57 protein-coding genes, 1 pseudogene and 1 riboswitch (1 of these 59 running past the window's edge) are annotated in these 57,671 nt (G+C 36.8%); of the genes and pseudogenes, 11 read left to right on the top strand and 47 right to left on the bottom strand.

Annotation, left to right across the window (positions count from 1 at the left end; translation table 11 throughout):
- Nucleotides 1-1,489: the 5' portion of a bifunctional 2',3'-cyclic-nucleotide 2'-phosphodiesterase/3'-nucleotidase gene (locus G3O09_RS05200; RefSeq protein ID WP_163100424.1), read on the bottom strand. The gene continues 2,135 nt to the left of window position 1, outside the view; only the first 1,489 of its 3,624 coding nucleotides appear in the window; the start codon lies at nucleotides 1,487-1,489; its stop codon lies beyond the left edge, outside the window.
- Nucleotides 1,490-1,854: 365 nt separating this feature from the next.
- On the opposite strand from G3O09_RS05200, the gene G3O09_RS22415 reads away from it, so the two are divergent.
- Complete coding sequence (locus tag G3O09_RS22415; protein ID WP_240338347.1) at nucleotides 1,855-2,370, top strand: hypothetical protein; 516 nt, start codon at nucleotides 1,855-1,857, stop codon at nucleotides 2,368-2,370.
- A gap of 9 nt (nucleotides 2,371-2,379) precedes the next feature.
- Here the strand turns inward: G3O09_RS22415 and G3O09_RS05210 are convergent, their stop codons facing one another.
- Nucleotides 2,380-3,774 (bottom strand): PAS domain-containing sensor histidine kinase, encoded by a 1,395-nt coding sequence (locus G3O09_RS05210; RefSeq protein WP_163100425.1) that lies wholly within the window; start codon nucleotides 3,772-3,774, stop codon nucleotides 2,380-2,382.
- 186 nt (nucleotides 3,775-3,960) lie between these two features.
- Here G3O09_RS05210 and sspL point away from each other — a divergent pair, with 186 nt between their 5' ends.
- Entirely contained in the window at nucleotides 3,961-4,092 is a 132-nt protein-coding gene (sspL, locus tag G3O09_RS05215) for a small, acid-soluble spore protein L (protein ID WP_163100426.1), read from the top strand.
- Between the two features lie 42 nt (nucleotides 4,093-4,134).
- On the opposite strand, the gene G3O09_RS05220 is transcribed toward sspL, so the two are convergent.
- From G3O09_RS05220 to kynU, 21 genes are all read right to left on the bottom strand, one after another.
- The gene (locus G3O09_RS05220; protein WP_163100427.1) at nucleotides 4,135-4,725 is read right to left on the bottom strand and encodes a VanZ family protein; all 591 of its coding nucleotides are present in this window, start codon (nucleotides 4,723-4,725) and stop codon (nucleotides 4,135-4,137) included.
- Nucleotides 4,726-4,951: 226 nt separating this feature from the next.
- Nucleotides 4,952-6,112: a Ger(x)C family spore germination protein gene (locus G3O09_RS05225; protein ID WP_163100428.1), complete on the bottom strand. Its 1,161-nt coding sequence runs from the start codon at nucleotides 6,110-6,112 to the stop codon at nucleotides 4,952-4,954.
- Nucleotides 6,113-6,190: 78 nt separating this feature from the next.
- On the bottom strand, nucleotides 6,191-7,351 hold the full coding sequence (locus tag G3O09_RS05230) for a Ger(x)C family spore germination protein (RefSeq protein WP_163100429.1): 1,161 nt from the start codon (nucleotides 7,349-7,351) through the stop codon (nucleotides 6,191-6,193).
- The gene (locus G3O09_RS05235) at nucleotides 7,344-8,438 is read right to left on the bottom strand and encodes a spore germination protein (protein WP_163100430.1); all 1,095 of its coding nucleotides are present in this window, start codon (nucleotides 8,436-8,438) and stop codon (nucleotides 7,344-7,346) included. The genes G3O09_RS05230 and G3O09_RS05235 overlap by 8 nt, the downstream gene beginning before the upstream one ends.
- 24 nt (nucleotides 8,439-8,462) lie before the next feature.
- The gene (locus G3O09_RS05240; RefSeq protein ID WP_420850326.1) at nucleotides 8,463-9,980 is read right to left on the bottom strand and encodes a spore germination protein; all 1,518 of its coding nucleotides are present in this window, start codon (nucleotides 9,978-9,980) and stop codon (nucleotides 8,463-8,465) included.
- Nucleotides 9,981-9,985: 5 nt separating this feature from the next.
- Entirely contained in the window at nucleotides 9,986-10,111 is a 126-nt protein-coding gene (locus G3O09_RS22715; RefSeq protein ID WP_275898296.1) for a hypothetical protein, read from the bottom strand.
- 132 nt (nucleotides 10,112-10,243) lie between these two features.
- Nucleotides 10,244-11,245, bottom strand: a complete 1,002-nt coding sequence (locus G3O09_RS05245) for a DUF3231 family protein (RefSeq protein WP_163100432.1) — start codon at nucleotides 11,243-11,245, stop codon at nucleotides 10,244-10,246.
- Between the two features lie 120 nt (nucleotides 11,246-11,365).
- On the bottom strand, nucleotides 11,366-11,854 hold the full coding sequence (locus G3O09_RS05250; RefSeq protein WP_163100433.1) for a DinB family protein: 489 nt from the start codon (nucleotides 11,852-11,854) through the stop codon (nucleotides 11,366-11,368).
- Nucleotides 11,855-11,864: 10 nt separating this feature from the next.
- Nucleotides 11,865-12,404 (bottom strand): DinB family protein, encoded by a 540-nt coding sequence (locus tag G3O09_RS05255; protein ID WP_163100434.1) that lies wholly within the window; start codon nucleotides 12,402-12,404, stop codon nucleotides 11,865-11,867.
- Between the two features lie 172 nt (nucleotides 12,405-12,576).
- Nucleotides 12,577-13,533 carry an ABC transporter permease gene (locus G3O09_RS05260; protein ID WP_163100435.1) on the bottom strand — a complete coding sequence of 319 codons (957 nt, stop codon included), beginning with the start codon at nucleotides 13,531-13,533 and terminating at the stop codon, nucleotides 12,577-12,579.
- Nucleotides 13,526-14,443, bottom strand: coding sequence for an ABC transporter ATP-binding protein (locus G3O09_RS05265; RefSeq protein WP_163100436.1), 918 nt, complete (start codon nucleotides 14,441-14,443; stop codon nucleotides 13,526-13,528). Before G3O09_RS05265 ends, G3O09_RS05260 begins: the two co-directional genes overlap by 8 nt.
- Nucleotides 14,444-14,454: 11 nt before the next feature.
- On the bottom strand, nucleotides 14,455-15,150 hold the full coding sequence (locus tag G3O09_RS05270; protein ID WP_163100604.1) for an ABC transporter ATP-binding protein: 696 nt from the start codon (nucleotides 15,148-15,150) through the stop codon (nucleotides 14,455-14,457).
- Nucleotides 15,147-15,524: a GntR family transcriptional regulator gene (locus G3O09_RS05275; RefSeq protein WP_163100437.1), complete on the bottom strand. Its 378-nt coding sequence runs from the start codon at nucleotides 15,522-15,524 to the stop codon at nucleotides 15,147-15,149. Before G3O09_RS05275 ends, G3O09_RS05270 begins: the two co-directional genes overlap by 4 nt.
- Nucleotides 15,525-15,528: 4 nt before the next feature.
- Nucleotides 15,529-16,335, bottom strand: coding sequence for a hypothetical protein (locus G3O09_RS05280; protein WP_163100438.1), 807 nt, complete (start codon nucleotides 16,333-16,335; stop codon nucleotides 15,529-15,531).
- A gap of 788 nt (nucleotides 16,336-17,123) precedes the next feature.
- Nucleotides 17,124-17,324, bottom strand: a complete 201-nt coding sequence (locus G3O09_RS05285) for a cold-shock protein (RefSeq protein ID WP_163100439.1) — start codon at nucleotides 17,322-17,324, stop codon at nucleotides 17,124-17,126.
- A 339-nt stretch (nucleotides 17,325-17,663) separates the two neighbouring features.
- Nucleotides 17,664-18,197, bottom strand: coding sequence for a GNAT family N-acetyltransferase (locus G3O09_RS05290; protein ID WP_163100440.1), 534 nt, complete (start codon nucleotides 18,195-18,197; stop codon nucleotides 17,664-17,666).
- Nucleotides 18,194-19,054 carry a TVP38/TMEM64 family protein gene (locus G3O09_RS05295; RefSeq protein WP_163100441.1) on the bottom strand — a complete coding sequence of 287 codons (861 nt, stop codon included), beginning with the start codon at nucleotides 19,052-19,054 and terminating at the stop codon, nucleotides 18,194-18,196. Before G3O09_RS05295 ends, G3O09_RS05290 begins: the two co-directional genes overlap by 4 nt.
- Nucleotides 19,055-19,310: 256 nt before the next feature.
- Nucleotides 19,311-19,670, bottom strand: coding sequence for a hypothetical protein (locus G3O09_RS05300; protein WP_163100442.1), 360 nt, complete (start codon nucleotides 19,668-19,670; stop codon nucleotides 19,311-19,313).
- Nucleotides 19,663-20,298, bottom strand: coding sequence for an arylformamidase (gene kynB / locus G3O09_RS05305; RefSeq protein WP_163100443.1), 636 nt, complete (start codon nucleotides 20,296-20,298; stop codon nucleotides 19,663-19,665). The genes G3O09_RS05300 and kynB overlap by 8 nt, the downstream gene beginning before the upstream one ends.
- Nucleotides 20,299-20,313: 15 nt before the next feature.
- Nucleotides 20,314-21,156 carry a tryptophan 2,3-dioxygenase gene (kynA, locus tag G3O09_RS05310; protein ID WP_163100444.1) on the bottom strand — a complete coding sequence of 281 codons (843 nt, stop codon included), beginning with the start codon at nucleotides 21,154-21,156 and terminating at the stop codon, nucleotides 20,314-20,316.
- A gap of 15 nt (nucleotides 21,157-21,171) precedes the next feature.
- Nucleotides 21,172-22,449, bottom strand: a complete 1,278-nt coding sequence (gene kynU, locus G3O09_RS05315) for a kynureninase (RefSeq protein ID WP_163100445.1) — start codon at nucleotides 22,447-22,449, stop codon at nucleotides 21,172-21,174.
- Between the two features lie 121 nt (nucleotides 22,450-22,570).
- Between kynU and G3O09_RS05320 the strand changes: the two genes are divergently transcribed.
- Nucleotides 22,571-22,807 (top strand): hypothetical protein, encoded by a 237-nt coding sequence (locus tag G3O09_RS05320; RefSeq protein WP_163100446.1) that lies wholly within the window; start codon nucleotides 22,571-22,573, stop codon nucleotides 22,805-22,807.
- A gap of 471 nt (nucleotides 22,808-23,278) precedes the next feature.
- Here the strand turns inward: G3O09_RS05320 and G3O09_RS05325 are convergent, their stop codons facing one another.
- Together G3O09_RS05325 and G3O09_RS05330 are read right to left on the bottom strand one after the other, a co-directional pair.
- Nucleotides 23,279-24,619 (bottom strand): GntP family permease, encoded by a 1,341-nt coding sequence (locus tag G3O09_RS05325; protein WP_163100447.1) that lies wholly within the window; start codon nucleotides 24,617-24,619, stop codon nucleotides 23,279-23,281.
- 20 nt (nucleotides 24,620-24,639) lie between these two features.
- Nucleotides 24,640-25,782, bottom strand: a complete 1,143-nt coding sequence (locus G3O09_RS05330; protein WP_163100448.1) for a glycerate kinase — start codon at nucleotides 25,780-25,782, stop codon at nucleotides 24,640-24,642.
- 150 nt (nucleotides 25,783-25,932) lie between these two features.
- On the opposite strand from G3O09_RS05330, the gene G3O09_RS05335 reads away from it, so the two are divergent.
- Complete coding sequence (locus G3O09_RS05335) at nucleotides 25,933-27,033, top strand: CdaR family transcriptional regulator (RefSeq protein WP_163100449.1); 1,101 nt, start codon at nucleotides 25,933-25,935, stop codon at nucleotides 27,031-27,033.
- Between the two features lie 338 nt (nucleotides 27,034-27,371).
- On the top strand, nucleotides 27,372-27,509 hold the full coding sequence (locus G3O09_RS05340) for a YuzL family protein (RefSeq protein WP_163100450.1): 138 nt from the start codon (nucleotides 27,372-27,374) through the stop codon (nucleotides 27,507-27,509).
- 37 nt (nucleotides 27,510-27,546) lie between these two features.
- On the opposite strand, the gene G3O09_RS05345 is transcribed toward G3O09_RS05340, so the two are convergent.
- The 6 genes from G3O09_RS05345 to G3O09_RS05370 all read right to left on the bottom strand — a co-directional run bounded on the left by G3O09_RS05345 (nucleotide 27,547) and on the right by G3O09_RS05370 (nucleotide 33,473).
- Nucleotides 27,547-28,401: a DUF6843 domain-containing protein gene (locus tag G3O09_RS05345; RefSeq protein WP_163100451.1), complete on the bottom strand. Its 855-nt coding sequence runs from the start codon at nucleotides 28,399-28,401 to the stop codon at nucleotides 27,547-27,549.
- Between the two features lie 965 nt (nucleotides 28,402-29,366).
- The gene (locus G3O09_RS05350) at nucleotides 29,367-30,101 is read right to left on the bottom strand and encodes an amino acid ABC transporter ATP-binding protein (protein WP_163100452.1); all 735 of its coding nucleotides are present in this window, start codon (nucleotides 30,099-30,101) and stop codon (nucleotides 29,367-29,369) included.
- Between the two features lie 17 nt (nucleotides 30,102-30,118).
- Nucleotides 30,119-30,820, bottom strand: a complete 702-nt coding sequence (locus G3O09_RS05355) for an amino acid ABC transporter permease (protein ID WP_163100453.1) — start codon at nucleotides 30,818-30,820, stop codon at nucleotides 30,119-30,121.
- Complete coding sequence (locus G3O09_RS05360; protein WP_163100454.1) at nucleotides 30,807-31,631, bottom strand: amino acid ABC transporter substrate-binding protein; 825 nt, start codon at nucleotides 31,629-31,631, stop codon at nucleotides 30,807-30,809. Before G3O09_RS05360 ends, G3O09_RS05355 begins: the two co-directional genes overlap by 14 nt.
- Before the next feature lie 277 nt (nucleotides 31,632-31,908).
- Complete coding sequence (locus G3O09_RS05365; RefSeq protein WP_163100455.1) at nucleotides 31,909-32,418, bottom strand: hypothetical protein; 510 nt, start codon at nucleotides 32,416-32,418, stop codon at nucleotides 31,909-31,911.
- Between the two features lie 512 nt (nucleotides 32,419-32,930).
- Nucleotides 32,931-33,473: a Rossmann-fold NAD(P)-binding domain-containing protein gene (locus G3O09_RS05370; RefSeq protein ID WP_163100456.1), complete on the bottom strand. Its 543-nt coding sequence runs from the start codon at nucleotides 33,471-33,473 to the stop codon at nucleotides 32,931-32,933.
- A gap of 128 nt (nucleotides 33,474-33,601) precedes the next feature.
- Here G3O09_RS05370 and G3O09_RS05375 point away from each other — a divergent pair, with 128 nt between their 5' ends.
- Nucleotides 33,602-34,249, top strand: a complete 648-nt coding sequence (locus tag G3O09_RS05375; protein ID WP_163100457.1) for a glycosyltransferase — start codon at nucleotides 33,602-33,604, stop codon at nucleotides 34,247-34,249.
- A gap of 48 nt (nucleotides 34,250-34,297) precedes the next feature.
- Here the strand turns inward: G3O09_RS05375 and G3O09_RS05380 are convergent, their stop codons facing one another.
- From G3O09_RS05380 to G3O09_RS05445, 14 genes and pseudogenes are all read right to left on the bottom strand, one after another.
- Complete coding sequence (locus G3O09_RS05380; RefSeq protein WP_163100458.1) at nucleotides 34,298-34,681, bottom strand: S-Ena type endospore appendage; 384 nt, start codon at nucleotides 34,679-34,681, stop codon at nucleotides 34,298-34,300.
- 533 nt (nucleotides 34,682-35,214) lie between these two features.
- Nucleotides 35,215-35,574, bottom strand: coding sequence for an S-Ena type endospore appendage (locus G3O09_RS05385; protein ID WP_163100459.1), 360 nt, complete (start codon nucleotides 35,572-35,574; stop codon nucleotides 35,215-35,217).
- Nucleotides 35,575-35,614: 40 nt separating this feature from the next.
- Nucleotides 35,615-35,989 (bottom strand): S-Ena type endospore appendage, encoded by a 375-nt coding sequence (locus G3O09_RS05390; RefSeq protein ID WP_163100460.1) that lies wholly within the window; start codon nucleotides 35,987-35,989, stop codon nucleotides 35,615-35,617.
- A gap of 552 nt (nucleotides 35,990-36,541) precedes the next feature.
- On the bottom strand, nucleotides 36,542-36,892 hold the full coding sequence (locus G3O09_RS05395) for an S-Ena type endospore appendage (protein WP_163100461.1): 351 nt from the start codon (nucleotides 36,890-36,892) through the stop codon (nucleotides 36,542-36,544).
- Nucleotides 36,893-37,189: 297 nt separating this feature from the next.
- Complete coding sequence (locus G3O09_RS05400; RefSeq protein WP_163100462.1) at nucleotides 37,190-37,564, bottom strand: S-Ena type endospore appendage; 375 nt, start codon at nucleotides 37,562-37,564, stop codon at nucleotides 37,190-37,192.
- 40 nt (nucleotides 37,565-37,604) lie between these two features.
- Nucleotides 37,605-37,970 (bottom strand): S-Ena type endospore appendage, encoded by a 366-nt coding sequence (locus G3O09_RS05405; RefSeq protein ID WP_163100463.1) that lies wholly within the window; start codon nucleotides 37,968-37,970, stop codon nucleotides 37,605-37,607.
- Nucleotides 37,971-38,543: 573 nt separating this feature from the next.
- On the bottom strand, nucleotides 38,544-38,912 hold the full coding sequence (locus tag G3O09_RS05410) for an S-Ena type endospore appendage (protein ID WP_163100464.1): 369 nt from the start codon (nucleotides 38,910-38,912) through the stop codon (nucleotides 38,544-38,546).
- A gap of 38 nt (nucleotides 38,913-38,950) precedes the next feature.
- Nucleotides 38,951-39,322, bottom strand: a complete 372-nt coding sequence (locus G3O09_RS05415; protein ID WP_163100465.1) for an S-Ena type endospore appendage — start codon at nucleotides 39,320-39,322, stop codon at nucleotides 38,951-38,953.
- Nucleotides 39,323-39,488: 166 nt separating this feature from the next.
- Complete coding sequence (locus tag G3O09_RS05420; protein ID WP_163100466.1) at nucleotides 39,489-39,959, bottom strand: S-Ena type endospore appendage; 471 nt, start codon at nucleotides 39,957-39,959, stop codon at nucleotides 39,489-39,491.
- A gap of 108 nt (nucleotides 39,960-40,067) precedes the next feature.
- A complete protein-coding gene (locus G3O09_RS05425; protein ID WP_163100467.1) occupies nucleotides 40,068-40,859 on the bottom strand; it encodes an alpha/beta hydrolase family protein in 792 nt (263 codons plus the stop codon).
- 97 nt (nucleotides 40,860-40,956) lie between these two features.
- Nucleotides 40,957-41,061: riboswitch (SAM riboswitch) on the bottom strand.
- Nucleotides 41,062-41,122: 61 nt separating this feature from the next.
- Nucleotides 41,123-41,332 (bottom strand): annotated as a pseudogene (locus G3O09_RS05430) (STAS domain-containing protein); the annotation flags it as partial.
- Nucleotides 41,333-41,562: 230 nt separating this feature from the next.
- The gene (locus G3O09_RS05435; protein ID WP_338048403.1) at nucleotides 41,563-42,093 is read right to left on the bottom strand and encodes a protein kinase family protein; all 531 of its coding nucleotides are present in this window, start codon (nucleotides 42,091-42,093) and stop codon (nucleotides 41,563-41,565) included.
- A 99-nt stretch (nucleotides 42,094-42,192) separates the two neighbouring features.
- Nucleotides 42,193-42,318 (bottom strand): FbpB family small basic protein, encoded by a 126-nt coding sequence (locus G3O09_RS05440; RefSeq protein ID WP_163100469.1) that lies wholly within the window; start codon nucleotides 42,316-42,318, stop codon nucleotides 42,193-42,195.
- Between the two features lie 353 nt (nucleotides 42,319-42,671).
- Nucleotides 42,672-44,225: a sensor domain-containing diguanylate cyclase gene (locus G3O09_RS05445; RefSeq protein ID WP_163100470.1), complete on the bottom strand. Its 1,554-nt coding sequence runs from the start codon at nucleotides 44,223-44,225 to the stop codon at nucleotides 42,672-42,674.
- 239 nt (nucleotides 44,226-44,464) lie between these two features.
- On the opposite strand from G3O09_RS05445, the gene G3O09_RS05450 reads away from it, so the two are divergent.
- The 3 genes from G3O09_RS05450 (at nucleotide 44,465) to G3O09_RS05460 (ending at nucleotide 48,616) form a co-directional block, all read left to right on the top strand.
- A complete protein-coding gene (locus G3O09_RS05450; RefSeq protein ID WP_163100471.1) occupies nucleotides 44,465-45,478 on the top strand; it encodes an LLM class flavin-dependent oxidoreductase in 1,014 nt (337 codons plus the stop codon).
- A gap of 541 nt (nucleotides 45,479-46,019) precedes the next feature.
- On the top strand, nucleotides 46,020-47,987 hold the full coding sequence (locus G3O09_RS05455) for a LysM peptidoglycan-binding domain-containing protein (RefSeq protein ID WP_163100472.1): 1,968 nt from the start codon (nucleotides 46,020-46,022) through the stop codon (nucleotides 47,985-47,987).
- 293 nt (nucleotides 47,988-48,280) lie between these two features.
- Entirely contained in the window at nucleotides 48,281-48,616 is a 336-nt protein-coding gene (locus G3O09_RS05460) for a YrdB family protein (RefSeq protein WP_163100473.1), read from the top strand.
- Nucleotides 48,617-48,703: 87 nt separating this feature from the next.
- On the opposite strand, the gene G3O09_RS05465 is transcribed toward G3O09_RS05460, so the two are convergent.
- Complete coding sequence (locus tag G3O09_RS05465) at nucleotides 48,704-49,336, bottom strand: YczE/YyaS/YitT family protein (protein ID WP_163100474.1); 633 nt, start codon at nucleotides 49,334-49,336, stop codon at nucleotides 48,704-48,706.
- Nucleotides 49,337-49,555: 219 nt separating this feature from the next.
- On the opposite strand from G3O09_RS05465, the gene G3O09_RS05470 reads away from it, so the two are divergent.
- A complete protein-coding gene (locus tag G3O09_RS05470) occupies nucleotides 49,556-52,594 on the top strand; it encodes an efflux RND transporter permease subunit (protein ID WP_163100475.1) in 3,039 nt (1,012 codons plus the stop codon).
- Between the two features lie 423 nt (nucleotides 52,595-53,017).
- Nucleotides 53,018-53,185 carry a hypothetical protein gene (locus G3O09_RS22125; protein ID WP_205439610.1) on the top strand — a complete coding sequence of 56 codons (168 nt, stop codon included), beginning with the start codon at nucleotides 53,018-53,020 and terminating at the stop codon, nucleotides 53,183-53,185.
- Nucleotides 53,186-53,526: 341 nt separating this feature from the next.
- Here G3O09_RS22125 and G3O09_RS05475 read toward each other — a convergent pair whose 3' ends face one another.
- Nucleotides 53,527-57,642 carry a S8 family serine peptidase gene (locus G3O09_RS05475; protein ID WP_163100476.1) on the bottom strand — a complete coding sequence of 1,372 codons (4,116 nt, stop codon included), beginning with the start codon at nucleotides 57,640-57,642 and terminating at the stop codon, nucleotides 53,527-53,529.
- Between the last annotated feature and the right edge of the window lie 29 nt (nucleotides 57,643-57,671).

Genomic DNA, 57,671 nt, shown 5'->3' on the forward strand with positions numbered 1-57,671 from the left:
GGTATAAATCCCCCGCACTACGAATCGTTAAATCTCCCTTTTTAATTTCTGTATATTCAGCTACACCATTTCGTCCAGCCTTGAACGGTGCCCCGACAGAAAGGATTGGAAGATTCTTATATTCAGGTTTGTTTGCGGCCACATATTTTTCAACAAACCATTTTTGTGCATTCGTTACTACTTGAATCGATGGGTCATCTTGTATTAATGAAAAATAGCTGTGGATATCATCCGTTGTTTTACCAATTGGTGTATTCACATATTTTACAGTTGCATCGTGTACACCTTTTACCGCTTTAACGATAGCTTGATCAGGAGATACTGTGCTTTCTGTTACCGTCTTACCTGTGACAGGAACTTTTACATCTTTGTAAATTTCACGAGTGGAAGATAGAGAGTTTACTATTTTCCATTTGCCTTTTTCTTTCTTTAAATCCAAGTCGATGATTCCAAGTGAACCTCCACCGTAGCCAGCTTGAACAGCAGGCACGCCATTAATAGTACCTTTTGCATTATCGACTCCAGGTAAAGGCTTTTTATCAGGTCCAAGGAATAAACCATCTAACGTCGCTTCTGTTTTAGCCGGGAACACTTTATGTGTATGTGAGAATGTGATCGCATCAATTCCAGGCACTTCACTTAACGTATAGATGACGTCCTCTGTATTTCCTTTATTACCACTGAAACCTGAGTGAGTTAACGCCACAATGACGTCCGCTCCATCCTTCCTCATTTGAGGGACGAATTTTTTTGCCGTTTCGACTATGCCTTTAGTGATGACTTTGCCATCCAAATGAGACTTGTCCCACTCGTTAATTTGTGGAGGTACAAAACCGATAAATCCAATCTTGATTTCGTGTTTCTTTCCAGACTCATCGACTACTTTTTTCTTAATAATCTTATAAGGGGTAAATTTATTTTTATCATTCTTTGGATTGTTATCATGATCATCCACATAGACATTGGCATTGATATATGGGAATTCTGCATCATCATATGTCTCTTCGAGGAAATCTAAGCCGTAGTTAAACTCATGGTTTCCTAATGTAGCAATATCATAATCCATGATATTCATAGCTTTGATGACGGGATGAATTTCTCTATCTTTTAAAGGCTCGATTTTAGCTTTATATGTTCCAAGTGGAGTACCTTGAATCAAATCCCCATTATCCACTAGGATGTTATTCTTCGCTTCTTTACGTGCTTCTTTTACAAGAGCAGAAGTTTTTGCAAGTCCAACCTTTTCATAGGAAGCATCTTTATAATAATCGTAGTTTAATAGATTCGTATGAATATCCGTAGTTTCCATAAGACGTAGCTTTAGTAGTGAAGATTTTGCAGCTTTTACATGTGCTTCATATTTATGGTGCTGTTGGTTCTTCTGTTCGGCTGCACTTACTTGTGGAGAAAAGAGAGGTACTGATAGAAGTGACAAGGCTAGCGATGTTGCTAGTAATTTCTTTGCACTGCGATTCATTCTTTTATTCATCCTCGATTCACCTTTCCTAGTGAAAAATAGTTTACTTGCTATAAAACTGACAAATGAAATATAACAAATGAATATAATAGAAAATGTTAATAGAAGGTTAAGGTATCATGGTCATTTGTTAAAACTAATAAAATAGTCCTCCTATTAATACCTCCTTGTTTATCATAAGAAAAATTCCCTTTTCTTGGTAAGAGAAAAAAGTCCTCAATCTCTCCACAACAGAAAGTAAATTACCGGGAAATAAGTACTGAATTTTCTAAAATCTCTACACAATTCAACAAATTTCGAATCTAAAATTTAATAAATAGGCTGTATTAAAGTCCATCGTTGATTTTAAGCTATATGTTGATTGAAGTGGAAGACGCTTGACTCCTGGGGGATTAGCGTTACAGGCGAGACCCCGCAGGAGCGCTAGCGACGAGGAGGCTCGGCGAACGCCCCCCCGGAAAGCAAGCGTCTGGAACGGAAATCAACAGGGAAGTTTAACAGAGCCAAAAAATAAAAAACCTGCAAATCATTTCAGATTAGAAATAATTGCAGGTGAAAATGAAAGGTCAAAATGGATTAACAAAAGAAAGGTTAAAAAAAGTGCCTTTAATAGAATTATATCATTCACATTGGGGAATTTTAGTAATAATCTTTTAAGAAGGAGTCGTTTAACTTTGAACCTATCTAACAATATGGAATTTGAAATGAAAAGCAGTTTTCTTCCAAACCTAAGCAACTCAGACACGTTAAAGATTTTGGATGTTTCACATGAAAGTGTCATAATCCAAATGAATAATTCGACTTATAGGGGTGTTTTTCCAATTGATAATTTTGAATACTGGATCAAAAAGGGCCACTTAATTAATGTAAATGAAAAGAAAAAAAGCTCGTAAAAATCGAGCTTACAGAATTTTAGTAGAATCGATGTTGATTGGGAATTTTATTGAGATAATCGTTCCTTCATTCATCACACTTGAAATGTCCATCGTACCACCGTGTGCATCAACAATCTTTAAGGTAGTCATCATTCCAAGGCCTGTCCCCTTTTCTTTTGTCGTATAAAAAGGGGATCCAATTTTTTGGAGAAGGTCCTGTGGGATTCCACAGCCTTGATCAATGACTTGTATAAAGATTTCATTTGTACTTTGTTGCATTCCAGAGACTGAAATTTCTCCACCATCTGGCATTGCCTCTATGGAATTTTTGAGGATATTGATAAAAACCTGCTTTAGCTGACTTGCATTGCATTGGATGTTGGGTAATGTGGCTAGATTCAATTTAAACTCGATATTGTTGATTAAAGCTTGTGACCCAAGCAAAATCACCACATCTTCAATAATCTTGTTAAGGCTTTGATTTTGATAATGTTCAGCTTGTGGCTTAGCCAGGATTAAAAGCTCACTAGTAATGGATTCAATTCTTGTAATTTCGTCAGCCATAATGCTTAAATATTGGCTATTTATTTCTTCAGTCGATCGAATCAGTTGTAAAAATCCTTTGATGGAGGTTAATGGATTTCTTATTTCATGGGCGATAGAAGCCGCTAATTGTCCAACTACTGTTAGTTTTTCAGATTCCAATAACAAATTCTTCGTTTGATTCTCTCTCGTAATATCTTTGGCGATTCCATATACCCCAACAATTTGATTATTTACGATAATCGGCATATTAGTGACCTTTACATCAATAACATTTCCATTTTTATGGATTGCTTTCGTTTCATAATGCTGTGTTTCTCCCATGGTAGCCTTCGAAAAAAATTTTCTTGTTTTTTCTATTTCATCTTTAGGAACTAATGGGATGTAGGACATAGATAAAAATTCTTCTTCACTATAGCCTAATAGATGTTCCATAGATGGATTAACACTGATGTAATTTCCAGCTAAATCAAAGGAAAACACAGCATCAGGATTATTCTCAAATAGCGATTTATAATGTTGCTCGCGCTTATTAGCTAATTCCTTCTTTTCTGTTATATCCTGAAAATAGACAGAAAGGCCGTTTGGGGAAGGATAGGCCCTAACATCAAACCAAGTTTTTAATGGTGGAAAATAAGCATCGAAGTTAACTGAAACCTGTTCTCTGACAGCTTGATGGTAATATTTATAAAATGGCAAGTTAACAGCTTCCGGAAACTCTTCCCACAAATTTTTCCCAATTAACTCTTCACTGCTACGACACAAAAGCTTGCTAGCCTGTTGATTAATATAGGTGAGGCTCCATTCATGATCCAATGCAATAACAGCATCCGTGATTCTATCCAGAATTTCAAACCCATTAATTTTTGGTATATTCATGTTTACCTCATAACTGGTATTCACCTTTACCATGTTTTTTTATTATAATAATTTCTTCATTGTGAGCTAGAAATCCTACTTTGCTTGATAAAATTATATATTTTGAAGGAAATTGTTGAAAATGAATAATTGTGAGTTCACATAAATCATTTTTGTCAGGAGATACTATACGTGGAGGTGAGTGTATTGAGTAAGAATACTGGAAGAGGTCAAAAAGCCCCTAGTGTGAATCCACAAGGCGTTGGTAAAGACGTGGAGTTTGCGGTAGAACCAAAAAGCAAGCTAGAGAACATTGCGAAAAAAAAGAATACGAAATAAAATACCTGGAGGCTGGAACTCATTTGAATTCCAGCTGCCACCTTATTTTAATAAAAGCCTTCGTCGAACGAAAGGAGTTATAGCGTACCCCATCCCTACTCCGAACAGATTCAAGATAAGATCATCAATATCCAAACTTCCTCTACGAGTTATATATTGCATCCCCTCGATCAGTCCAATTGATAGAAGAGGTACTACTACCATAAAAGTTATCGACGGTCTTTTTTCACAAAGGAGCAATAAAGCGACACCAAAAGGGACAAATAATCCTACATTGGCAGCAAGATTATAAATGGCAACTAAAGGGCTCACTACTCCTGAAAAATAAAGCCGGATCGTCTCAAATGGAATTAAATTATATGTTCCATATTCTTGATTACTAGGCCTGAAAAAAAGAAGGATTACTAGACAAATAGAATATAAGATAATTCCACCTATAAAGAAACTCTTAGAAAGAATTAGGCGCTCATTTCTCCATACATAGACATAATAGAAAACGATAATTGTCAAGCAAACCCATATCACAGCATAAACGATGAGATGGAGGTAATGAAAAAGGTCCAAAATGAATGGTAATATCAGCAGAAATAATGCCTGCGATAGAATCCAGGCTATTAAATTCGTTTTTTTCATTAACATTAGCCCCCTCATATCTAGAATACCACCAAAAAATAGCGACACATAGAACATGTGCCGCTTTATTTTCGAATTGATCTAAAATATTTTTAATTTTTTAAAAATACTTTCGAAAGCTCAAAAATACTTTCGAAAACTCAAAAATACATTCATTCCCATTGAAAATACATCCATTTTAATAAAAATACATTCGATTTTTGTTATCTCTCCAAATGTTGTCCTTTTACTTTTCCCCTTTCTTCGCACCAATATTTCCATAATCCTTAACCGTGATATCCACATGGTATTTTACTGGAATTGTACTGAATTCTTTATCCCAATCTTTCTTTACTTTTTCCCAAAGCTTAGGATATTCAATCCTCAATCGATTGCCAAATCCTGCAACCTCAACCTTATATTCCTTCTGCATTTTCTTGGTTACATTCTCCACAAGGCGCTTCACTTCTTTTTCCGCAGCTTTTTCGATAGGCTTCACATTTTTATTTTTAAACAAAGGCTTTAAGTATGGGTTCCAGTATTCAGCAACCCTTCCTTCTGACTCGATGGTGACATCAAACGAAATTTTTTCACCTTTGACTTTAGGCTTAATTTTACTTTTCATTCCTTCAATTTGGAAATAGGTAGGCTTTTCAGCTTCCTTTAAATATGCCTTAATAGACCCGCCTTTTCCCTCCCCGGTAATCCAATTAATCCCTTCTATTTCCTTTTTATTGAAGGTCCCGATCATTAAGTTGGTCTTCCCATTGAAAATGGCTGCTCCATCAAATTGAACTTCACCTTCTTTAATCTCCACTTGTTGAAGTAAGTAGCTCGTTCCTGAATTCATTTTTCCCCATACACTTGTCAAGGTTGTCGGCTTCAATAACCTTGTAGTGGATTGCTGAGTTGCTATTTCAACTATTTTCAAGGCTGGGATTACATTAGGCTCTTTTGTTACTAGTGTTTTATCTGCCCTGCCCTTGGAAACAAAAATCAACCTACTCCCTCTAATATCGATATCTCTATATAATAAATCGGTTAATTGTCTCAGATTTATTTCTCTTGCAAGTTCTTCCCCAATCACAACAGCCTTTGAATGCGCACTAAATATTTTCCCTTCCTTTTTTAGAGTCGTTTCCCAAGCTATGGGATCAAGCGAGTCCGCTACCCCCGATACGTTTAAGTATGGTTTTTGGAGAGTAGCTCCTTCATTCCCTTTTCCAATCGCTGAGGGAACCACATATTGAAACGTTGTTTTTATTCTTCCATTCTCTCCTTTATCTATCGCTGTACCAGCTATGAAATTCAATTCTTCAATTGGTGTACTACTCCAACAACCAGACAGCACTATTAGTAACGAGATAAACATTGTAAGTAAGAATCCTGTTCGTAAGCCTTTATCCATTTTTCTTTCTCCTTATTATTGAGACGAATAATAGAAGTAAGGGGATCAAACAAACAAATAGAATAAAGAGAAACGGATCTATTTCTTTCCTTTTTTCGCACCGATATTTCCGTAATCTTTTACCGTAATATTCACATGATAGTTTACCGGTATCGTACTGAACTCCTGATCCCAATTCTTCTTTACTTTTTCCCAAAGCTTAGGATATTCAATCCTCAATCGATTGCCAAATCCTGCAACGTCAACCTTATATTCCTCCTGCATTTTTTTGGTTACTTTCTCTACAAGGCGCTTCACTTCTTTTTCCGCAGCTTTTTCAATAGGCTTCACATTCTTATTTTTAAATAAAGGTTTTAAGTATGGGTTCCAGTATTCAGCAATCCTTCCTTCTGACTCGATGGTGACATCAAACGAAATTTTTTCACCTTTAACTTTAGGCGTAATTTTACTTTTCATTCCTTCAATTTGGACGTAGGTAGGCTTTTCAGCTTCCTTTAAATATGCCTTAATAGACCCGCCTTTTCCCTCCCCGGTAATCCAATTAATCCCTTCTATTTCCTTTTTATTGAAGGTCCCGATCATTAAGTTGTTCTTCCCATTGAAAATGGCGGCTCCATCAAATTGAACTTCACCTTCTTTAGTCTCCACTTTTTGAAGTAAAAAGCTCGTTCCTGAATTCATTTTTCCCCATACACTTGTCAAGGTTGTCGGCTTCAATAATCTTGTAGTGGATTGCTGAGTCGCTATTTCAACTATTTTCATGGCGGGGATTACATTAGGCTCTTTTGTTACTAGTGTTTTATCTGCCCTGCCCTTGGAAACGAAAATCATCGTACTCCCCCTAATATCGATATCTCTATAATATAAATCGGTTAATTGCCTCAGATTTATTTCTCTTGCAATTTCTTCCCCAATCACAACAGCCTTTGAATGAGCACCAAAAATTTTCCCTTCCTTTTTTAGTGTCGTTTCCCACCCTGAAGGCTCAAGCGAATCCGCTACCCCCGATACGTTTATGTACGGTTTTTGGGGAGCAGCTCCTTCAATTCCTTTTCCAATCGCTGAGGGAACCACATATTGAAGCGTTGATTTTATTCTTCCATTCTTATCTTTATCTATCGCTGAACCAGCAATGAAATTCAATTCTTCAATCGGTGTACTACTCCAACAACCAGACAGCACTATTAGTAACGAGATAAACATTGTAAATAAGAATCCTGTTCGTAAGCTTTTATCCATTTTTCTTTCTCCTTATCATTGAGACGAATAATAGAAGTAAGGAGATCAAACTAAAAAATCGAATAGAAAACTTTCCTACCCAGTCACCCATTATAAAAAGTTCATTGATATTTGTAGGAATCATGGATAGTAAAAAAATCACTGGAAGGACCATATAACTAAAGGGATGAAAACTTTTTCCAAACAATTGTGATAGTCCTAATACCGCTACAAAATAGGCAATCGTGAAAGTAGAAAACAGTTGCATAATCCAAATGACTAGAAGTAGTGAATCAAACCGTTCAAAGAAGAACCCTGTTATTTCAAAACTCCTGACAAAAGATAACACTGGCCATGTTTGAGTGAGGACTCCTGATACAGATAAGGCGCCAACCACCATGATTAGAGTGTGGACGTAGAATACCATAGGAATGCCTATACCTATCAAGGTTGCTTTTTTTGCTTGTTTTTGTTTTTGCATGTAGAAAAAAATAAATAAGATCACTTCATACCCTGCAAATGAAAGGGAAGTACTTAATACTCCTTTTAAGACAGGTTTAATTCCAAGGCCTAATACTGGACGAATATTATCAACTTCAAATATTCTGATTCCCAAAAACATGAGTAATATAAAAAAAAGAACAGTGACTGGGAAAATAATTTCAAACATTCTTGCTAGCGAATTGATTCCCCCTAATACAAGATAAAGTCCAATCCAAAGGAATGGCATGATAATTGCCCATGTTGGAGTACCTTGTAAGAGGTATAACCGCGTTGTCTCAGCCATTGCCCGGACTTCAAAGGAAGATAATGTGATATAGTAAAGAATGGCTATTAGGCATATAAAGAATCCAAGCCATTTCCCTAATATGGTTTGGACAAATTGGTACAATGACTGATTCGGGAATCTCTTACAAAGCTTTACCATGATTAACCCCATCACCATGGTAAACACTCCACTAAGGATAATTGATAACCATCCATCAGGCGTTTGGGCTTTCTCTGTGACGGTACGAGGGAGGGTTAAGATGCCGGCACCAAGTATAAAATTACAGATAATTATCACTGCCTGAACAGTAGATATTCGATCGATAGGTTTGGAATCCATCTTAACTCACTTCCTTTCAAACCATTACTTTTTTCTAACAGAATCTTTAGGATGTAATATTTCAGGTCGACGTTTCATCATAGAGATAGGGAGCCTAACGATTAAATCCTTCCAATCTCTTGGATGATATGGCACTGATGGACTGAGATATGGTACACCAAAGCTTTTTAGCCTTACTAAATGAGAACAAAGTAAAAGGATAAATAACACCACACCATATAATCCAAACACACTAGCAAATAACATTCCGATGAAACGTAGCATCCGTATGGCAATACCAACGTTATATTGTGGAAGAGTGAAAGAAGAAATTGCCGTTACTGCCACGACTATGACCATAATCGGGCTTACGATTCCTGCTTGCACCGCTGCCTCCCCAATGACCAAACCTCCAACAATTCCTAAAGACTGGCCAATGGGTTTGGGCAATCGAAGTCCTGCTTCACGTAGTACTTCAATCGCTACCTCCATAAATAACGCCTCAATAAGCGGTGGAAATGGTACACCTTCCCTTGTTGCAGCAATTGAAAAGGTCAGTTTGGTCGGAATTAATCCTTGATGGAACGAAATAAAAGCGATATATAATGATGGAGCCAACAAAGATACAAAGGAAGAAAAATAGCGTAAAATCCTTATTAACGTACCTACAATCCATCTTTCGTAATAATCCTCAGGAGATTGCAATAACATATGAAAGGTTACAGGGGCAATTAGTGCAAAAGGAGAACCATCGATAAGAATAGCTACCCTTCCATCCATTAAGGCACTCATAACTCTGTCAGGACGCTCCGTATTTTGAAGTTGTGGAAATGGACTTAAAAAATTATCCTCAATTAATTGCTCTATGTAACCAGATTCAAGGATATCATCCATTTTTATCTTACTTAATCTAGTTTTTACCTCTTCCAACAATTTATCGTTCACAATTTCCGTCATATATGCTATTACTACTTCCTTCTTCGAGCGTTCCCCCAACTCATAACTAATGATTGAAAGATTTTGATCCTTTCCATGCCGTCTTAATATAGCTGTATTATCACTCAAATTTTCAATAAAACCTACTCTTGGTCCACGTACCAATGCTTCAGATGCTGGTTCATCAATACTTCTTGTTTTAGTAATGGCTTCACCTAATAGGAAGGCTCCAGGTAATCCATCCACCAGTAAACCCACTGAGCCAAACAGGATTCCGGAAGTTAACTGTCTTAATTCAAAAATTTCTCGTATTTCACAAATGGAGATACCTTTGTTCAGTATATAATTCCTTAAGTCTTCATGGGGAGTAGCTCTTATCAAGTCACTGATAATATGAGTGTTGATCATTTCAGTATCAGATAATCCATCAATGAACACGATGGCCATCTGCCGATTTTCTTCACCCATTTTAAATTCACGAAAATTGACATCTGAATTATGGCCAATTTCTTTTTTTATAAGTGATAAATTCTCTGAGAAGTCTCCAGTTAATTCAATATTGGAATCTGCTGGAGTTTCGGATGTTGTTTCTTGATTTTGTTTAATTTTCGTTCTCCACCATTTCACAATCATCACTCTTTCTCGATTGAATGAACCCACTTAAATAATTTAGTTAATCCATAAGGGACCAAAAATACAACGGCTGTCTGTATGAAAACGATATAATCTGGAATGAAGTAAAGAATTTTTTTGAACATATGTACCTCGTTAAAAGCTTAATGACTTCTCTTGGAATAAACCTTATTATTTGCAAAAAGTGTAAGAAATAACCAAGATAATAAGCATTAAATTAACGGCAGTGTATTGACTGCCGTTTAGTCTTCTCCATATTATTTTTGGAGATTTTTTCGATCCGTTGATTCAGGTGGTTTCTCCATAAATCCTCGTTTTACCATGATTTCTAAACCTTGTGCTCCATACTTCATGATTTCTGCTATAAAGCGAGAATAATGGACAGCTAAATCCTTTCTAATAGAAACGGACATTGCATAACTAATCGAGGTCAATCCTAATTGATTGGACGAGTTAATAAAGAACATGATTAACCTGTCTGAAAATGGTGATATTCTTGAATTGGTAACTTCTAATGGTACTGGTGACGTGGGAAATTCATAACTTTCCTTTAAAATTTCATTATATGTATCAATTTGTTTTTCACTTAGCTTCATCCCTTTTTTAAGAAATTCCTTTATTTCCGGATCTTTTGTCACCTGAATTAATCCATTCAACAAAACCAATCCAATACTATTCCGCTCAATTGAAAAAAATAATTCACTTAACTCTAAACAATTCAAAGGTCGATTTTGACCTAACCAATGCTCCAAAATAGAAGTTGAATGTTGGAGATATTCTACTCCTTTTGGATAGTCAATGTTTGCTGGCCGGTCATATATACCTTTAGCAAGCATTAAATTCAATGACTTTTCGTATAGCTCGGTCGAATGAGACAAACATTTCTCATAAAATTTATATACATCTTTTCTAGCGACTTTACCCATCATCATTGAAAAATAATTCATGATCACTTGACCTGCACGGTATACAAAGCTTAACGCGAACAATTCTGTGAAAAGGGCTGGCGCTGTCAAATTCACATCCTCATCTGAGAAACCATGTGGAATTGGAAATTTTTCTTCGGTAAACATATTCTCTAAAGCTTTAATGGTATCGTTATTCATTGATAAGGCTTCTTCTATCAAATTCTTAATCTGATCATCCTTAAGGTAATGAAGGAAATGTTTATAAAAGCAGCTAGTGGCGGAAGTTTGAAGGTAAGTAGTCCAAAGAGCACCTATTTCAGCAGAAGTATATCGAATTTCATGATTTGCCATTTATCCTTCTCCTTTGAATTTTTTATTATGTTTCATTTAAATTGGCAGGTTTATTCAATGTGAACTTTTCTATTGAGGCAACAAAAAAAGACAGTCCTGAATAAATATCAGAACTGTCCATTAAAATTTCGAAAGTGTTTTAGCCAAGTCTCTTCCAATAAGATTAGCAGTCACGGGGACCTTCCCGATTTCCCTTGACCAAACTGAAATTTGCCCAATATGATGGATTTCGTGGGCAATCACATGACGCATGACTTCTCCCCATAAGAATGTTTCGATACTACCATCTCTTTGTGTAACCTGAAGGATGTTGTTTTCCTTGCTTCCTTCCCAGGAGAGAACAAAAGCTTCAACTTCCTTCTTAAAAACCTTATCTAATTCTCGGACCTTTTCTAAACTTTTATATTCCTCAAAGTCTTCCTGAAAATCGTCCTTGTCCTGTAAAAACCGAATCCAACTACATTCGACATCAATAATATGGAATAGAGTTTGCAATATTCCACCTACCCCACCAGTGCGAATACGGAGCAACTCCTCTAAAGGAATCTCTTCACACCATTTATACCAGTCTTCCCTTACTTTCCAATTGTAGTGGAATAAAGTTTGCATATTCATCACCTCATTTTTTTGGGAATGTTTCTGCCTTAATATAACGATCCTCTAAAACATTAATATGGTGTAATTCATGTCCTGGAATGATAGTAGCAATTGCCCGGACAGTTGCCTCATAGTTATTAGCTACCCCACGTCGTAACCAAGATTCTTCACTTAAACTCTTAAGCAATTGAATGGTAGATTTCCGGACAATAGTATACCTTTCTAAAAGGTCACTCATTGACTGTCTATCAAAATTTGCATTTCTTACAAAGTCATTTTCATCATAGCCCGGTAGTCCAACCGTTTCTCCACGTGCAATGCACAACATTCGATAACTCATGATCATTTCAGTATCTATAATATGACCAAGGACTTCCTTGATACTCCATTTCGAAGGAGCGTACCTAAATTGACCTTGTTCCTCTGTTATACTTTTAATGAATTCAACGGTCTTATTATTGAGCTCTTCCAATACCTTTATTAAATCTCCCTCAGGAACTTGAGTCACATAACCGTTATAGTACTCTGCATATTCATTTGATTGTGGTCTTTGATTGAACATATATTGAAACCTCTTTTCTCTTATGGTAATCTCTCACTTTATTTCTAGAAAAACAATGTTTTTTCCTTCTTTGGTGAAGAGAATTAGATTGGTAACACATTTTTAATTAAAGTAGCATTTCAAAATAAACAAAAAAACCATGTTGAGACTTAAAGTTCAACATGGTTTTTTATTACGCAGCTACATCACGTTTCTTAAAGACTGTAAACGCAAGTATTAAGAATAATGCAAGGTATAAAAGAATCATCACAGTAGAGAAAGTCGCCGTCATCCCTTCAACCATAGGGGTACCGTCGATGTATTGCATAAAATCAGTATTTGCAAATACGATATATTTCGCCCATTCAAATTTAGACGCCAATATCATAGTCAATTGTGTTCCCATGAACATAAGGATCAATGAGATTCCAATGGCTAGTGAGCTATTTCTAAACACCGCTGAAACCATAAATGCCATAGTCACAAGAATTAAAGTAGTAATCGATTTTAGTGAGTAGGATATTGCTAAATAAATTAACATACTTTGCTCTTTGACTTTACCATCAGAATAAAGCAGATGTGGTGTGTTTTCATCAGGTGTTCCAAAAAGAATAAGGCCTACTATACCAGAAAAAGTAAACAAAATTACAATCAAAAATAAGCCGAAAAGTAAAGTCGTAATATATTTAGACAATAGAATCTTAGTACGCTTTATTGGTCGGATTAACAAAAGCTTAATGGTTCCCCATGAGAACTCACTAGCAACAATTCCAGCAGCAATGATGATGGTAAACACACCCACTACACCAATATTATCAACATTATCCTGGATAAACCCCCAAACTGAATAGGATCCATTTGGATTCATATTGTTCTCAATTCTATATTCATTAATGGCGATTTGTTTTTTTAGATATTCCGAATGAGAATTTTTTACGCCTTGCACTTCACTGTACTGTGTTTTTAGATTTGCAGTTTCCTGTTGAAGCGTTTGTTTCCAATCAACATCAGGGTTTTTTTCATCCTTTAATATCTGGTACTTAATAAAACCAGACATTAACATAATAAACAAAAGGAGGATTCCGACCATGACATAAGTCCCTGGTCTTCTCCATATCTTCATCCATTCGTTTTGAATAAGCTTAAGCATGTAATGTCACCTCTTCCTTTCTCTCTGTCACCTCTAGGAAACGATCCTCTAACGATTTTGCCACTTCTCGAATTCCATAAATCAAAATTCCGTTTTTGACAAGAATTTCTACTACATCTGGAACTTGCTCTCTATTTAACTCTACTAGCACGCCTTCTTCTGTAAGATTAGCACTAAATCCACTTATATAATTTAGTACTTCCTGCGGGTAATTTACTTCAAATAAGTACTTTTTGTTTTCCCCTTTTACAAAATCACGAACATTTTGCACATCAATAATTTTTCCAGCTTGAATGATGGCGATACGATCACACATCATTTCCATTTCCGAAAGCATATGACTTGATACGATGACAGCCATCCCTGTCTCGCCTGCTAGCTTTCTCAAGTAATCTCTGATTTCACGGATTCCAGCTGGATCTAACCCATTTGTAGGTTCATCCAAAATCAACAGCTTCGGATTATGAAGCAGACACTGTGCCAGTCCTAACCTCTGCCTCATCCCAAGTGAATAGGTCTTCACTTTATCCTTAATTCGATCAGTCAAACCAACTAACTCAACGACTTCTGAAATTCTTTCCTTAGTGATACCATCCATCATTCGTGCATAATGAAGCAGGTTCTCATATCCAGAAAGAAATTTATACATTTCAGGATTTTCTACAATTGCCCCGATGTTGCGAACTGCTTTTTCAAAATTCGATTTAACACTAGTATCGCAAATAAGGATGTCACCTTCAGATATTTCCATCAGACCAACGATCATACGAATGGTTGTCGTTTTTCCAGCTCCATTCGGTCCAAGAAAACCGAAGACTTCACCTTCATTTACAGTAAAACTGATTCCATCGATGATTTTTTTACCCTTAATTACTTTTGAAACATTCTTTAATTCAAGTACTACTTGCATAACTTCTCCTCCTATTCCCCAAACGTCATTTTCATCCATTCTAAAATAGATATATTTTCTTGTTCACGCATTTCCTCTGTATTCCTTATAGCTAATATTTCTCCATCCTTAATCGCAATAATATCGTCGAGTAAAGATTCAACCTCCAAGATTTCATGTGTTGCAATGATGACCGTCTGTTTTTCAAAATCCAGGTAAGACAACAAACCTCTTACAATGGAATCCCTGACCATCGGATCAAGCCCTGAGAAGGGTTCATCCAATAGGATGATGGGTGTTTCTCTTGCCAAAGTCAGTACAAGCTTAAGCCTTCCTCTATTTCCTTTAGACAATGTTTTGATTTTTTTATCTGAATCAAGATTCATAAATTCTATTAACTCATAAGCTCTCTCGATATTAAAATTCTTGAATTGGGATTCATAAAAATTAATCATATTCTTTACCGTAAAACTAGGATAAAAATAGTCCAGTTCTGTTAGATAAGCCACTTTTTCCGCTGACTGCCTCGTGACTATCTCTTCGTCAATAAGAATCTTGCCTTCAGTTGGATAAACAATGCCAGCAATCATTTTTAGAGTCGTTGACTTTCCGCTTCCATTTGGCCCTAAAAGTCCATAAATTTTACCAGGAGTTAAGGTAAAGCTTGCTTCTTTGATTGCATACTCTTTTCCGTAATTCTTTGTAACATTAGAGAATGTAATCATTATGAGCTGCCCCCTTTTTGACTTAATCGAGTTTTGATGGAAGCAAGCATCTCGTCTTCTGTTAAGCCAAGCTCCTTCATATTCGAAATAAAGTGCTCGATGATTTCATTTTGCAATTGAATCTTCACTTGTTTTAATATTTCAACTTCCTCTGTTACAAAGGTTCCTTGACCGCGTTTCGTTTCCACGATTTTCATCCTTTCTAATTCACTGTAAGTCCGTTGAATCGTATTGGGATTTACTCCAGATTGAATCGCCATTTCTCTGACAGAAGGAAGCTTTTCACCAGGCTTTAAATCGTTTCGGGCAATCCGCTGGGAAATTCGATCAGCAATTTGTACGTATATTGGCTTAGAGGACTGAAATACTTCTCCCATACATTTACACCTCCACCTTCCGTTCTAACAGCCTGACTGATATTGAAAAAACGAAAATCGCAATTAGAAGATAAATGAAAACTTCCATGAGAGGAATCGTTGCGAGCTCTTCTATGTTGATACTTCCATTCTTGGAGGGATCTGTTAAATTTTGAATCTTAAAATCCAACAGATCCATGGTTTTCAATGAGATGGTTCCCATATCTGCTATCTGCTTATAGACTGACAGATTTCTAATAAATTCCAACCCATTTGTAATTATCATGAAAAGCACAATGGTTAAAGGCCATTTAATTTTATTTAAGAATTGATGTCTACGCATCGATTGAAAAACCGTCCAGTAAAAAATCGACCAGATACCTAAATACAATGAAGTTAAAGTAATCACTGTACATAGGAAAAATAGTCCCGTTCTCCATTGTTTGATAGTAATTTGAGATAGGACAACATGATCCTTAGAAATAAAAATCGCAAAACTACTTACAATTAAACAAAGAATCAATAGAATCATTTGATACGAGAAACCAACCACTATTTTGGATAATAAAAGCTTCCATATACCATTTGGATTATGAAGCCATAAATTAGTTTGGCCTTCCATAGCGAAAGTTGAAAATAAATACATTGGAATACACAGCCATGCGAATCCATACGTAACCATGGTTAAAGAAAGGAAAATCATCGGCTGATCATAATATTGAGATAAACCAAAACTTATAAAGTAGATAAAAGTTAATGATAATACAAATGAAATAATCCAAGACCTTGAAATAATAAAATCCTTTATAAGCAACCCTTTAAATGCTTTCATAAACACCATCCTTCGAAGCACCGTTTTAGTGTTCTAGTTAAATAGTACACTAAGATTACAAAAACTGTCAATGTATAATTTGGAAAATAATTCTAAAAATATTATATTGAATGTAAATGAAGTTTCTGAAAAGAATTTATTGCGGAGAAAAAAAATTGTGAAATAATGTATGGATTTATCGGAATACTATGATATACTGTAAAAGCCTTTAAACTACTTTACTATACTGTTTCATACGTCCCTGCTCGTTCGCCTGAGCAGGGATTTTTACTTTCTTGAACCTAATTCGGGCACCATTGGACTCGTATGATTCCTTTTTTCTCACTTCTGAGCTCTATATGGACATCATTAGCTACGTATGATTCCCTTTTGCACTCTCCTGATCCCAAAATGGGCATCATTGAGCTCGTATGATTCCCTTTTTCTCACTTCTAAGCTCTAAATGGGCACCATTGGCCACCTATGATTCCCTTTTTCTCACTCCTGAACCCCAAATGGGCATCATTGGACTTGTATGATTCCCTTTTGTACTCTCCTGAATCCAAAATGGGCATCATTGGACTCGTATGATTCCCTTTTGCACTCTCCTGAACCCCAAATGGGCAACAATGGGCTTGTATGATACCCTTTTGCATACTCCTGAACCCAAATGGGTATCATTTCTCCTAAGATGCTCTTTTCTCTCTCCTGGACTCATTTCAAACATCATTGAATACGAGTGATCAAAAAAAATAAAACAAAAAAACAGACCCCATTACAGAGTCTGTTTATCTATGTGTTGGATAAAATTAAGCTTTGCGAACGTTTGTAGCTTGAGGTCCACGTTGACCTTGCTCAACTTCGAAAGTCACGTCTTGACCTTCTTCTAAAGTTCTGAAACCTTCAGTTTGGATAGCTGAGAAATGTACGAATACGTCGTCTCCAGCTTCGCGCTCGATGAATCCAAAACCTTTTTCTGCATTAAACCATTTTACTTTACCTTGTTCCATGTTTGTTGCCTCCTAGTGCTATTAACACATTGTATTACTATCCTTGCCCAAAATGATCATTAAGTTGTTTCACTTATTAACATCGAACAAAAATAATTCTTCTTTAGCTTAACAGGTATTTGTAGATAAAGCAAAGTTTATTTCTACATTTATCAAATAAAATAGCAATTTAAATCAAAAAACGAATTAATTTTCGTACAATAATAGAGACGTACCAAGCTTTTAAAGGAGAATAAAAATGTATCCATATGTTGATAGTTTAATAAAAACTATTCAATTTTTTGAGGATCATTTTGAAACAGAGCTGACTTTGGATTGTTAGCCAATACGTTTTTTGAATTATATCATTAATCCCATTAACAAAGTATTATAATAAACCCCATTAATATACGTATCCTCTTTTAATAATCCTTCTTCTACAAAGCCTAATTTCTTATATAACTCGATTGCCCTAATATTATCCTCACGCGTCACAAGACTGACTTTTTTTGTCACTCCGTTATTACGCGCCCATTCAATTAGTTCTGCCATCAAAATCCTGCCTAACCCAAATCCGCAATACTGTTCAGCTACGACGATTCCTAATGTACCTACATGCTTGGTTCTAGCCTTCTGACTTGAATTGATAGAAGCAATACTCACAATTTCATCATCGATCTTCGCAACTAATATAATTGAATTCTCTTCCTTTCGAGTGTTCTCTAAGTATTCTTCATACTCTTTCAACTCTCGTACGTATCCATTTTTCCCAAATGAAAGAAAATCCGTCTCTCCTCCAACTAAATTATAATAGTCCATCATCGATTGTGCCTCAGATTTAGTAGCCTCTTGAATGATGACCACTTTTCCATTCTTCATTTCGACCTTTTTCATTGTTGTCTTTCTCCTTGTTTATTTAATAATTTTTTCTTAACCATCATCGTTATAATTAGGAAGAATCCGACCATCAATGATCCACCCATTAGTATTTGTGTGCCAGATAATGATAACACGTTTGCTAATGGAATGGAGTAAGCTAATGTCGACGAAGTGAACAGTTTAGAAAGGGAGGCAATCCATATGAATCTTTTGAACGAAACACCACTTATCCCAGCACCTACACAGATAATTTCATCGGGTAATATTGGAATGATAAACATTAAGACAAGGATGAAGGTTTCATTTTTCCTGACGTACTCTTTATATCTATGCAAATGCTTTTCTTTTACAAACTTATAAACCAGCTTCGTCCCACCAAATCTTGCGAAAAAATACATCGACAAAATACCCGTGATACTCCCCAAAAATCCTAAATATAGGGCATCAAATGACCCTAAAACTGAGCTCCCAGCTGCTACTGTCACCGCTTCAGGAATCGGAAGGATAATAGGTTGTGCAAAACAAATCATAAAATAAATGAATTTTGCTAGCGAGATATTTTCTCTTAAAATACTTTCAAATCCACTCTCATCGGTTAACACTAATATCTTAGTAGAGTAGAAAATCAACAGAATAATCACAATAAACATAAAATAAAAAATCGAGGTCATTTTGATGATGTTAAATAATTCCCTCTGTTTCGTGAATTTGAAAAAAGTAGCCAAACAAAGGATACCAACTGAAATCACAACTCCAAACGCTCTATAAATCGGAAAAAGAGTTGGTAAAAGGACAATTAATATATAGCACGTAACCCCTGTAAAGAGCATTTGCCACATCAATTCCAATGGTCTTTTATCATCTATAATCAACGTTTTTTCCACCTTTTACAAAGAATGATCCTACATCCATTGTAATTTGCACAGTCGACCATTCCTATAATCCTAAGGTGTAATTCAATATAAGACTTTCGGCGTAATAAAAAATCGCAAGCCCAATCCATCGAAACATGGACTGAGGATCCCTGAAAGTATGATAAAGAAACAAACACAAAATAGAAGCTACACTAGGTAGCTTCTTGATAAACGTGATATTTGTTGTTTAACTGAAAGTTCGAGACCTTTCGAATTATACAAATTGAGGACAACGCTTCGAAATCGCTTGCTTAATTTGTTTTGGACTCCCCACTTGGATAACTACTCTATCATAATCATAGTTTTCTAAATCAAGTATCACAACTTGGCTTGCATCCTTATAGGATAGGAAGTATTTCTCTCCTTTGTAAATGAAGCGACCCGCTTTATAGCCAAAAGGAACAGACGTCCCTCCGATTCGAAGAGCAGTCCAATGTAACTTAAAGTACCCTGCCTCCACAGATTTTATGGATGTATAAGGAATCCTTAGCTCATTTTTTAATCCCGCCGCCATCGTAAATCCAGAAAATTTAACCACCAATTCATTTTCTTCAAAAATTATACTTCTACTCATTTTCATCAATCCTCCTCAATACAGCCCTCACTGGACTTCCATCTGCTTCAACGAGAGCAAGAGGCAAGGCAATTAGCTCATAATCGCCCTCGACCACCTCATCGAGAACACAGCCTTCTAGAATATGCACACCATGACTTGCTAATGCATGATGCGCGTAAAGATCCTTGCTATCGAGTGGATCGACAGATGGTAGATCCAGGCCTAAAAGTCTTACTCCCTGTTCTGCAAGATATCCGGCAAGTTCAGGTTCAATCGGAGGAATCGATTGTGGGAATTCGGCTCGGTTCACCCATGCACCCGTTCGGATTAACAGCCTTTCTACCCCTTTAAGATCCACATTCTGTATATCCTGTACACCAATACTCTGGCGATGCAAAAGATGAATCACCTTTGCTTTCCCTATATAAATGTTTACGTCCAAATCAATGACCCTATTTCCCTCATTGTCAAAATGAAAGGGAGCATCGATGTGTGTTCCCGTATGGATGCTCATTGTGATTTTGCCTACATTCACGGAACCACTTTGTTCTTTGTTCCAACTCACGGTGTAATCAAACGGAGTATCTTCAGGCCAAGTGGCAACGCTTTTGTCCAAGGGTTGTGAAATATCAATCCATTGCTTCATTCCTGTGCCTCCCAATTAAAGCTTCGTTCGAACAGTCCATAATTCAGGGAAAAATTGATGATCCAGGACTCGCTTCAAATAAGCGACACCGGAAGACCCCCCAGTCCCCATTTTGTTCCCTATTATTCTCTCAACCGTACTCATATGGTTATATCGCCAAAATTGTTGCTGGCTTCCGATATCTACTAATTTTTCAGCTAGCTCATATAAGTCCCAATATTGATCGACATTTCGATATACCGTCAACCAAGCATTCTCCACACTCTGATTTGGTTGATACATTTGTGACCAATCACGGTTCAATGCATCCTCATCGATAGGCAAGCCTCGGACAGACAATGCTTTTATCGCCATATCGTAAATGCTTCGCTCATGAAGCGCTTTATTCAATTGCTCATACAGTTCCGGATCATGTTGATATACCGACAATACATGATGACTTTTTTGACCGAAAGCAAACTCAATCAGCCTGTTCTGGTAGGACTGGAATCCAGATGAATGCCCAAGTTTATCCCGGAACTTCATATAATCAGCAGGTGTTAAAGTTGACAATACATTCCATGACTGGATTAACTGTTGTTGGATTTTCGAAACACGGGATAACATTTTAAAAGACGGCTCCAAATCATTACGCTCAATACATTCAATGGCTGCATTCACCTCATGCAACACTAACTTCATCCAAAGCTCACTTGTCTGATGGATAATGATAAAAAGCATTTCATCATGATTATCTGAAAGTAGTTTTTGGCTAGATAAAATCTGATCAAGTTGTAAATAGCCCCCATATGACATCTCTTTTTGGAAATCTGTATGGATGTTCTTTTCTATCGGATTATTATTATTCATGGTTTCCATTGCTGACGCCTCCCTTTATGCTACAACTTCTCTTTCGTTGCTGAATTTTTCATATTGCTTTTCTACCATAATTTTCTTTAATATTTGGACCGCATTCCATACATCCTCAAAGGACGTATACAAAGCAACTGGAGCCAAACGGATAATATTCGGTGCACGAAAATCAGGGACAATCCCATTCTCCTTCAAGGCCTTACAAATCCGAGCCGCTTCTTCGTGTTCCAGGCTCACATGGCCGCCACGTCTTTCATCATCACGTGGATTGCCTATATTGAAGTCCATTCCATTCAGTTCTTGTTCAATGGAATCCACTAAGAATTTTGTAAGTCTAAGCGATTTTTCACGAATGTTTCCTATTCCGGCTTCATTAAACATTTCAAAAGATCCAATCAGTGGTGCCAGACTCAGGACATGTGGTGTCCCTATTTGATAGGCACCAGCCGTGTCTGCAGCTGTCATGGTATGTACCATATCGAATTGCTTATCTTTTCTAGAGCCAAACCACCCAGCAAGGCCAGGTGCAGTTCCAAAATGCTTCCGGTTCACATACAAGCCACCGACTGAACCTGGTCCCCCATTCAAATGCTTGTAATTGCACCAGAAAGCAAAATCGACACCCCATTCTGAAAATCTATGAGGAATGGCACCAACGGAATGGCATGCATCAAAGCCTATCAGGATACCTCTGTCATGAGCTTCCTTTGTCAGTCTCTTCATATCTAATATTTGCCCACTGCGATATAGGACGGAAGGCAAGACAATCAATGCAATTTCATCAGTCATTGCAGCCACTATATCTTCCTCATCTAAAAGTCGTCCATCCCGACTTTTCACTTGAATCAAATGAGTTAATGGATCGAATCCATGAAGCTTCAATTGGCTTTGTAAGGCATAAATATCAGACGGAAAAGTCAATTCATCCGCAAGAATTTTCGTGCGTTCTCCTTCTGGTTGATAGAAGGTCGCCACAAGCTGATGCAAATTCACAGTAGTCGAACCGCTTACAATCACTTCTTCTGGTGAAGCTCCTACAAGAGGAGCACACATCTCACCCAATTTTTCTGAAAGGTTGAACCAAGGATGAGTCCCTTCCATCCATCCATCGATGCCTAGTGTTTTCCAATCCTGCAAAGATTCAAGTAACGACTTTTCAGCTCTTTTTGAAAGGAGGCCTAAAGAATTTCCATCTAAATAAATGGAATCCTTTCTCATATAAAATTCATTTCTATATTTTGCAAGTGTGTCAGATTCATCAAATTTTAGCGCGACCTCAAGAGTTGGTTCAAATAACATACAATATTCCTCCCCTGGTTATTTGTAAGTATGCTAGACAAATCGTATCAAAATTATCGAAATATTAAAACACCCAATCTCATACTATAAACTACAATGATCTTTTTGGAGGTCCATTTCTATGAAAAATTGGGGAAAAACTAGATTACTTGGTAAATGGCGTTTTGCTTGTTGGTTCGGTTTGGTCATCTCGTTTCTATTGGCTTCGGACTTCTATTTAGTAAAAGTAATACTAGATGTCAGGTCTAGTTTTAAAGACTTCCTTTTGACTTGGACCGTATTATTCCCCTTTTCATTATTGTTCGGGCTATATGGCTGGAGATTGATGGAGTTTGAGTGGAAGAAAAAATCTAAGTAACTGCTGTAGATGGGATATTACCGAATCGGGATCATATTTTACCGAACTGAACCTAGAAATTACCAAACGCATCCCCTATTTTACCGTATTCCTCAATCACTTTAAGATTTTAATTAAAAGTAAAAGTAATAACTTGGAAAAGGTTTAGCTTTTTATTTTTACTGGGATTTATTTTACAAGGTCCGTTTGCTTTGGGAGCGTTGTTATTTGGGAAGATGGTTGTAAATTAAGCATGAAAGCGAAAGAGGCTGAATCCGGTCTATATACTAGACATCGTTCAGCCTCTTTTCATTCAAACTCAATTAATCAAAAACTTTCGATTTACTTTCGATATTTCAGATTTACAATCGAAAACTATAGTTTTACTTTCGAAATTTCAATTTTACCGTCTAAAACTCATTATTTACTTTCGTATAAAAAATCTAACTTCAATCTATCCAAATCAAAAGTCCCTATAAGAACACGAATCTATCAAACTAACACAACCCACACTAACATCGTAAATACTATAGTCACTAGACCTTGCAATAAAGTGGCCATCGTCTGTGCTTTGTAAGCATCAGTCACTTTCATTCCGCTGAATTGAGTGACAACCCAGAAGAAACTGTCATTCACGTGGCTCACTGTCATTGCTCCAGCTCCGATTGCCATTACTACTAATGCCAATGGAACGGCTCCTTCAATTCCCATTGGAGAAAGCATTGGTGCAATTAAAGATGATGTTATTACCAGGGCTGCTGTAGATGAACCTTGTGCGGTTTTTAATGCAGCAGCAATTATGAACGGAATCAACAGGAATAACGCTCCACTAAATACATCTCCAAGCGACCAGCTTTGGATGGCCTCAGCAATTCCTGTGTTTTTGATGACCCCACCAAATGCTCCACCCGCACCAGTTATTAAGAGGATCGGAGCCGAATCCACTAAACCTTCTGACACCCAATTAGTTAATGTTTCTTCATCATATTTAGGCAATAGAGTAAGTGCTGCAATTACCCCTGCTAACAAAGCAACCAAAGGTGAACCTAGGAATACTAGAAATTCAGCAAATCCGCCTTCCATCTGTTGATACGTCACGATAGATCCTATACCTATCAATACAATTGGTAAAACAATCGGTAAAAATGCTTGGAAGGTAGATGGCATCTTTCCAAATGATTTGACAATTTCATCATAATTTAACTCTTCGCTATCTTCTTCCACTTCAATTTTACTAGCCACTTTTGTCGCCCAGAAGTACCCAACAACTGTGGCAGGAATCGCAACGATCATTCCAAGTAATATGATCGTCCCTAGAAAATCACTCGCTCCAATATTCCCCGCAGCTGCAATTGGACCAGGTGTAGGAGGTACAAGTGTATGTGTAGCATATAATCCAGTCGCTAACGCTACCGACATAGAAGCAATCGCCACTTTCGCACGCTTAGCTAACGCTTTTCTTAAGCTGGATAAAATGACAAACCCAGAATCACAAAAAACTGGTATAGAAACGATATAACCAATTAAGCTCATTGCAAGCTGAGGACGTTTCGGACCAACAATACGAAGAACCACTTCTGCCATTCGAAGGGCTGCCCCTGATTTCTCCAGGATTGTTCCGATGACTGTACCGAAAACGATGACAAGGCCTATGCCCCCCATTAATCCACCAAAACCTGTGTTAACGCTTTCAACAATCTTTGCGAAAGGCATTCCCGATGCAAATCCTACAAAGAAAGTACCTAACAATAAAGAAAGAAATGGATGTAATTTAAATTTCGTCGTTGCTAATACGACTAATAATACCCCTATAATCAATACCCCAAATAACATGATTTTCCCCCCTGTTTAGTTTAATCGCGTATATATGATGTAATATAAGTTCGCATAACTTGCTCTGCTGCACACTCCAGCAATTCTCCCCCTCTGTCCATCGCTTCCTGGAGAGTCATGGGAGCGTTAACAATACTGTGCACACTATGGATCCCATGTTCGTATAAAACTTCAATCCCTTTTCCGATGGAACCAGCAAGTGCAAATACTGGGATGCCTTTTTTCTTTGCTTCCTCTGCGACCCCCATCGGTGTCTTCCCAGATGCGGTCTGAAAATCAATTTGTCCTTCCCCAGTAAATACGCATCTTGAACCCCTTAATTTTTCTTCAAGCTTTGAATAAGAGATGACAATATCGATTCCTCTTTTCGTTTCTGAAGGAAAGAATGCTTGAAACGCTCCTCCTATCCCACCTGCTGCTCCGGCCCCTGGTTTCTCATGTAATCGGATTCCTCTCTTACTTTCAACCAAGTCAGCCCAATGGTGCAGATTGCAATCAAGTAACTCTACCATTTCTTCATTTGCCCCTTTTTGTGGACCGAACACATACGAAGCTCCATTTTCCCCAACTAGAGGATTTTGCACATCAGATGCTATCAAAAATCGCGACTCGTTAATACGAGTGTCAAACCCTCCATCATCAATAACAGCTATTTTTGAAAGTTCGCCCCCACCTAAACCAATAGATTGCCCATCAGCGTCTAGCAATTTCATACCTAATGCCTGCAGCATCCCGGTCCCACCATCATTGGTAGCGCTTCCACCAATCGCCAAAATAAACGTGCGATAGCCATCGTCCAACGCTCTTTTGATTAATTCCCCTGTACCATATGTAGTCGCTACCATGGGATTCAATTTTTCTTTCTGTATCAGACATAAACCAGAGGCACTAGCCATTTCGATGACGCATGTTTCCCCATCGCCAAGTACACCGTATTGTGCTTTCACCATATCTGACAATGGACCCCTTACCTTTACTTCCACTTTTCGTCCATTCGTAGCTGACACTAAACTTTCCATGGTACCTTCTCCACCATCAGCAACTGGAACTATGATAGTTTCACAGCTCGGCATTGCCTTCTTAACCCCTCTTTCAATCGCTTCTGCTGCTTCAAGTGCCGTCATACTTCCTTTAAATGAGTCAGGTGCAATAACGATTTTCATGCTGTGTCCCACCTTACCTTAAACTAATTACATTTTAATTATAATATTCAGATAAACTAACTTCATCAGTCAAAACAAACAAAAAAATCTAATAATTCAATTAATATTTTGTGTATAATAGATAAAAACTTCACAAATTCAAGGTGACCTATGTTAACAAGTGAAATTGCAAAGGAAATAGTAGAACAAACTATGATCCGCCTAAACCGCAATATTAATATTATGGACGATAAAGGAATCATAATCGCTTCTGGCAACCGAAATAGAATCCATCAAATCCACGCTGGAGCGATTGAAGTCCTCCGTACCGGAAATCCCTTAATCATAAACTCAAATGATTTACATCAATGGGAAGGTTCACTTCCAGGCATTAATCTACCAATTCATTTTCAAGAAGTCGTCATTGGAGTGATTGGAATAACTGGTGATCCTGATGAAATCATGGAATTTGGGGAACTAGTCAAAATGATCACCGAAATGATGATTCAGCAATCGTTCATGTCTACACAATTAGAATGGAAACAAAGGCTTAGAGAAGAGGTCTTTGAGGATTTATTGACTGAAAAGCATAATCAGGAGTCAATCAGAAAAAGGCTACATCTAATTGGGATTAAATTAGAAACGCCCTTCCAAGTGGTTGTGGTTGAAATCGGATTTAATAAATATAAAAAAACAGACATCATACAAATCTTTGAAAATATATTTGAGGAGAAAAAAGTACTCATCGGATTCATAAGTGTAAACCGCTTATTTATCCTTTCCTCCAACCTTTCAGAGGCACATATTAAACAAAAATTATTAACTGCGCTCAATCATCTAAAATCCAAAAACATCATGTCGCGCATCGGAATCGGTACACCTGCATTGGTACAAGACCATATTCATCATTCCTATCATGAATCCATTAGCGCCTTATTACTCGGTAATTCTGAACAGAATCTAATTTCCTATATGGAAGTGGAAACGAAAGCCCTATTAAATCGAATTGATGAACGCGCAAAAATTCAATTTCATCAACGGGTCTTAGGGACTCTATCAGAAAAGCTTATTTTGACATTGGAACATTTCTTTGCAAACAATCTAAATATTGGAGAGTGTGCGAAAAAAATGTACATACATCGAAATTCCTTAATTTATAGAATCAAAAAAATAAAGGAATTAACCGGTTATGACCCTCAGGTAGTTCAGGATGCCGTCACTTTGCAGCTAGCTATTTGGATCACCCATTTAAGTCGAAAAGAAAACATATAATTCCCTCAGTTCATGGAAGACCTTATCATTCAATGAGATAAACATCCTATTAATGATTTAAAGCCAAGGCACCTAAGGTTTTGGCTTTTTGTTTATCTTAAATGCTTTTCTGATTGAATAGTCTCCAACCTGAAATCCAATCGCACAAACCAATAAAACCCCCAACCAAAGTCTTTCCACAATGTTGTAGGTACGACTGTAACCACCAAATAAAAAACAACCTTACCAACCAATATAGTACCTTCATTATTTTCCTTCCCAACTATTTTCTTTTAATATCTCCTTTATTGTATAAATCCTTTCAAGTTACAAAAAGTAAACCAATAGGAGGTGTTGACATGAGCAATAACAAAATCAAAAAGAACCCTGCCACGATTGGATTAGAGTCCTCACAAGTTGAAGGGCAAGGGACAACCACACAAGAAACAGGCAGTTATGCCTCAGATTCTTCCAGAAAGAAACAAAAGAAATCTTAGTAATTTAATAAGCAGGGACTGTATTTAGTCCCTGCCCTTAATTTACTTCTTTTTCTAATCGCATGATATCTTCGATCGTCTTTCCTTCTTCAAAATACGAGTATCCATGTGTCATAAAGAAATTCCCGCATCCTTTATTGGTTATTGCGAAAGTGGAATAATGCACTTCCTTTACTCCATCTGAAGTTGAACCAGCAGGCCCCAAAGAAATGCAGCTATCAGAGATTCTCTCTCGTTTACCTTTTGAGTCCACATAATAATATTGATCGTTAATTATACCTTCCCCAGGAGGAAGGGAAGTCAGGGCCATCCCATTATTATCTACCTCTATTACATAGAAATTATCAATCTTCTTAGATTCCGTTGCACTTTCCACATTATATGAAACATGAATATTCCCCACATAATCCTTAGGTATTTCATAATATTGATTGGTCTTTTTCTGAAATGGGCCTAACTCTAAGAAGATGCCATCGACTAATGTAAAGACCGTAATCATAACCAACAATAATGCCCAATTGGATTTTTTCTCGGGTAGCCAGCGTCCGTTTTTTAAACCATCATCTAGAAAAAAGAATATTAACGAACAAATTGCAGCATATGCACCCAATCCTTCAATAAAGACGATGGTAACCGATCCAAAAAACAAATGAATAAAGGCAGCTGTGATAAAACGCATTTTTCGTAATTTCCTCGTCAAGAAATCTGATAATAACGAAACCGGAATCCCATAAAAAATATTCCCTATCCCTGCATAAAACAGTACGATCAAAGTCAAACCAAAAAATCCATCACCGCGATTGACTATATCAAGAAAGAAGAAAAAGCAACCTAACAAAAATGTACAGATTAATGCAGCCTTAACCTTGTTTACGAAACGAAAGTCTCCCATACCATCCCCCATTTCTTTTTATATTCAATAATTTAACCTTGACTTCAATTTCGATTTCTACTTTTATATTCAATTCTCCTTTACTAAGACAGTTAATTCGTTCATCAATGTCTAATATCGGATACTAAAGAGCATTAACTAGCACTTCGAATTTCGAGAGGATCTCAGGATTTGGTATTATCCACGTTTCGGGTCATTTATCCTGCACTTTCCTACGGATATCATTCACTTTCGAGGTTTTTATCCTGCACTTTTCGAAATTTACCCTTCACTTTTTACGAAATCTTAAAAAATATCCTTCACTTCCTATTCGTTATCCACTTTATTATTCATTTATCCTTCACTTTAACATTGATATCGTTCACATTAGGACTTAATTCAGTAACTAGAGGTTTTATCGTGCACTTTGAGTTTCAGCTGGTTCTCAGATTCTGCAATTTATCCACTTTTCAAGTCTTTTATCCTTCACTCGACCACGAATATCCTTCACTTTCTAGGTCTTTATCCTGCACTTTTTGAAATTTAACCTTCACTTTTTACAAAATCATAAAAAATATCCTTCACTTCCTATTCGTTATCCACTTTTTGATTCATTTATCCTTCACTTAGAGATTAATATCGTTCACATTAGAACTTAATTCCGTAATTAGAGGCTTTATCCAGCACGTTGATTTTCAGCTGGTTCTCAAATTCTGCAATTTATCCACTTTTCGAGCCTTTTATCCTTCACTTGCCCCTGGATATCCTTCACTTTCGAGGTTTTTATCCTGCACTTTTTGAAATTTACCCTTCACTTTTTACGAAATCTTAAAAAAAATATCCTTCACTTCTTATTCGTTTCCTTCACTTTAACATTAATATCATTCACATTAAGGCCAATTCAGTTTTTAGAGGAACCTTAGAATTTCAGTAGATTAAAGCAATCAAAAAAGCGTGAATTCAAAATTGAATTCACGCATGTTTTATTATTGTATTCGATTTAAGAACTGTTTTGTCCGTTCTTCTTTTGGGTTGTTGAAAATATCATGAGGCTTACCTCGTTCGACGATCACTCCGCCATCCATAAAAATCACTTCATCTGCTGCTTCCTGAGCAAAGCGCATTTCATGGGTAACAACAATCATCGTCATTCCTTCGTTCGCAAGGTCCTTCATGACTTTCAAAACTTCGCCTACCAATTCAGGATCCAGAGCAGAGGTTGGTTCATCGAACAGCATCACATTCGGTTCCATTGCAAGCGCCCTGGCAATTCCAACACGTTGCTGTTGACCTCCTGACAATTGGTACGGGTAAAAGTCCAGCTTATCTCCCAGACCTACTTTACGAAGGATATTCTCGGCTTTAGAACGAGCTTGCTCCTTGCTTTCCTTTTTGACAGTGATGGGCCCTTCCATCACGTTTTCCAGTGCCGTCATATGAGGAAACAAATTATAACTTTGAAACACCATCCCTGTTAATCGACGGAACGGAGGAATATGCTTCTTAGAAACTGTTTCATTAAAATTAAGAGAATTTCCCTCAATCGAAAGGTTTCCTTTAGTAGGCACCTCAAGGATATTCAAGCAGCGCAGGAATGTCGTTTTACCTGACCCTGATGGGCCAATCAAAACAACTACTTTTCCTTTTTCTACTTCAAGATCGATCCCCTTCAGTACTTCAAGCTCACCGAATTGTTTGTGTAAACCTTTTACAGAAATCATTTAATTTCCTCCTTTCATTACCTCGATACATATCGATCTAGTCTGGTTTCGAGTCTTCCTTGGAATATGGAAAGGATGAAGCAAATGATCCAGTAAATGATCGCTGCTTCCGTGTAAAGAAGCAAAAATTCATAATTCGTCGCTGCAATTTCTTGTGCTTTTCGGAACATTTCTGTTACCAATATTAATGATGCTAACGATGTATCTTTGATTAAACTAATAAAGGTATTTGACAATGGTGGTAAAGATACTCTCGAAGCCTGAGGCAAAATTACTCTTTTTAACGTCTGAGGATATGACATTCCTATTGAATAAGCCGCTTCCCATTGTCCTTTTGGCACAGATAAAATAGCTGCACGAATAATTTCAGACGAGTATGCTCCTACATTTAATGAAAATCCAATCACTGCTGCAGGAAGCGGATCAATTACAACGCCTACCGTAGGTAACCCATAAAAAATAATAAACAATTGCACAAGCAAAGGAGTTCCACGGATGGCAGAAACATAAATTCGTGAGATCCATTGAAACGGTTTAACAGACGAAATACGTGCCAGTGCGGTTAAGATGGCAATAATTAATCCACAGATAAAGGTCACTAACGTCAAAGGAATCGTATACAAAAGAGCCCCCTTCAGCAAAGGCTGAAGGGAACTTTGTGCGATTTCCGTTAGTCTGGCTATTCGATCGGGATCTGCAAAAATACTACTCAAGTACATTTTCACCAAACCATTTCACAGAAATTTTTTCGTATGTGCCATCTTTAATCATATCATCTAAAGCTTTGTTTACCTCTTCAACAAGAGTTTCGCTGCCCTTACGGAACATTAACCCACTTTGGGAAGCATCATCAGCTTCATCTACCACTTTCACTGGAGCATCTGGCTTTTGGTTTTTGAAATCTAAGAATGATAATTTATCATTGATTGTTACATCTACACGCTTAGAGTTGATCAATTCAATTGCTTGGTTAAAGCCTTCAACACCCACAATTTCAGCACCTAATTTTTTTGCCTGTTCTGCATAGTTACTTGTCATAGACTGAGCAGATTTTAGTCCTTTAATATCTTCAAATGCTTTTACAGCATTATTGCTTTCATGAGCAATCAGAACTGATGCAGAAGTAATATAAGGTTTTGAGAAATCATACTTCTCTTGGCGATCTGGACGAATCCCAACTTGGTTAGCAATCATGTCAAAGCGCTTTGCATCCAACCCAGCAAACATGCCATCCCATTGTGTTTCTAAAAACTTAGGCTCAACATCTAAACGCTTGGCAATTTCACGAGCAATCTCTACATCGAAACCTGTCAATTCACCTTTCTCGTCATGGAAAGTGAATGGAGGATATGTACCCTCTGTACCAACTAACAATGTACCTTCTTCTTTAACTTTAGATAGAAGATCTCCTCCATCTGCAGTTGTTTTATCTTCATTCTTGTTCTCTGCTTTTTCTTCAGTTGTTCCACAACCTGCAACTACAAGCATCAAACTAAGTAATAGTGCAAAAAAGATTGTAAACTTTTTCATTTTTATTCCCCCTTAAATCCTATGAGTTTTGTCGGCTTTAGTCATCATATTATAGAGTTGTTGAGTTGTCAAAACAAAAGTTTGCAAAATCTAATATTTTTACTATTTACTTTCTTACACCTTCTAATGCAAGGATAAACCTTGTATCAAAAAAGAAAATCCCCATAAATACAGAGATTTTCATTGGACATCATTATACTGTTGGTGATTGGATCTTTTGTGTTCAAAATAAAAAAAGTAGTGCTTCCCATCAGGATTGCACTACTCATTTCAAATATTAGTTAACTTCTTTACCTAAATCCGGCTTTAACATACCGATGCTTTCAAATGCAGCACCAATTTTATCTACACCTGATTGGAAAGTTGCTTCAGCAGCATCAAGGACAGGAGCATCTTTTTTCAACTCTTCAGCTTTTGCAGTATAAGAGTCAGCGATTTCTTTAATACCTGCTTCTAAGTCCGCTTTTTGAGCTTCTAATTCTGCAGGAACAGTGATTGCTTGAAGTTCAGCTGCTACTGCTGCTGCAGCTTCGCTAGCTTTAGTTTTCATTTCTGGAGTTGGTGTTTCTTCAGAATTTACATAAGCATTTAAATCTGCGTCTTTAGCGTTGATCTTTGCAGGAATATCAGCGTAGAATTTATACAATACGCTTTTTAAATTAACTTCTTCTTTAGGTGCTTCTTCTTTTGTTGTTTCTTTTTCAGTAGTCTCTTCTTTCTTTTCTGCACAAGCAGCTAAAGCAAGAGATAAAGTTAAAGCTGATAATAATAACCAGAACTTTTTCATAGTGAATCCCCCATTTAATCATTTTATATATGTATTAGATCGTTTACCGCGATATAAAATGGTTTCCCTTTAATATACCCCTCAATGCGGCAACTATCTGAAACACCATTACAAGCTCTTTTCACACATTACTAAGTTGTGACAAATAAGTGACAATCATTACATTTGGTAACAATTACATATTTTACATACCATTTACAATTTAGTCAACACTAATGTTTGAAAATTACAACTAAAAAACAAAACACGACTGAATAGTCTGCAAAGTATATTGTATGGATTATCTCCTAAAAAAACAAGTGAAAATATAATAAATCTTCCCTAAAATCTTAAAATTCATCATAATTAATGGTTGAATTTTGCAAATATTTAGATTTGACATTAAATTCAATAAAATAAAAAAACTCCCAAATGCAGGGAGATGATAGGGTTTTTACTATTTTGTAAGCTTATCCATAGTTTTCTGCCATGTTAATTACCCTAGTAAGCACCGTATAACATTTATGCCACTCCTACCAATTTGGCCGTCTTTCCCATGGTTTAACCATTCCCACAGTATATATAGAATCTTTCAGCTTAATGGCTTCAATGACTCCTCTTGCAATTTCATCATTAGTTAACCATCTTGAAGTGGATCCCTCAGGTACGAAACCTAACTGTATTTGATGATAAACACATCCATTTGGAGTTTCAGCTCTTTTTTTGGTTTCTTCTAAATCCCTGCTACTCCCTAACTCATGAAAAAAAGACCAAGGTTCTTTTCTTCTTCCATTTTCTTTTATGATAGTTTGAACAGAATGGTCAGCAATAGAGTGAATCCAAGCAACTATTAAATTAAACGTACCATGTTTTTGAAATGCTTCTATTAATTCATCTCCATTTCTATAATCCAGTAACATAGGTGTAAGTAAAGATTCGTCTGGAAAACTGCTTTTTATTCGGTCCATTCTATCTTGATTTCGACCAACAACATGTACATTATACCCTTGAGTTGCTAACCATATCGAAACGTCTGCTAACATCCCAGTCCCACCAACAACTAAAGCCTTTTTCATACATCCACCCCCCACACTCCAAATATTGGATGAAAAAAAGAAGAATTCAAGATAAAAGACTTGAGTGAAATTTGAAAGATCATCAAATAATAAAACTGGTGTTAAATTTACAAAAGGAGACGATACATATGAAAAAACACTTCATAAAACTATCCATTTTATTAATGGCAATCGCTTTAGTCCTTTCACCTATGACAGCTTCCGCAGTTGGCAAGCCATGCGATCAAAAAAATTGTTTTAGCAAAGCTGCTGTGCAGTTAAAGGGTGACATGAGGAAACTCTGGATGGAGCATGCACTCTGGACAAGAACCTATATGAATAGTGCTCTTGCAGGTTTGGAAGACCAAGAATTGGTATTAAAAAGATTACTTAAAAACCAAGAAGATATCGGGAATGCTATTAAACCAATCTATGGAGAAGAAGCAGGAAATAAACTCACTGAATTATTAAAAGAGCATATTGTAATAGCAGGCAAAATTGTGGACGCTGCTAAAAAAGGTGACCAAGCCACATTACAACAACAAAATCAAGAATGGTATCGAAACGCTGATGATATGGCCAAGTTTTTAAGCAGCGCGAATCCAAACTGGAAGGAAAGCGATTTAAAAGAATTGCTGCATATGCATTTACAAATGGTCACAAACGAACTGGTTGCCCGCCTTCATAAGGATTGGCAAGCAAATATCGATGCGTTTGATAAAGGTGTAAACCACCTAATTAAATTGGCTGATGCTCTTTCTGATGGGATCATAAAGCAGTTTCCAAATAAATTTTAATAAAAAAGAGGTTTGTCTATAATACAGACAAGCCTCTCCTCATATTAATTAGCAGACTACACGCTTGTACAAGGTGATGCAAAATTTCCCACTTGTTCCAGCAGGAACATTTACATTAAAGCTACTTGGACTATTTACTGATATTTTTCTAGTATTTCCAGGTGTTACTGTAAAATTTAACGCAACTTCTCCTGTTGTAGTTCCTACATTAAATGTAATATTACCTGTCGGTCCACAATTGAACACTTCAAAGGTTCCTTGAAAATAATCGCTATCAGTAGGTCCACTCCAGACTGTAACAAAAGTAGCAGGTTCACCACCCACAATTGTTCCAAGCGGTCCTCTTAAGTTCCCACAATTCTCTTCTACAAAAATCTGTGGGTTTGGGCAACAGAATCCACCATTGTTATGGTTTTTATGACTTCCACACATAATAAATCCCTCCTTACTTGATGAAATTTGTCTTACCTTACATTAGATGCAGCCTGTCCTACGACTGACACATACAACGGCGGAATTTTGAATATAAAAACTCAAACTATCATTTAAGGTGATTTAAGAAATTTCTATAATGTTAATGCCATAGCCAATAATCATTTTGATAATTTCTTATTAGTTCTGATCTTCTACTCACTTGTTTTTTGGTGGGATCTTTTTGCAGTGCTCTTTGTCTCATTCCATATTTTTAAAAATACAAACGATTAATTCGTTTTTTTTATCATTCCTAATTTTCCTGAAGATGCACATGCAAACTAATCAATTTACCGTTTTCTCTTCCTTCACCAAAATTCAATACCGTTTCCAACCTTGTATCTCACACTATGGCAAAAGGGATAATCTGATAGGAAAAGAATGTAATTTTATTGACTGTTTTAGACTAAAAAATAAATGAGAGGCTTGCCTATTAAACTGACAAGCCTTTATTTAATAAATCGACTCTATTAGAATTCGAATTATTCTTTTTATTAGCAAACTACACGCTTGTACAAGGTGATGCAGAATTTACCTTGTGAGCTTGCGCTAGTTGTAAAAATATTAAGTCTCACTGGAATATTTACAGATATTTTTCTAGTATTTCCAGGTGTAACAACTATGTCTTCTGTAAAAGTTCCATCTGCTCTTGTAATTGCAAACACAATGTTATCATTCCCACAATTAAATACTTCAAATGTGCCTTGAAAATAGTCACTATCTACAGGTGCAGGTACAAACCAATAGGTTGTTCCTGGTGGTTGTAGACCTTTGATATTTCCACAAATTTCCTCTTGAAAAATCTTAGGATCTGGACAACAAAATCCTTCGTTTTTATCATGTGTTCCAAACATAAATTTCTCTCCCTTATTTCATTATTTCAGTGTTTTCAAATTAACAGAAAACACGCTTGTATAATGTGATACAGAATTTCCCACTTGTTCCAGTTGGAATCAATACTCTAAAATTATTTGGATTATTCACTGATACGGTTTTTGAATTCCCAGGAGGTACAACTATTGGGGTTGTTAGCGGATCAACCAAAAATTGGATATCCCCTACTGGCCCACAGTTAAAAACTTCAAATGTTCCCTGAAAATAATCTCCGTCGGTAGGCCCCGTCCATACCGGTGCGAATACTGCTGCTACATCACCCATAGCAGGTGTTCCAAGCGGACCTCTTAAATTCCCACAATTTTTTTCCACAAAAATCTGAGGATCTGGGCAGCAAAATCCTCCATTATCATGGTTATTATGACTTCCACACATATCATATCTCTCCTTGCGGATTATTTTGATTAGCTCTTACCTTACATTAGATGCAACTTGTCCACTGTCTGACACATACAAATGCGGAATTTTTAATAATTAGTTTTGATATGATAAAAAAATTCACCCCAAACTATCAATTGAGGTGATATGCGCAACTCTATTTAATTAATGCCAGTCCCTATAATCATCATTGCTATTTCTTTTTCGTTCTGATCTACTACACACTTTTTTGCCGTGATCTTTGTTGCAATCCCTTTTCTAAGCAATCCAAATGATTAGTTCAATAATAATTAACAAGGTTAGTAAGGGCATGTCAAAATCGGATTTTTTATCATTTTATTTTTTCTCACATCCAATTCCAAGTTCATGACAATTACTGACCTTGAATCTTCCCCTGTGGAAGAATGCATGATCTGATTGGAATATGATGTAGATTTCTGAGTAGATTTAGACATAACTAAAATGAGAGACTTGCATTGTTCCTTCTCAAGCCTCTCAAATTAGATCTATTCTAAACTACTTTTTAGGATGATAAATTGAATTTGTTAATTAGCAAACTACACGCTTGTACAAGGTGATGCAGAATTTACCACTTGTTCCAGCAGGTGCGCTAACAATAAAACTAATTGGATTATTCACCGATATTTTCCTAGTATTACCAGGAGTTACTATAATTCTTTCTGCTATAGTTCCTGTTTGATTTACTGAAAACGTTATATTACCTGTTCCACAGTTAAATACTTCAAATGTTCCCTGAAAATAATCGCTATCTGCAGGTGCACTCCATACTGTAACAAGTTCAAGCGGACCTCTTATATTCCCACAATTCTCTTCTACAAAATTCTGTGGATTTGGGCAGCAGAATCCATTATTGTTATGGTTTTTATGATTGCCACACATATTCAATCCCACCTTACTTTATGAAATTGAAATTTGTCTTACCTTACATTAGATGCAACTTGTCCACAGACTGACACTTGCAACCGTGGAATTTGAATAACTAGTCTTAATAAAAAAAACACCTCAATTGAGGTGTAACATGTATTTCTATTTAATTAATGCCATAGTCAAATTCAAAGTAGTTTTTGAAATTAAATAAATTTAATGAGAGACTTGTCTGAATCTTTCACAAGCCTCTCAAAAATTCAATCTATTTTAAATTGCTATTTGTGGATGATAGATTGAATTTATTATTTATTAACAGAATACACGCTTGTACAGAGTAATACAGAATTTTCCTCTTGATCTATTTGGATTATCACCCAAAATAGGAGGAGTGGTAATAGCAAATCTTATTGGATTATTTACTGAAACTTTTCTAGTATTTCCAGGTGTAACAGTTATAATTCCCGTACTCGTACCCCCTACAGAAAAAACTGCAAATTCAATGTTATCATTCCCACAGTTAAATACTTCAAATGTTCCTTGAAAATAGTCACTATCTATAGGGTCGAGTACTTGCCAAAAATTATCCCTAACTGGACCTTGAATATTCCCACAAATTTCCTCTTGGAAAATCTTAGGATCTGGACAGCAGAATCCATTAACACTACTTCCGTTATTTCCACACATATTTATTCTCTCCCATTATTTATTTTTTTAGTGTTTCAAACTAACAGATAACGCGTTTGTACAATGTGATACAGAATTTCCCGCTTGTTCCAGTTGGCACAATAACCTCAAAACTAGTTGGATTATTTACTGATACAGCAATAGAATTCCCAGGAGGTACAGTAATGACAGTTGCATTCGGGCTTACCCGAAATAGGATATTCCCAACTGGTCCACAGTTAAAAACTTCAAAAGTTCCTTGAAAATAATCGCCATCTGCTGGCCCAGTCCATACAGGAGCAAAAGTATCAGGGGTGGTTTCAGTAGTGCCAAGCGGACCTCTTAAATTCCCACAATTCTTTTCTACAAAAATCTGTGGGTCTGGACAGCAGAATCCATTAAAATTACTTCCGTGATTTCCACACATATTAAAATCTCTCCTTGTTTGCTTAATTTGTTTTTGTCTTACCGTACATTAAATGCAACTTGTCCTCAGACTGACACTTATAATTGCGGATTTTATCTATTAAGTTTTGATTTTTCGATAAAAAAATCACCCCAAACTATTAATTGAGGTGATAAGAGCAAATCTATTAAATTAATGCCATAACCAATAATCATCATTACTATTTCTAATTCTTTCTGATCTTCAACACTTACCTAAATGTGCCTTTATGACAAGGGCTTTGTGTCAATCCTTGTTCTTGAAAAATCAGATAATTGATGCAAGAATAATAGTAATTAACGGGCATATCAAAGTCTTCCTTTTTATCATGCCTGTTTTTTCTCTGTAGATGCTCATCCAAATCCAAGTTCATGACAGTCACTGACCTTGAATCTTCCACCGCGGCAGAATGCATGATCTGATGGGAATATGTTGTAGTTTCCTGAGAAGATTTAGACATAAAATTAAATGAGCGGCTTGAATGGTCCTTCTCAAGCCTCTCAAATACAATCTATTCTAAACTTCTTTTTAGGATGGTAAATTGAAATATGTTAATTAGCAAACTACACGCTTGTACAAAGTAATGCAGAATTTCCCTTGTGAAGCTGCGCTAGCTGTAATAATAGTCAAGGCTATTGGATTATTCACTGATATTTTTCTAGTATTTCCAGGTGTAACAATTATAGGTCCTGTATTAGTTCCATCTGCAAGTAAAACTGCAAATGTAATGTTATCATTCCCACAGTTAAATACTTCAAATGTTCCTTGAAAATAGTCACTATCTATAGGGTCGAGTACTTGCCAAAATCTAGTTCTTTGTGCAAACAGCCCTTTAATATTTCCACAAATTTCTTCTTGAAAAATTTTAGGATCTGGACAACAAAATCCATTAAATCCACTGTGATTATCATGAGTTCCACACATATTATTTCTCTCCTATTTTATTATTTTAGTGTTTCAAACTAACAGATAACGCGCTTATACAATGTGATACAGAATTTCCCGCTTGTTCCAGTTGGCACAATAACCTCAAAACTAGTTGGATTATTAACAGATACTGCAATAGAATTCCCAGGAGGTACAGTAATTACAGTTGCATTCGGACTTACTCGAAATTGGATATTACCAACTGGTCCACAGTTAAAAACTTCAAATGTTCCTTGAAAATAATCGCCGTCTGTAGGCCCAGTCCATACTGGTGCGAATACTGCAGGTATAGTTCCATTTGCAGGTGCTCCAAGCGGACCTCTTAAATTCCCACAATTCTTTTCTACAAAAATTTGTGGATCTGGACAGCAGAATCCATTAAAATTATTTCCGTGATTTCCACACATATTAAATCTCTCCTTGTTTGTTTGATTTATTGTCTTACCGTACATTAAATGCAACTTGTCCACAGACTGATACTATATTTGCGGATTTTCTCTATTAAAATTTTGATATTCCAATAAAAAATCACCCCAATCTATCAATTGAGGTGATAAAAGCAAATCTATTTAATTAATGCCATTCCCAGTAATCATCATTGCTATTTCTTGCTCGTTCTGATTTTCTACACTTGTCTATTTTACAAGAGTGTTTATGACAACGGTCTTTGTGGTCTTTTTTCTTTATTGGAATACAAACATCCAAACAAAATTTACCGTCTATTCTTCCTTCACCTATTCGAGTGACAGTCACCGATTTTGCATCATCGACAGTAGCTGAAAGTGTATTACCTGGAGGAACATTAAATTTTACAGGCAATTCTTCTTCTCGAAACACGCTTACCCTTATAGTTGCTGTACTGTGACTGCAATTGAATACAGAAATAGAAATGAACGCATCTTTTTCTGTTTTTTCTCTCCAAATCTCCAAATTCGACGCCTGATCACTTAACAATAAATTCCCACATATGCTATTGCAAATCATTTCTTTATCTTTATGTTTATCCTTATCATGGTCTTTTCTACCACACAAATGGTTTCGCATAATGATTCCTCGTTTCTGTTTAATGGACAACTTACTGTATAGAATATTGCACTTTTTTACAAAAGTTGCCAAAATTCCACGTTTGTCATCATCAAAGCCTTCTAGGATTTATTGATTAGCCTTTATTAACCACTCTAATGTCGTATCCATTAGCTCTCTGTAGCCTTTTATTGAAGAATAGGTATGGTTTGCCCCCATAATCACTTGCTTTTTGCATCTCCCAATAGGTCTTGATCGCAAAGCATAAAAGTAATGAAAACAGTATTCAACTGGTATTTCTTCATCCTCTGTTCCATGCACGACTAATACGTCACCAGTAAAATTACCTACATTCTTTAATGGGTGATGGTTTGCCATGGATAGAAAAAATTCTTTCTTAAGTGGATAACCAAGATAATCTAATTCCATCCTCCCTTGAAGTTTTTCATATTTATTTACACCAACAATGGACAAGATATCTTTAAATGGATTGGCAACAGCCGACCATAAAACCAACTTTTTCACTCTATCATCTCTTGCAGCAGTAATCATGGCTACAGCTCCTCCTAAACTATGACCAATAAGTATGAGATGATTAGGGTCTACTTCCTCTATTGTCAAAGCAAAATCTATCACTTGTATCGTTTGACTTACTAAATCATCAAAATGATTCTCTCCATAATTCCCTTCACTTTCTCCACAACCCGAATAATCAAACCTCAACACAATCGCATCAAGTTTTGATAGTTCTTCTGCAGCTTTTACAAAAAGACGATTCACACCAACCTTACTTCCTATGAAACCATGACAAATAATAATCAAAGGGTAACGTTTGTTTTTTCCTTCAAGGTAACATGCTGGAAAATGTATGATTGCGGATAGATTGAGATCTTTCCATTTTATTTGAATTTGTTTGTTCAATAAAATCACTCCTTACATAAAACTTATTGGAATAGTAGGTTTTAAAGGTATAAAAAAATCCCCTTCCAGATAAGGAAGAGGATTTGTATGTCCTGTCGGCTTATCTCTCAGACTAAGTCTGCTGGATTTAGCACCTTTCTATTAGAAAATAGAGGTTGCTGAAGCTTCATCGGGCCAGTCCCTAGGCTTCTCTTGATAAGTTAATTTAATTTTCATAGATATTCATATACTATTAAGGCAACTTAAAAATCCTGTCAAGAAAATTAGAATAAATCTAAATCACTTAATGCTTGCTTTAAATTCCCCTTGATTGATAGATTACTAAAATCTACTCCGATGTTAATAACGGTCTGGGCGATTTCTGGACGTAGACCTGTAAGTGTCGTTTGAACTCCAAGAAGTTTTAATGAAGCAATGACTTTAAAGAGTTGATCCGCTACCATCGTATCCACTATTGCCACTCCAGACAGGTCATTAAAAGATGAGATATTTGTAAACTCTCCGATCACGTGGAATCTGCGCCTTCTGTTCTGGTGTCAAAACTGATAAGCGGTCTTCATGTACATTTTTTTGCAATTTCGTATTTCTTTTCTAGTAGTTTCGCTCCTAAAAATTGCACTTGACTAGCCATTATCTTCCTCCGAATATTTTAGTATTTTCAATATACCATACTTTTTTTCAGGAGGACTGGAAATAACTTCAATTAAGATAAAGCTGGAAGTAGTTTCTTCTTATATAATAATGCAACTAAATTCAATATAGTCGCAGGGATTTTTTTAGGAAAATATCTTTGCAAATAAAACATATGAAAAGCTGCTTTAAGGTCTTTCCATTGTGAACAGTTCTTCGTTTGTCTAAATCTAGCAACATCAATTAATTTAACTTTTCCATCAAATGTAATTATTATATTCCTTAAATGCACATCAGACGGATTTAGTCCTTTTTCTTTTGCCAATCCTAAAGCACGATCAACTTCTTTGAGGCTCTCAATTGAAATCGGAATGCCTTTTTCCAAACAACTGAACAATGTATGTCCTTCAATATAATCTATTACGAGATAATTTTTTCCTGCTTCATGCAAGGATGAGTAATATGAAGTACCCCTTAATATTTTATAAATTTCTGCTTCTTCTTTTGCCACTTTTACAAACTCAGGAAAAAACACTTTCAAAACTTTTTCTGTCGTTCCAATCCTAAATACAAATGCACTTCTACCTTCACCGATCAAAGTCAAATCCGGATCCTTATCATTCAGTATAAAATTTGTGCCCTTCTTTGTTATAGATACACTATTAGCCAATTCACTGAATGATTTCACTGTAAAGTCTCCTTTCTACTTTGAATTTACATATTTAGCATCTATACGTTTTTCGATGACTTCAAGTTTCTCTTTATCTTTTAAAAGTTCAGCTTTATTTTTATTAATTAATTCTGTAATAGTCATTTTTGCTTTTCTCATGATGATTCTCCTATCTAAAAATTATTTATAGTAAAATTAGAAAACTAGCCGATTAGCATGCCCTATTGCAAAGACAAGTCGTTCGTTTCATTTATACTTCATTCCTAATTGGCATATATGTCTTCAATGTGCCAATTTATTCATTCTAAAAACGAAAAAACCTTTACCGTATTATGGTAAAGGTTAAAAAAATAAAGACCTATACCAATCGGTAAAGGTCTTGCTAACAACTGTTGGTTGCCATTAAAGCCGGGAGAATCAACCTCCGAAATGACGACTTTAATGTAAAAGCTACTCCCCTTTAGGAGAACTATTTTACTATAAACCTATCTTATAATAATTATTTGAATATGTCAAAGAATTTGAGAATCAACAAACACAGTGGTTTTGTTTTTTCCGTTTGATTTCGATTGATAAAGGGCAAAATCCGCCCTCTCAATAATTTCATTAAGGTTTTCTTCATTTTTTTGATAGGTTGCAATCCCAAGAGAAATAGTTATAGAGATTCCATTCGGTCCTATACCTTGTTCAACTGTATTCCTTAATTCTTCCGCTATACTCATGGCTGCTTCAACATCCCCATCATTCACCAAGATACCAAACTCTTCCCCACCATATCTAAATGGTAAATCACCATCTCTTGCAATCGAGTTCATTTTAGAAGCTAAAAATATGAGAACCTCATCTCCAATTAAATGACCGAACGTATCATTAACCTTCTTAAAATTGTCTGCATCTAGGAGGATAAGAGAAAAAGGATGACCTTCTTGAATCATTTCGCCCCCTACCCTTTCGAATGTTCTTCGATTAGATAGTCCTGTTAATCCATCTACACGACTTTCATGGTGTAAGACATTTAAATGGTTATTAATATGTCGATATAGCTGCCTTACTTCATAAATACTTGAGTTAATATTAGACGAATTGGGACACTGACTTCTCCTTTGCACGATTGCTTCTTCTGAATATCTAGCCAAGCTATGAAGGGGTCTTGCAATCTGCAGAGTAATCCACCATGAAACCGCAATAATCAAAATGAATAGTGGCAAGGCTCTTAACACGATTTGTACAATCAATTCTTTCAGAGGTTCGTTTAATACCTTAATAGGCGTTTGAGAAACTATCCCCCAACCAGTAGTCGGTTCAACGGTATATCCTACAAAAAAATCGATACCTTTTGAATTTCTCACCTGTTGAGATCCACTCTGTCCAGAAATTACTTTCTTAACCACTGGATTGAATAAAACTCCTTCATTTATCCTTTTTTTATCAGGATGAAAAATGATCTTTCCTGCTTTATCTACCACATACACATAAGAACCATCTCCGAAAAAATGCTCACGTAGCATATTGCTTAAAACATTCTCTTCTTCAAGATAAATGGTCCCACCTACATATCCCTTGTAAGAACCTTTTGGGTCAAAAATGGGATACGACACTAAAACAATCAAACGTCCAGTCGTTGCTATATATGGATCTGAAACAAATGGTTTTTTTAATTTAATAACGTGTTTAGCTACATCCGTATTAATTTTTAGTCCTGGTTGGAACCCTTGATTTTCAGGACTAGCCTTCTGTAGGATTCTATTTTCGTTTGCAATAAAAATGGAGTTAAAATAATGACTATTTGCTTTTAGCATTAAATCTATATCATATTGAGTCACTTTGTTATTTTTTGCATATGTAGAAATCGACTCCAGCTCTGTTTCCATAGATTTCAACAATGCACTAGTCTCTGAAGAAAGTTTCTTAGCATACTGTAGATTATTTTTTTCATAGTTTGACGTTAAAGTCTGCTTGATAGAGTTGTACGCTGAATACCCGATGACTATCGCCGTCAAAAGTACTGATACCACCACGAGTACACTAATTACAAAACGGAGGGTAAAACCTTTTCTCATTTTCATCTTTTTACAACCCTGTCTGTTAAAATTATGAAACGTTTTCCAAACTATGATTATACATGGTTTTGATATAGGATAAAATACCTATTTCGTGATATTATTTCCAGTAGCCCTAATAGTACGCGATTTAACATCAAAAATATATGTGTAAAATTTTCTTTCAGGCATTTTATTTTGATACACGAAATAATCTTGATAAAATCAAAAGTGCTTCATTATTTATATAGAAGGAAGATGATTTTATGTCTGAATATATAGAAGGTACTACACGCTTTTCCGTTCTGGATCTTGCACCAATTGTGGTGGGTGGGACTCCAGCAGAATCTTTTCGGAATACTTTGCAACTTGCCCAACACGTCGAAAAATGGGGCTATAACCGATACTGGCTGGCGGAACACCATAACATGCCCTTCATTGCCAGTTCCTCCACCTCCGTTGTAATTGGCCATGTGGCAGCTGGAACATCCAAAATACGAGTCGGATCCGGTGGAATCATGTTGCCAAATCATGCCCCTCTTGTTATAGCTGAACAGTTTGGGACACTAGAATCCCTATTCCCTGGACGCATCGACCTTGGACTTGGACGCGCACCAGGGACGGATCAACGTACCGCATTCGCCTTAAGGCGAGGTAGCCGAAGCGATGGCCACGATTTCCCCGAGCAATTGGAAGAACTTCGCGGATATTTTGATCCATCTCTTGTACCCAATAAAACAGGTGTAAGAGCTTTCCCTGGCGAAGGCCTCGACATTCCAATCTGGTTACTCGGTTCAAGTGGCTTCAGCGCACAATTGGCGGGACAATTAGGTTTGCCGTTTTCCTTTGCAAGTCATTTCTCCCCTAACAACACTATACAAGCACTAGATTTATACCGAAGGACCTTCAAACCATCCAAAGTACTGGATAAACCGTATACCATGCTCGGTGTGAATGTCATTGCAGCAGAAACAGACGAAGAAGCAAAACTACTTGCCACTTCATTACAGCAACAATTCCTAAACTTAATCCGAAACCACGAAGCACCATTACAACCACCTGTCGAAAACATGGATGAACTTTGGAACGAATTCGAAAAAGAGGCCCTAAAACAACAACTAGGCGCCTCCATCATCGGAAGCCCAGAAACCGTAAAAAGGAAGCTTCAAACCTTTATCGCAGATACTCAAGCTGATGAAATCATGATTATCTCCCAAATATACAATCACAAGAAACGTCTACGTTCCTATGAAATCGTAGCAGAAATGATGATGAAATAATAAATATGATTGGCCCCCATTATTTGGGGGGCTTTTCAATTTAAATAAAATGGACTCCCATAAAATATAGAGGATTCGCTAGAATCGAAGTGATGATAACTTTAAAGTGATTGATACTGGTGGTAAGTGAAGGATAAGTAGACTTATATGTATGAAATCCAGACTGAATGATGGATAAAGGTCTCTATTTGATGGGTAAATTTTAAAACTTCTTAAAAAGTGAAGGATAATTTTTCAAAAGTGAAGGATAAAGGTGTCGAAAGTGCTGGATATCCAAGGGTGAGTGAAGGATATTTGGATAATAGTGCACGATAAAATGGAGCTCAGTTACATTTTGCTTTAAATGCCATCAAGTGGAACCAAACTTATATTATTCTCCCTACTCCCCCTATAAAAATATCCAGTCTATAACCACACATAATCCCTACTAATTCTCTCTGAATCTAAATAATCACTTCTTGGTAATATTTATACAATAGTCAAACCCCTGAAATGAGATTAATATATTTTTGTAATATAACTTCAAAAAGGAGCATCCAAAGTGACGAAATCTATTTTTAGAATTTTCTCCATATTAATCTTGATTGCTGCTTTTGCAATCCCATCACTTGCTTCTGCTCAAGCAGATGTTGTTTCTTTTAATCTTTCATCTAATACAGTTGCCTATCAGGGTAATACTGTACCAGGATTTGTAACGATAGATTTGAAAACAAGCGTACCTACACGAGGTCATTTGATGGCAATCGGAAATGGTCGTCAAGGAAAAATCATTCTTTCTAGTACGGATTTCAAAACTGATCACAAGGTTGATTGGGTTCCTTGGGATGAAGTAAAGAAAGAAGCACTTCCTCCTGGTGAATACCAAATAAAAGCGTATTTACAGGACAAGAGTTTAGACCAAATGGTTGGCTATCCATTAGGAAAATTGACGGTAGTATCCGAGTCAAATCCTAAAGCTGTCATTGATGGAGTAACTGTAACTCCAGATATTTTTTCACCAAAATACGGTACAACAAATAATGCACAAATAAAATTCAATTTGAACCGTCCTGCCGAAGTACAGCTAAGCATTCAAAAGAACGGTGACGAAATTTTTGCCGGACAAAAAATGAAGCTTGCTGCCGGTAGCCAGATTATAAACTGGAATGGAACAGATAAATCTGGAAGAATTGTAGCTGATGGAACGTATGACGTTGTCTTCAAGTATATTGAAACAGCATACAGTTACCCTTCTACAACACAATCTTGGATTAAGCCGGGTACCATTACTGTAAAAGATGGTGACTATTACATTCCTGTTTCCCGACTTAAAGAAATCGTAACAAGCGCTTCCTATAAGTCATCCTCTATCACTCCTAACGAGAGGGTGACGGGTGAATTCACTCTTGCTAAAGCAGCTAAAGTAACAGTATATATTACGAATGCTGCAGGTGCTCATGTGAAAAATGTCATACCGGAACAAACAATCCAACCTGGCGTTCATACATTCCAATGGGATGGCACTGACATGATGGGTGGCAAAGTACCTAATGGAAGCTATTCCATAAAATTGGGTATCATTGAAGGTGGAAACTTCGGATATATTACATTCCCTGATGCAAGTGTCCGAGTTGAAGGTAGCACGAAGATTGAACCAATGCAGCCAGTAAAAAATGTACGTGTAATTAGCGAAAAAGCAACAATGTCAATTGAGCCTATGGGTCAAGGATATACAGCGATAAAAGGAGATATTTTCCCTCTTCTATCTGAAACAGTTGAAAACGGAAAGTATCAAGTGCTTGTAAAAGAAGGAGTAGCTGGAACTATTAATGTAAGTGATGTTGAACCTGTTACCGTAATTCCTACAACACCAGACACAACTGAATATACTGTAGTATCCGGTGACACATTATGGAAAATAGCTACTAAGTTCAATACTACAGTTTCAGAAATCGTTACTCTAAATCAATTGGATCCAAATAAGCCCCTATTAGTTGGGCAAAAATTAAAGGTTCCAACAGTAAAACCTACAGAACCAACACCTCCAACTGGACAAACAATTCATGTCGTTCAAGCAGGAGACGTTTTGTGGAAAATAGCTCAGAAATACAATGTTACCACTCAAGCTATCATTGATGCTAACAAGATTGATCCAAGTAATCTTCAAGTTGGCCAAAAATTAGTGATTCCAACAGCTACACCAACACCTCAGCCAACACAACCAATGACTTACACAGTTGTTTCTGGGGATACCCTTTGGAAGATTGCTCAAAAATTTGGTACAACAATCGATGCGATTGCGACGTTAAATCAACTAGACTCGGCTAAGCCATTACTAGTTGGGCAAACAATCAAAATTCCAGAAAAGGTTCAAGTTGAACAACCTGTGATTCACACAGTTCAAAGTGGAGACACTCTTTGGAAGATCGCTCAAAAATACGGTACATCTGTAGATGCGATTGTAAAAGCGAACAATCTAGATCCAGCTAAATATCTTGAAGTTGGTCAAAAGCTGACAATCGTAAAATGAAAATAACCTCGTAGGGCAACTGCTCTACGAGGTTTTGTATTTGGAGTTTTTTTGGCATTTCGATATTATCTTACACACCAAGTCACGGTTTAATCCAATTCAACTTCGGAAATCCCACTTTCGATTGTATTTTTGGATAATCGATTATATTTTCAGTATTATCGATTGTATTTTTTAAAAATCGAAAGTATTTTCCACCATTCCTCTAGCACGGTATATGCATCTCTTCCCCTGTCATATAATAAGGATACAGATAATAATAATTTAACTAAAAACATGAAAGGGGATGAAATATGCCTTTATTAAAGAACCTGAACTTACTAGTTCGTTTTCTCCTTGAATTATCTGTATTAGCATCCATCGGATATTGGGGATTTCAATTTAAAAGTTGGATCCAAAAGCTTGGAGCGGGAATAGGTCTTCCTATTTTAGTGGCAGTTATCTGGGGAATTTTTGTTGCACCTAAATCGTCTCATCAACTGCCTCTCCCTTATCGACTAATTGTGGAATTTCTCGTTTTCGGGTTAGGAGCTTTCGTATTATATGCATCCGGCCAAACTCTATTAAGTAAAATATTTATTGGTATAGTCATCGTCAATATCACCTTATTACTAGTTTGGAAGCAGTAGAGAAAGATATTTCTGGGTCCTCATAATATAGTAAACTGAATTTTAACAATAAAGGGCGACCCATTAACACTTGGGTCGCCCTCTTCATTAAGAAGAAATACTATTTGGTACATGTTTCTCCTCGATGGTTGTCAATATCCCTTTAAAAAACGTCATTGACCAACCAAATACGGGACTTAATAGGAAGGTATAGATGAAACTCATCACAAATACTGGTCCACCAAGGAAGTAACCTAATATGAGTATCAAACTTTCCACCAGAATCCGGGCATGGCTTACGGATAATTTGGTTTTGTCAGATATGTATAACATGAATCCATCACGCGGACCTGCCCCTAGTCCTGCTGCAACATACATCCCACCTCCAGTTCCTGCAATAACAATTCCCAAAAGTAAAATAAGATAGTCTACCCACGAATGTGTGGCCTCAGGTAGAAGGTCTGTCCACAGGAAAAAGTCGGTAAACGGTCCAATCAGCAATGCATTTAAGAACGTTCCAATAAAAATATATTTCCGATTCACTATTAGAGAAAAAATCAATAGGATGAGCCCACTTATAATTCCCCATGTCCCTATTGAAAGCCCAAACCGTTCAAACAACGCGACATTTAACACATCCCAAGGATGCAAACCAAGATGTTTTACTTTTATGGCAATTGCTACCCCTAATCCAAACAGTAGCAATCCCGTAATCAGTAAAAAGTAACGAAGCACTTTCAATTAAATTCCCCCCTTCCCCCTCAAACAATTATTATGACGGAGGTCACAATCTCTAAATGTTTATTAGCTTATTATTCATCATATTGAAAACATCGTAAGTACTCAACACTTTGTAAAAATTTTATGTTTTTTCGATAAATTCTATATCCCACCTCCATTTATTGTGTTAAGATTCATTTCGGAATAAAGGTTAATTTTACCAATAAAGGAGAGATTTTCATGTCTTTGTTTACAAAGTGGTCCTTTAAAAACAAGGCCGCTGTAACTTTAATGACCATATTAGTCTTAACCGTTGGGATTGTCAGTTACTTTAGACTTCCAATGGAGTTCTTGCCCACTGCTGATAACCCACAGGTTACCATCGTGTCGTTAGGTCAAGGAACTGATTCAAAAACAATGGAAAGCGCCGTGACAACCCCAATTGAAAGGGCAGTTACAGGCGTAAAAGGAAAAAGGTATGTAAACTCTACAACTGGAGATGGATTTTCTAAGGTAGACCTGTACTTTGAATCAGGATCTAACATGAAAGAAGCAAAGCAGGAAGTCCAAGAGGCACTTAGTAATTTGCAACTGCCTCCAAATATTTCGAAGCCTTCTGTTACTCAGTTGAACACGTCCATGATTCCAATTTCCTTTGTTTCCATAACGTTCGATGATGGAATGACACAAGAAAACATGGACTTTGTAAAAGAAGAAATAGAGCCAATGTTCAAAGATCTAAAAGGCGTTTCTAGTGTACAGATATTAGGAATCTCTAATTCTGTCATTTCTGTGAAAGTGGACCAAGATAAATTAGCCCAAAATCAAGTTCCACTACAAGCCGTAATGGGTGTTCTCCAAGGTCAAAACAGTGCTGTGGCTGTAGGGGAGAAAGTCATTGATGGGAAAACGAGCAACATTAAGGTTGTAGGCGATTTGAAAAGCTTGGAAAAGCTTAAGGGCATAAATATCGTTCCTAATGTAACGCTTGGCGATGTTGCTACAATTAAAGAAACAAAGAACGAAAATATGATCAGCCGTTTTAACGGAAAAGATAGCATCGACATCAGTGTAACGAAGGACAGCCAATCGAATGCTGTATCATTAAACAAAGATGTTGAAAAATTAGTTAAAGAGATTAATAAGAAATACAAAAACCAAGAATCTACTTTATACCTATCCTCTGCCCAAATGGTTGAGACTTCTGTGCATACGATGGTAAAAGAAGTGCTTCTTGGTGCTTTGTTTGCAACGATTGTGATTATGGTCTTCCTACGAAACATCCGATCCACTTTCATAACAATCGTATCGATTCCATTATCACTTTGTTTTACACTATTCCTGTTATCATGGTCAGGAGTAACATTGAACATTCTGACTCTAGGTGGAGTGGCTGTAGCGGTTGGCCGACTAGTGGATGATAGTATCGTAGTCATTGAAAATATCTTCCGTAAGATGCAAACAGAAAAGTTTTCTGTACAGATGGTCATTGATGCTACAAAAGAAGTAGGAGTGGCGATTACAGCTTCCACATTGACAACAGTAGCTGTTTTCTTGCCAATGAGCTTGTTAAACGGCGGATTACAGGAATTCCTACTTCCATTCGCCTTAACGGTTACCTACTCATTACTGGCATCCTTGATTGTGGCGTTAACGGTCGTTCCGTTAATGAGCGCTGGTTTATTAAAGAAAACAAAGCTTGCAGAGCACAAACCTTCTCTTCGCTTCGTCAAATTTGTGACTTGGTCATTGAATCATAAATGGGTCATCCTTGTCGTTTCGTTCCTGTTATTTGTCGGTTCCATAGGCACATACTTTGCGATACCAAAGGGTGCGGTGGACAATTCATCTGCTGATTATGTGGCAGCCACTTTAAGCTACCCGAATGATACGCCGATTGAAGACGTAAAGGAAAAAGCAATCGAATTAGAAAAAACGATCCGTGAAATCGATGAAGTAAAATATGTATTCCTAACATTAGGGTCTTCTGAAGAAGCAGCACAAAGTGGCTGGGTCACTTCACCGACGCAGGCTAGCATAAGCATTTTATTGGAAGATACGAAAAATACAGATCAAGTGTTAAAGCAAATAGAAAAACAAAAGGATCAATATCCTGGTGCTGAATTAGAAGCTTCCGCTGCATCCTTCATGATGGGTGGAGCAAAAACAAACATTACAATCGATGTCATCGGTGATGATGTTAATGATTTAGAAACAACTGCCAATGACATCAAAGAGAAAGTTCAAAAGATCGATGGTGTGGAAGAAGTTACAACTAATCAAGAAGAAAAGAAAATGGTGTATTCTTTAACGGTCGATCCTACTAAAGGGAATACAGAGCAAATTGCCGGGCAATTAGGTGTCATGCTAAACCGAACTCCAATCGGTTCCATCACTTTGAATGATAAACAAACGCCTGTAATCCTAGAGCCTGTCCTGGATACAAAGACGCCTGAAGACTTGAAAAACATCCCGATCATGGCTGGAACCACCATGGTACCAGTATCCGAAGTCGCTACTTTACAAAGTGAAGAAAGCTCAACGAACCGTTTCCATAAAGATGGAGATACGTATTTGCAAGTTACGGCATCAGTCGATCCTGCAAAGCTGTCTGAAATCTCAGCTAAAGTGAACATTGAACTATTCGGAGATAAAAAAGACAAAAAAGCCATGGAACTTCCTGACGGTGTGGAAGTGCTAGTAGGTGGAGCAAGTGCACAACAAGCGGATGATTTCACCGATTTATTCTTAATCATGCTTGTGTCCATCGGAATCGTATTCCTGATTATGGTTATCACATTTAAATCATTCAAAGCGCCAATCGCAATTCTATTCTCGCTACCACTTGCGGCAATTGGTGCTATATTAGGAATTCTTATTAGTAGAATAACTGTTGATATTACTGCACTACTAGGAGCATTAATGCTAATTGGTATCGTCGTGACAAATGCGATTGTTTTACTAGATCGAGTAAAACAAAACGAACAAAAAATGATCATCCGTGAAGCGATTATTGAAGCTGCTGCGACAAGAATGCGTCCAATCATTATGACAGCGGTAGCTACCATCTGTGCCATGCTTCCACTTCTTTTCAAAAAAGCGGAAACAGGCAGCTTAGTTTCACAAAGCTTGGCTATCGTCGTAATTGGCGGTTTAGCCGTCGCCACATTATTGACATTGATTGTCATCCCATGTATCTATGAATTACTGTATTTTAGAAAATCAAAGAAACAACGTGCTAAACATGCCATGACGGTACAAAATGAACTTGCCGGATAAAATAATAAACCACCTTCTGAAATCTTTTATTAAAAGTCTAGGAAATATCTAAATTAGCTTTAAATTATATAACTGTAAATATTGTCACACATCTTATACTAAAAAAAGAGGATAGATGAACAGGACTAAAATCCCTGTGTTCATCTATCCTTTTTTGTACAACAAATGACCTCATTTACCACAACGACATTATTTCTTGTTGTTGAACTAAAGCCCCATTAATTGAACAAGAAGTACATAATATCCTCTTATTACAACATTGTTGTTCTTTATCTTACAGGTTCAATATTTCGTACTCCCATTCTCATTGCATAATTTTCTCTGTGTGTTTAACATCTTTATGTCACTTTTTGTGGCAAAATATACTTTGTAATTTTCAACCAGAGCTATATAATTAAGGAATTAAACGAGAGGAGAATATAAATGAAACAAGTTGCTCTCCATCAATGGCATAAAGAACATAATAAACGAATAGCAGAATTTCATAAGAACCACGAACTGAAAATACAACGTGGTGAAAATGGAAACGGTTTGTTGGCTAACTGGGAAAGATTTTTTTATAACAATGTCATTTCCCCTCTTAAAAAATAAAATACCTATTAATTGAACTGTCTTTATAGTACAGTTCATTTTTTTCGCAATTTGAGTCAAAAATACGCATTAAACGTTTTTTCTTCTTCAACTCTCCTGCCCCGTTAGCTAAAAATGAAAAGCTGCCAAAAATGACAGCTCCGTTCTCAGCTCTTGCCCCCGGTAGTTAAAGAAGTTGCACATATGAAAAAGACTAATAAAAATTTACTTTTTATTTTTCTCCTTAACATCAAAGGCAACTTTTGCAACCTTCTGTTTTCATACTTTCTTCAAGCTTTCACGACCTATCTTTAGTCATAAAATGCCGGCAGCTCGTAATAATCGCCGCCGGCACATGGTTCTTACAGGCCTAATTCTTTCTTAATATCTGCAAGCGCTTTTCCTTTCACTTGGTTCACAGGCTTTGGTGCGTTATCAACGGTCGGGTTCTGCATGCCGAAGTTCTTTTCAACAAATGCAAAGTCTTTCGCATCGACAATACCATCAAAGTTGATATCAGAACTGCGTTCATTCGTTCCCCAATATTTTTGGATCGCTAATGCATCCATCAGATCGATCACATTGTCTTTGTTTACGTCGCCTCCAAGTGCTTTTCCTATTTCATCTGGATAACTTAATCGCTTATTGTATCCGTAATCCACACCATCCATTGTTTTGTAAGCATTGGTGAATTGACCATATGTTGTGAAGTGGCCAGGAATATCTTGAATAACCGTAAAATAATCCCTTGTAACCGGTAATCCAGTGATATAAAATTGTCCAACTTTATCCATTGTCCCTGAGTATGTTTTTCCTTGACTATCTTTAATCGTTACGTTAGCTCCAACTTTTGTATAGTCTTGAGGTCTAAGGAGTCCATTTTCATTGTGGAAACCTTCTGGATGAATATAACTAATAGCAGTAGAGAAATTAGGCTGAATCGTAATAGGCGCGATCGCAGTAAATGGCCTTGTTACAGTACCATCAACACTTGTAAAAGTTGAAGATACAGAACTAAAGCTAGATGCAGTATATCCATCTTTCATATCTGATATTTTAATAGTCACATCCACCATTGGAATATCACCCGTTACCTCTGATGTGCCATCAAATGTTACATTGACATTTGATGTAACGCTTGTACTACCTGGTGTTGATGTCACATTCAACGTTCCACCAAGTTTTTGTGCTGCCGGATTTAATACAATATTCTCAACTGTTGTGTCGGCATATTTTGTTGTAAAGCGGTATGAAGCTTGTTTTATTTTGTTCACATTATTAGCCGTTAGCGTAATCGTGATCGTATCTCCAATATGAGCATTAACTTTATTTAATCTTGTAGGTGTATTTGGCTGACCGTAAACATACTGGTAATTGTCAGGTACAACATAGTATACTTTGCGACCGTAAGAGTTGGTTGCTTGGTCAATACCTTCAAACTCTAGATCGATTAAATTTCCTTTTGGATCAGTTGCAACCTCGTCTTTAACATTACCATTTTCGTCCACTGTTAGCTGACCATTTGGAAAGTGACTATTATAAAAATAATAGATTTGATTAATTGATTGATTGACATTCATACCAGCTGCTTTCATCTCATCGACCATTTTGTCATTAATCGTAGCAGTTAACGGAACGGTTTTTTGACCTTGCTTGTACTCTACAAATGGATTTCCTTCTTTTTCTCCATCTAGATGCACATCATATTTACTTGGCATTGTATTATCAACAAACAAATCTTGTGAAGTAGTAAATGATTTCCCAGAGTCATTATATCCAATGAACTTTAGTTTGTAATGGCCTTCTGGTGCTAAGACAGTTTTCGAACTGATTGGATTATTCTTATCATTCGTAAATGGATAATAATATCCCATAAATAAAGAACCGCCGTATTGTACACCTTCATCACGCGATATTCCATCTATTGTACCTATAATGCCCACATCTTTTCCTGTAGCTGTATCTTCAAGCACAACATCAATGTATCTCATGTGGGAATTTAATGTAAAACTTCCAAATAAAACAGGATTATAAAACATGTTCGACAAATTCGTACGATTAGAAGATATTGTTTGACGTTCAAGACTTAAGTCTTGGAATCCTTCTTCTACAAAGTGCGCACCAAATGGAACTTGATACGTTTCAGATGGATCATCATGATTCGTATACACAATATATCCTTCATAAATTCCTTTTTCCGCTGTTGTTGGTATCGAAAGAGTTACATTACTAGCTACATTACTATTTCCTGGTACTTTAATCGACTTATCAGTAGATACTTCTACACCATTCTTCACTGCATCCTTCGATCCTCTTACATCTGTTTGGTATGTTACGCTAACATCAAATGTTTTGTCTTTTGATCCATTGTTTTCAATCGTCACTGAACGTGAATCCTTTATATTTTTACCATTGAAAACTTCATTACCAAAGCTTAGGGCACCTGTATCTTCTTTTATTTGTTTTTCTTTCCCATTAATAATCGTTGGTGTTTTATCTTTTACCTTGATTTCAATCGTGGAGTGGATCGCTTCAAATGGATCGACACGCCCTGCGCCTTGTTCAAATACACTGTATGGCTTGCTTAACGGATCAGCTGTATTCATTAAGATTGCTTTTACCTCTTCTGGCTCGAGTTCAGGCTTAGCTTGTAATAATAATGCAGCCACACCCGATGTAAATGGAGTTGCCATGGATGTTCCAGACATACGTTTATAAGCAATCGAATAATTGGTCGGATCATTTGGACTGTTTATATAGCTTGGAACAGTCGATAATACACTCACACCAGGTGCCGTGATTTCCGGTTTAATATCATACGTCACTCGGGATGGCCCGCGAGAACTGAAGTCTGCTAGGGTATCTCCAACTGTTTTCATTTCACTCATTTCATTGAAAGTGAAGGAAGCGGAGCCAGCTTGTAATTTTTGTTTCAACGCCAGACCGTCTGCATTTGATAAGGAGAATGTTGGGATGAAATTGACTCCCTCTCCTAAGTGAGATGGAATGTGCCCCTCTGCTGCATTGTCATTAAACATAAGAACAGCTGCTGCACCTTGCGCCTTGGCAAAGGCAATCTTAGAGTCCAATGTATATACTCCCCTGCTCATGAGGACGATTTTCCCTTTAACATCTTTACCTGTATAGTTATCACCGAGCCCTACATCGACAATTGTATTCGTTTGCCCTTTTAACTTTGTGATGTCATCTGTGTATCCCCTTGCCATGAAGCGTAGGTCTGCAGATACATTGTCAATGGCTCCTTTAGCTGCCAAGGTTGAAATCGGAACATTGCTTGCCCCTACTGTAAGTGCCAAAGCTGCAGTACCAGGAGAACCAAGTGTATACATCTTGTTACCTGCGTTTCCAGCTGCTACAACTGCAGTTACCCCGCTCAGCACGGCATTATTAATGGCAATACTTGTCGGATACATTGGATTATTGTAATTGGCACCTAATGATAAATTCATCACGTCCATGCCTTCAGATACTGCATGATCAATGGCTGCAATGATACCCTCTGCCGTTCCGCTGCCACCTGGACCAAGGACACGATACGCATAAACTTGCGCATCAGGTGCAATTCCCTTAGTAGCGTATTCACTTTCATTTTTTCCTTGACCCGCAATCGTACCCGCAACGTGGGTTCCATGTTCAGTCACATAAGCAGCTGCATTTCCACCAGGCTTTCCAGCCTTTATCCAGTCTTCGTATGTAGTTTCCATTGGATCACTGTCATTGTTTACAAAATCGTAGCCGCCTTTATAGGCATCCTTCAAATCCGGGTGGTTGTAATCAATTCCTGTATCTAGTACAGCAACCTTTACACCTTTACCTGTGTAACCTTCTTGATGTAATTGATCTACCTTAAGGAAGGATCGCTCGTCTGCCATTCCTTGACCCTTACTATCAGAGGAAGGCTCAATTGAAGGTTCTGCTTGTACGATTACATCACTGTAAATAGCTAAAACTGCGTCTGACTTCATTAATTCATTTAACTTATTTGCAGGAACTTCCAACGCGACTCCGTTGAATGCATGCTTATATTCCCTTTTCACTTTGTACAATCCATCTGTCTTATCTTTAAAAAGAGAATCTAAGTCTTTTTTAAACGTCACATGGTCTGCTTCCGCATTGTTTTTTGCTTGATCATTGGATAAGCTTTTTCCGTTTACAGCTGATTCTAAAATGGCAATTTTTTGTGGCTTATTTTTAAATGAAACAATGACGGATACTTGGTTATCGCTATCTACATTTACATTTGAATCTAGAAATAACCCAGTTTGATCATTTGTGGAAAGTTGTGTTAAGGCCTGTCTTTGTTCTGGAGTCAAATTTGCAAGAATAGACTCTGAGCTCGAAGTTGTGACAGCATGGACTCTAGATGGTGAATTAAGATACGGTGCTGCTAGACTGCTTGAAACCAAACCTACGCCTAACGCAAGCGCGGTAGCTTTTTTCATAAACTCTTTTTTCATTTTCTGTACTTCCTCTCATCTATTAAATT

Source organism: Peribacillus alkalitolerans (assembly GCF_010882125.1).
GTDB lineage: Bacteria > Bacillota > Bacilli > Bacillales > DSM-1321 > Bacillus_BN > Bacillus_BN alkalitolerans.

What these genes read in the sequence shown, in the direction of transcription:
- G3O09_RS05210 (WP_163100425.1), bottom strand. Translation starts at nt 3,774, where the DNA reads ATGAATATACCAAAAATTAATGGGTTTGAAATTCTGGATAGAATCACG.
- G3O09_RS05220 (WP_163100427.1), bottom strand. Translation starts at nt 4,725, where the DNA reads ATGAAAAAAACGAATTTAATAGCCTGGATTCTATCGCAGGCATTATTT.
- G3O09_RS05225 (WP_163100428.1), bottom strand. Translation starts at nt 6,112, where the DNA reads ATGGATAAAGGCTTACGAACAGGATTCTTACTTACAATGTTTATCTCG.
- G3O09_RS05230 (WP_163100429.1), bottom strand. Translation starts at nt 7,351, where the DNA reads ATGGATAAAAGCTTACGAACAGGATTCTTATTTACAATGTTTATCTCG.
- G3O09_RS05235 (WP_163100430.1), bottom strand. Translation starts at nt 8,438, where the DNA reads ATGGATTCCAAACCTATCGATCGAATATCTACTGTTCAGGCAGTGATA.
- G3O09_RS22715 (WP_275898296.1), bottom strand. Translation starts at nt 10,111, where the DNA reads ATGTTCAAAAAAATTCTTTACTTCATTCCAGATTATATCGTTTTCATA.
- G3O09_RS05245 (WP_163100432.1), bottom strand. Translation starts at nt 11,245, where the DNA reads ATGGCAAATCATGAAATTCGATATACTTCTGCTGAAATAGGTGCTCTT.
- G3O09_RS05250 (WP_163100433.1), bottom strand. Translation starts at nt 11,854, where the DNA reads ATGCAAACTTTATTCCACTACAATTGGAAAGTAAGGGAAGACTGGTAT.
- G3O09_RS05255 (WP_163100434.1), bottom strand. Translation starts at nt 12,404, where the DNA reads ATGTTCAATCAAAGACCACAATCAAATGAATATGCAGAGTACTATAAC.
- G3O09_RS05260 (WP_163100435.1), bottom strand. Translation starts at nt 13,533, where the DNA reads ATGCTTAAGCTTATTCAAAACGAATGGATGAAGATATGGAGAAGACCA.
- G3O09_RS05265 (WP_163100436.1), bottom strand. Translation starts at nt 14,443, where the DNA reads ATGCAAGTAGTACTTGAATTAAAGAATGTTTCAAAAGTAATTAAGGGT.
- G3O09_RS05275 (WP_163100437.1), bottom strand. Translation starts at nt 15,524, where the DNA reads ATGGGAGAAGTATTTCAGTCCTCTAAGCCAATATACGTACAAATTGCT.
- G3O09_RS05280 (WP_163100438.1), bottom strand. Translation starts at nt 16,335, where the DNA reads ATGAAAGCATTTAAAGGGTTGCTTATAAAGGATTTTATTATTTCAAGG.
- G3O09_RS05285 (WP_163100439.1), bottom strand. Translation starts at nt 17,324, where the DNA reads ATGGAACAAGGTAAAGTAAAATGGTTTAATGCAGAAAAAGGTTTTGGA.
- G3O09_RS05290 (WP_163100440.1), bottom strand. Translation starts at nt 18,197, where the DNA reads ATGAAAAAGGTCGAAATGAAGAATGGAAAAGTGGTCATCATTCAAGAG.
- G3O09_RS05300 (WP_163100442.1), bottom strand. Translation starts at nt 19,670, where the DNA reads ATGAGTAGAAGTATAATTTTTGAAGAAAATGAATTGGTGGTTAAATTT.
- kynB (WP_163100443.1), bottom strand. Translation starts at nt 20,298, where the DNA reads ATGAAGCAATGGATTGATATTTCACAACCCTTGGACAAAAGCGTTGCC.
- kynA (WP_163100444.1), bottom strand. Translation starts at nt 21,156, where the DNA reads ATGGAAACCATGAATAATAATAATCCGATAGAAAAGAACATCCATACA.
- kynU (WP_163100445.1), bottom strand. Translation starts at nt 22,449, where the DNA reads ATGTTATTTGAACCAACTCTTGAGGTCGCGCTAAAATTTGATGAATCT.
- G3O09_RS05320 (WP_163100446.1), top strand. Translation starts at nt 22,571, where the DNA reads ATGAAAAATTGGGGAAAAACTAGATTACTTGGTAAATGGCGTTTTGCT.
- G3O09_RS05325 (WP_163100447.1), bottom strand. Translation starts at nt 24,619, where the DNA reads ATGTTATTTGGGGTATTGATTATAGGGGTATTATTAGTCGTATTAGCA.
- G3O09_RS05330 (WP_163100448.1), bottom strand. Translation starts at nt 25,782, where the DNA reads ATGAAAATCGTTATTGCACCTGACTCATTTAAAGGAAGTATGACGGCA.
- G3O09_RS05335 (WP_163100449.1), top strand. Translation starts at nt 25,933, where the DNA reads ATGTTAACAAGTGAAATTGCAAAGGAAATAGTAGAACAAACTATGATC.
- G3O09_RS05340 (WP_163100450.1), top strand. Translation starts at nt 27,372, where the DNA reads ATGAGCAATAACAAAATCAAAAAGAACCCTGCCACGATTGGATTAGAG.
- G3O09_RS05345 (WP_163100451.1), bottom strand. Translation starts at nt 28,401, where the DNA reads ATGGGAGACTTTCGTTTCGTAAACAAGGTTAAGGCTGCATTAATCTGT.
- G3O09_RS05350 (WP_163100452.1), bottom strand. Translation starts at nt 30,101, where the DNA reads ATGATTTCTGTAAAAGGTTTACACAAACAATTCGGTGAGCTTGAAGTA.
- G3O09_RS05355 (WP_163100453.1), bottom strand. Translation starts at nt 30,820, where the DNA reads ATGTACTTGAGTAGTATTTTTGCAGATCCCGATCGAATAGCCAGACTA.
- G3O09_RS05360 (WP_163100454.1), bottom strand. Translation starts at nt 31,631, where the DNA reads ATGAAAAAGTTTACAATCTTTTTTGCACTATTACTTAGTTTGATGCTT.
- G3O09_RS05365 (WP_163100455.1), bottom strand. Translation starts at nt 32,418, where the DNA reads ATGAAAAAGTTCTGGTTATTATTATCAGCTTTAACTTTATCTCTTGCT.
- G3O09_RS05370 (WP_163100456.1), bottom strand. Translation starts at nt 33,473, where the DNA reads ATGAAAAAGGCTTTAGTTGTTGGTGGGACTGGGATGTTAGCAGACGTT.
- G3O09_RS05375 (WP_163100457.1), top strand. Translation starts at nt 33,602, where the DNA reads ATGAAAAAACACTTCATAAAACTATCCATTTTATTAATGGCAATCGCT.
- G3O09_RS05380 (WP_163100458.1), bottom strand. Translation starts at nt 34,681, where the DNA reads ATGTGTGGAAGTCATAAAAACCATAACAATGGTGGATTCTGTTGCCCA.
- G3O09_RS05385 (WP_163100459.1), bottom strand. Translation starts at nt 35,574, where the DNA reads ATGTTTGGAACACATGATAAAAACGAAGGATTTTGTTGTCCAGATCCT.
- G3O09_RS05390 (WP_163100460.1), bottom strand. Translation starts at nt 35,989, where the DNA reads ATGTGTGGAAGTCATAATAACCATGATAATGGAGGATTTTGCTGCCCA.
- G3O09_RS05395 (WP_163100461.1), bottom strand. Translation starts at nt 36,892, where the DNA reads ATGTGTGGCAATCATAAAAACCATAACAATAATGGATTCTGCTGCCCA.
- G3O09_RS05400 (WP_163100462.1), bottom strand. Translation starts at nt 37,564, where the DNA reads ATGTGTGGAAATAACGGAAGTAGTGTTAATGGATTCTGCTGTCCAGAT.
- G3O09_RS05405 (WP_163100463.1), bottom strand. Translation starts at nt 37,970, where the DNA reads ATGTGTGGAAATCACGGAAGTAATTTTAATGGATTCTGCTGTCCAGAC.
- G3O09_RS05410 (WP_163100464.1), bottom strand. Translation starts at nt 38,912, where the DNA reads ATGTGTGGAACTCATGATAATCACAGTGGATTTAATGGATTTTGTTGT.
- G3O09_RS05415 (WP_163100465.1), bottom strand. Translation starts at nt 39,322, where the DNA reads ATGTGTGGAAATCACGGAAATAATTTTAATGGATTCTGCTGTCCAGAT.
- G3O09_RS05420 (WP_163100466.1), bottom strand. Translation starts at nt 39,959, where the DNA reads ATGCGAAACCATTTGTGTGGTAGAAAAGACCATGATAAGGATAAACAT.
- G3O09_RS05440 (WP_163100469.1), bottom strand. Translation starts at nt 42,318, where the DNA reads ATGAGAAAAGCAAAAATGACTATTACAGAATTAATTAATAAAAATAAA.
- G3O09_RS05445 (WP_163100470.1), bottom strand. Translation starts at nt 44,225, where the DNA reads ATGAAAATGAGAAAAGGTTTTACCCTCCGTTTTGTAATTAGTGTACTC.
- G3O09_RS05450 (WP_163100471.1), top strand. Translation starts at nt 44,465, where the DNA reads ATGTCTGAATATATAGAAGGTACTACACGCTTTTCCGTTCTGGATCTT.
- G3O09_RS05460 (WP_163100473.1), top strand. Translation starts at nt 48,281, where the DNA reads ATGCCTTTATTAAAGAACCTGAACTTACTAGTTCGTTTTCTCCTTGAA.
- G3O09_RS05470 (WP_163100475.1), top strand. Translation starts at nt 49,556, where the DNA reads ATGTCTTTGTTTACAAAGTGGTCCTTTAAAAACAAGGCCGCTGTAACT.
- G3O09_RS22125 (WP_205439610.1), top strand. Translation starts at nt 53,018, where the DNA reads ATGAAACAAGTTGCTCTCCATCAATGGCATAAAGAACATAATAAACGA.
- G3O09_RS05475 (WP_163100476.1), bottom strand. Translation starts at nt 57,642, where the DNA reads ATGAAAAAAGAGTTTATGAAAAAAGCTACCGCGCTTGCGTTAGGCGTA.